The 57,671-nt window shown below is 53.9% G+C and carries 48 protein-coding genes and 1 tRNA gene; 16 read left to right on the top strand and 33 right to left on the bottom strand.

The annotated features are described in order from the left end of the window. Positions 1–25 precede the first annotated feature (25 nt). Both SFX18_16105 and chrA read right to left on the bottom strand, forming a co-directional pair. Entirely contained in the window at positions 26–313 is a 288-nt protein-coding gene (locus SFX18_16105; GenBank protein MDX1964674.1) for a hypothetical protein, read from the bottom strand. A 184-nt stretch (positions 314–497) separates the two neighbouring features. After that, positions 498–1,928: a chromate efflux transporter gene (gene chrA / locus SFX18_16110; GenBank protein MDX1964675.1), complete on the bottom strand. Its 1,431-nt coding sequence runs from the start codon at positions 1,926–1,928 to the stop codon at positions 498–500. A 314-nt stretch (positions 1,929–2,242) separates the two neighbouring features. On the opposite strand from chrA, the gene SFX18_16115 reads away from it, so the two are divergent. Further along, positions 2,243–3,757, top strand: a complete 1,515-nt coding sequence (locus SFX18_16115) for a hypothetical protein (protein ID MDX1964676.1) — start codon at positions 2,243–2,245, stop codon at positions 3,755–3,757. 654 nt (positions 3,758–4,411) lie between these two features. Here SFX18_16115 and SFX18_16120 read toward each other — a convergent pair. The 4 genes from SFX18_16120 to SFX18_16135 form a co-directional block, all read right to left on the bottom strand. Beyond that, complete coding sequence (locus SFX18_16120; protein ID MDX1964677.1) at positions 4,412–4,630, bottom strand: hypothetical protein; 219 nt, start codon at positions 4,628–4,630, stop codon at positions 4,412–4,414. 50 nt (positions 4,631–4,680) lie between these two features. After that, on the bottom strand, positions 4,681–5,019 hold the full coding sequence (locus SFX18_16125) for a hypothetical protein (GenBank protein ID MDX1964678.1): 339 nt from the start codon (positions 5,017–5,019) through the stop codon (positions 4,681–4,683). A gap of 90 nt (positions 5,020–5,109) precedes the next feature. Further along, complete coding sequence (locus tag SFX18_16130) at positions 5,110–5,559, bottom strand: hypothetical protein (GenBank protein ID MDX1964679.1); 450 nt, start codon at positions 5,557–5,559, stop codon at positions 5,110–5,112. Positions 5,560–5,961: 402 nt separating this feature from the next. Then, positions 5,962–6,048, bottom strand: a tRNA-Ser gene (locus SFX18_16135). A gap of 447 nt (positions 6,049–6,495) precedes the next feature. Here SFX18_16135 and SFX18_16140 point away from each other — a divergent pair. Beyond that, positions 6,496–7,464: a hypothetical protein gene (locus tag SFX18_16140; protein MDX1964680.1), complete on the top strand. Its 969-nt coding sequence runs from the start codon at positions 6,496–6,498 to the stop codon at positions 7,462–7,464. A 61-nt stretch (positions 7,465–7,525) separates the two neighbouring features. On the opposite strand, the gene SFX18_16145 is transcribed toward SFX18_16140, so the two are convergent. After that, a complete protein-coding gene (locus tag SFX18_16145; protein MDX1964681.1) occupies positions 7,526–8,128 on the bottom strand; it encodes a hypothetical protein in 603 nt (200 codons plus the stop codon). A 162-nt stretch (positions 8,129–8,290) separates the two neighbouring features. Then, a complete protein-coding gene (locus tag SFX18_16150; GenBank protein MDX1964682.1) occupies positions 8,291–9,760 on the bottom strand; it encodes a DUF839 domain-containing protein in 1,470 nt (489 codons plus the stop codon). Positions 9,761–10,715: 955 nt separating this feature from the next. Here SFX18_16150 and SFX18_16155 point away from each other — a divergent pair. Further along, positions 10,716–12,029 carry a Gfo/Idh/MocA family oxidoreductase gene (locus SFX18_16155; protein ID MDX1964683.1) on the top strand — a complete coding sequence of 438 codons (1,314 nt, stop codon included), beginning with the start codon at positions 10,716–10,718 and terminating at the stop codon, positions 12,027–12,029. 82 nt (positions 12,030–12,111) lie between these two features. Continuing rightward, the gene (locus SFX18_16160; GenBank protein ID MDX1964684.1) at positions 12,112–12,843 is read left to right on the top strand and encodes a protein-tyrosine-phosphatase; all 732 of its coding nucleotides are present in this window, start codon (positions 12,112–12,114) and stop codon (positions 12,841–12,843) included. A 455-nt stretch (positions 12,844–13,298) separates the two neighbouring features. On the opposite strand, the gene SFX18_16165 is transcribed toward SFX18_16160, so the two are convergent. Beyond that, positions 13,299–15,341 (bottom strand): sigma 54-interacting transcriptional regulator, encoded by a 2,043-nt coding sequence (locus SFX18_16165; GenBank protein ID MDX1964685.1) that lies wholly within the window; start codon positions 15,339–15,341, stop codon positions 13,299–13,301. Between the two features lie 325 nt (positions 15,342–15,666). Between SFX18_16165 and SFX18_16170 the strand changes: the two genes are divergently transcribed. Further along, positions 15,667–16,803, top strand: coding sequence for an aminotransferase class I/II-fold pyridoxal phosphate-dependent enzyme (locus SFX18_16170; protein MDX1964686.1), 1,137 nt, complete (start codon positions 15,667–15,669; stop codon positions 16,801–16,803). Between the two features lie 158 nt (positions 16,804–16,961). Here SFX18_16170 and SFX18_16175 read toward each other — a convergent pair whose 3' ends face one another. Further along, positions 16,962–19,043: a hypothetical protein gene (locus SFX18_16175; GenBank protein MDX1964687.1), complete on the bottom strand. Its 2,082-nt coding sequence runs from the start codon at positions 19,041–19,043 to the stop codon at positions 16,962–16,964. A 384-nt stretch (positions 19,044–19,427) separates the two neighbouring features. Between SFX18_16175 and eda the strand changes: the two genes are divergently transcribed. Together eda and SFX18_16185 are read left to right on the top strand one after the other, a co-directional pair. Further along, positions 19,428–20,066, top strand: a complete 639-nt coding sequence (eda, locus tag SFX18_16180) for a bifunctional 4-hydroxy-2-oxoglutarate aldolase/2-dehydro-3-deoxy-phosphogluconate aldolase (GenBank protein MDX1964688.1) — start codon at positions 19,428–19,430, stop codon at positions 20,064–20,066. A 39-nt stretch (positions 20,067–20,105) separates the two neighbouring features. Next, a complete protein-coding gene (locus SFX18_16185) occupies positions 20,106–21,089 on the top strand; it encodes a magnesium transporter (protein ID MDX1964689.1) in 984 nt (327 codons plus the stop codon). A 423-nt stretch (positions 21,090–21,512) separates the two neighbouring features. On the opposite strand, the gene SFX18_16190 is transcribed toward SFX18_16185, so the two are convergent. Beyond that, positions 21,513–23,504 carry an SHD1 domain-containing protein gene (locus SFX18_16190; protein MDX1964690.1) on the bottom strand — a complete coding sequence of 664 codons (1,992 nt, stop codon included), beginning with the start codon at positions 23,502–23,504 and terminating at the stop codon, positions 21,513–21,515. Between the two features lie 153 nt (positions 23,505–23,657). Then, on the bottom strand, positions 23,658–25,163 hold the full coding sequence (locus tag SFX18_16195; GenBank protein ID MDX1964691.1) for an arylsulfatase: 1,506 nt from the start codon (positions 25,161–25,163) through the stop codon (positions 23,658–23,660). A 156-nt stretch (positions 25,164–25,319) separates the two neighbouring features. Here SFX18_16195 and SFX18_16200 point away from each other — a divergent pair, with 156 nt between their 5' ends. Then, positions 25,320–25,442 (top strand): hypothetical protein, encoded by a 123-nt coding sequence (locus SFX18_16200; GenBank protein MDX1964692.1) that lies wholly within the window; start codon positions 25,320–25,322, stop codon positions 25,440–25,442. Between the two features lie 245 nt (positions 25,443–25,687). On the opposite strand, the gene SFX18_16205 is transcribed toward SFX18_16200, so the two are convergent. The 14 genes from SFX18_16205 to SFX18_16270 all read right to left on the bottom strand — a co-directional run bounded on the left by SFX18_16205 (position 25,688) and on the right by SFX18_16270 (position 36,314). Further along, positions 25,688–26,797 (bottom strand): hypothetical protein, encoded by a 1,110-nt coding sequence (locus SFX18_16205; GenBank protein ID MDX1964693.1) that lies wholly within the window; start codon positions 26,795–26,797, stop codon positions 25,688–25,690. A 192-nt stretch (positions 26,798–26,989) separates the two neighbouring features. Then, complete coding sequence (locus SFX18_16210; GenBank protein ID MDX1964694.1) at positions 26,990–27,358, bottom strand: DUF202 domain-containing protein; 369 nt, start codon at positions 27,356–27,358, stop codon at positions 26,990–26,992. Positions 27,359–27,394: 36 nt separating this feature from the next. After that, complete coding sequence (locus SFX18_16215; protein MDX1964695.1) at positions 27,395–27,628, bottom strand: hypothetical protein; 234 nt, start codon at positions 27,626–27,628, stop codon at positions 27,395–27,397. Positions 27,629–27,886: 258 nt separating this feature from the next. After that, positions 27,887–28,120 carry a hypothetical protein gene (locus tag SFX18_16220; protein MDX1964696.1) on the bottom strand — a complete coding sequence of 78 codons (234 nt, stop codon included), beginning with the start codon at positions 28,118–28,120 and terminating at the stop codon, positions 27,887–27,889. Positions 28,121–28,220: 100 nt separating this feature from the next. Further along, the gene (locus tag SFX18_16225) at positions 28,221–29,315 is read right to left on the bottom strand and encodes an alkene reductase (GenBank protein MDX1964697.1); all 1,095 of its coding nucleotides are present in this window, start codon (positions 29,313–29,315) and stop codon (positions 28,221–28,223) included. Positions 29,316–29,514: 199 nt separating this feature from the next. Beyond that, positions 29,515–30,354: a hypothetical protein gene (locus tag SFX18_16230; GenBank protein MDX1964698.1), complete on the bottom strand. Its 840-nt coding sequence runs from the start codon at positions 30,352–30,354 to the stop codon at positions 29,515–29,517. 122 nt (positions 30,355–30,476) lie between these two features. After that, positions 30,477–30,962 (bottom strand): hypothetical protein, encoded by a 486-nt coding sequence (locus SFX18_16235; protein MDX1964699.1) that lies wholly within the window; start codon positions 30,960–30,962, stop codon positions 30,477–30,479. Between the two features lie 260 nt (positions 30,963–31,222). Further along, positions 31,223–31,948: a PEP-CTERM sorting domain-containing protein gene (locus SFX18_16240; GenBank protein ID MDX1964700.1), complete on the bottom strand. Its 726-nt coding sequence runs from the start codon at positions 31,946–31,948 to the stop codon at positions 31,223–31,225. Positions 31,949–32,219: 271 nt separating this feature from the next. Further along, positions 32,220–32,561 carry a hypothetical protein gene (locus tag SFX18_16245; protein ID MDX1964701.1) on the bottom strand — a complete coding sequence of 114 codons (342 nt, stop codon included), beginning with the start codon at positions 32,559–32,561 and terminating at the stop codon, positions 32,220–32,222. A gap of 11 nt (positions 32,562–32,572) precedes the next feature. After that, positions 32,573–33,049, bottom strand: a complete 477-nt coding sequence (locus tag SFX18_16250) for a hypothetical protein (protein ID MDX1964702.1) — start codon at positions 33,047–33,049, stop codon at positions 32,573–32,575. Positions 33,050–33,053: 4 nt separating this feature from the next. Continuing rightward, complete coding sequence (locus tag SFX18_16255) at positions 33,054–33,629, bottom strand: YdeI/OmpD-associated family protein (protein MDX1964703.1); 576 nt, start codon at positions 33,627–33,629, stop codon at positions 33,054–33,056. Positions 33,630–33,663: 34 nt separating this feature from the next. Continuing rightward, positions 33,664–34,602 carry a homocysteine S-methyltransferase family protein gene (locus tag SFX18_16260; GenBank protein MDX1964704.1) on the bottom strand — a complete coding sequence of 313 codons (939 nt, stop codon included), beginning with the start codon at positions 34,600–34,602 and terminating at the stop codon, positions 33,664–33,666. Positions 34,603–34,773: 171 nt separating this feature from the next. After that, the gene (locus SFX18_16265) at positions 34,774–35,427 is read right to left on the bottom strand and encodes a Uma2 family endonuclease (GenBank protein MDX1964705.1); all 654 of its coding nucleotides are present in this window, start codon (positions 35,425–35,427) and stop codon (positions 34,774–34,776) included. Then, positions 35,424–36,314, bottom strand: a complete 891-nt coding sequence (locus tag SFX18_16270; protein MDX1964706.1) for an SGNH/GDSL hydrolase family protein — start codon at positions 36,312–36,314, stop codon at positions 35,424–35,426. The genes SFX18_16265 and SFX18_16270 overlap by 4 nt, the downstream gene beginning before the upstream one ends. 378 nt (positions 36,315–36,692) lie before the next feature. On the opposite strand from SFX18_16270, the gene SFX18_16275 reads away from it, so the two are divergent. Both SFX18_16275 and SFX18_16280 read left to right on the top strand, forming a co-directional pair. Beyond that, positions 36,693–37,220: a hypothetical protein gene (locus SFX18_16275; protein MDX1964707.1), complete on the top strand. Its 528-nt coding sequence runs from the start codon at positions 36,693–36,695 to the stop codon at positions 37,218–37,220. Positions 37,221–37,737: 517 nt separating this feature from the next. Beyond that, positions 37,738–38,451: a hypothetical protein gene (locus tag SFX18_16280; protein ID MDX1964708.1), complete on the top strand. Its 714-nt coding sequence runs from the start codon at positions 37,738–37,740 to the stop codon at positions 38,449–38,451. A 544-nt stretch (positions 38,452–38,995) separates the two neighbouring features. On the opposite strand, the gene SFX18_16285 is transcribed toward SFX18_16280, so the two are convergent. The 3 genes from SFX18_16285 to SFX18_16295 all read right to left on the bottom strand — a co-directional run bounded on the left by SFX18_16285 (position 38,996) and on the right by SFX18_16295 (position 43,354). Continuing rightward, complete coding sequence (locus SFX18_16285; GenBank protein MDX1964709.1) at positions 38,996–40,222, bottom strand: cation:proton antiporter; 1,227 nt, start codon at positions 40,220–40,222, stop codon at positions 38,996–38,998. A gap of 1,147 nt (positions 40,223–41,369) precedes the next feature. After that, positions 41,370–42,341 (bottom strand): ThuA domain-containing protein, encoded by a 972-nt coding sequence (locus SFX18_16290; protein ID MDX1964710.1) that lies wholly within the window; start codon positions 42,339–42,341, stop codon positions 41,370–41,372. A gap of 248 nt (positions 42,342–42,589) precedes the next feature. Beyond that, positions 42,590–43,354: a phosphatase PAP2 family protein gene (locus tag SFX18_16295; protein ID MDX1964711.1), complete on the bottom strand. Its 765-nt coding sequence runs from the start codon at positions 43,352–43,354 to the stop codon at positions 42,590–42,592. A 367-nt stretch (positions 43,355–43,721) separates the two neighbouring features. Here SFX18_16295 and SFX18_16300 point away from each other — a divergent pair, with 367 nt between their 5' ends. From SFX18_16300 to SFX18_16320, 5 genes are all read left to right on the top strand, one after another. Next, positions 43,722–44,255, top strand: a complete 534-nt coding sequence (locus SFX18_16300; GenBank protein MDX1964712.1) for a hypothetical protein — start codon at positions 43,722–43,724, stop codon at positions 44,253–44,255. A 110-nt stretch (positions 44,256–44,365) separates the two neighbouring features. Beyond that, positions 44,366–46,474 (top strand): hypothetical protein, encoded by a 2,109-nt coding sequence (locus SFX18_16305; GenBank protein MDX1964713.1) that lies wholly within the window; start codon positions 44,366–44,368, stop codon positions 46,472–46,474. Positions 46,475–46,584: 110 nt separating this feature from the next. Beyond that, a complete protein-coding gene (locus SFX18_16310; protein MDX1964714.1) occupies positions 46,585–49,806 on the top strand; it encodes a DUF1592 domain-containing protein in 3,222 nt (1,073 codons plus the stop codon). Between the two features lie 56 nt (positions 49,807–49,862). Further along, entirely contained in the window at positions 49,863–51,191 is a 1,329-nt protein-coding gene (locus SFX18_16315) for a DUF1552 domain-containing protein (GenBank protein ID MDX1964715.1), read from the top strand. 58 nt (positions 51,192–51,249) lie between these two features. Beyond that, complete coding sequence (locus tag SFX18_16320) at positions 51,250–51,741, top strand: transposase (protein MDX1964716.1); 492 nt, start codon at positions 51,250–51,252, stop codon at positions 51,739–51,741. Positions 51,742–51,809: 68 nt separating this feature from the next. On the opposite strand, the gene SFX18_16325 is transcribed toward SFX18_16320, so the two are convergent. The 3 genes from SFX18_16325 to mgtE all read right to left on the bottom strand — a co-directional run bounded on the left by SFX18_16325 (position 51,810) and on the right by mgtE (position 54,088). Beyond that, a complete protein-coding gene (locus tag SFX18_16325; GenBank protein ID MDX1964717.1) occupies positions 51,810–52,073 on the bottom strand; it encodes a type II toxin-antitoxin system ParD family antitoxin in 264 nt (87 codons plus the stop codon). Between the two features lie 71 nt (positions 52,074–52,144). Next, positions 52,145–52,693: a hypothetical protein gene (locus tag SFX18_16330; protein MDX1964718.1), complete on the bottom strand. Its 549-nt coding sequence runs from the start codon at positions 52,691–52,693 to the stop codon at positions 52,145–52,147. Between the two features lie 27 nt (positions 52,694–52,720). After that, positions 52,721–54,088 (bottom strand): magnesium transporter, encoded by a 1,368-nt coding sequence (mgtE, locus tag SFX18_16335; GenBank protein ID MDX1964719.1) that lies wholly within the window; start codon positions 54,086–54,088, stop codon positions 52,721–52,723. Positions 54,089–54,476: 388 nt separating this feature from the next. Between mgtE and SFX18_16340 the strand changes: the two genes are divergently transcribed. After that, positions 54,477–56,078: a cytochrome c gene (locus SFX18_16340; GenBank protein MDX1964720.1), complete on the top strand. Its 1,602-nt coding sequence runs from the start codon at positions 54,477–54,479 to the stop codon at positions 56,076–56,078. Positions 56,079–56,147: 69 nt separating this feature from the next. Here the strand turns inward: SFX18_16340 and SFX18_16345 are convergent, their stop codons facing one another. Continuing rightward, on the bottom strand, positions 56,148–57,386 hold the full coding sequence (locus SFX18_16345) for a hypothetical protein (GenBank protein ID MDX1964721.1): 1,239 nt from the start codon (positions 57,384–57,386) through the stop codon (positions 56,148–56,150). Positions 57,387–57,671 lie beyond the last annotated feature (285 nt).

Genomic DNA, 57,671 nt, shown 5'->3' on the forward strand with positions numbered 1-57,671 from the left:
AGCGGCGCGCTGGCGCCCTCCCCGCTCACTTTAACTCGATGCGAAAAATCCAAACCGTGGCCACGTTAACAGACGTTGACCTAGCCCCACTCCCCATAAACCACAACCCGACTTTGTTCTGTTTACGCTGAACCAGTACACCCCCATACTGCAGAGATTCAGCAAGAAACCATTTTTTAGCGGCTTCCAGCTTTTCCTGTCGCAATTTTAGTAACGCGGTTTTGGGATCATTGGCATGATTCTCTTTCAGAAAAACAAAGCAACCTGTTGATAGTGTCACCACTGCAAATGCCCAGAACATCCACTTGGCCATGATCAACTCCATCTCATGTAAATGCAGGGACGATAATAACGACAATCAGCAAATTAGAACATACGATCAGTATACTAGGCCAACACCTTATGTAAAACGACTGATTAACAGGTAAAGTCCCATCGATCGGGCATAACCTATTGTAACAAATTCTGTATCACAAACACTCTAATACCGCCCACCCTCACCCCCAGATGAGCCAGCCCGCCCAGCCCAGTGCTCCGCAACCCAGGATCACGGCGATCAGGCCGACCCGGCCCGATTGCAATGCCAAAAACGCTCCCACCGTTAACAATGCCTCTCCCCAGGCGAATTCTCCTTCTGGCAACAACGTCCCTTGGCCAAACTTAACCGCCAGATTCAGTATCACGCCCACGACGGCCGCGGTGATGGCGGTCAGGGCCGCATTGAGCCGGGGTTTTTGGTCGAGTTGCTCTAAATGCGGCGCGCCCAAAAATATCATGATAAAACTGGGTAAAAACGTCACCCAAGTGGTGATCAGCCCGCAGATTGTCCCCATCGCCAACGGACTTAATTCCCCCGGTTGCCGCCAGCCGCCGACAAACCCCACAAACTGCAAGACCATGATCAGGGGGCCGGGGGTGGTTTCCGCCAGGGCCAAGCCGGCCAGCATTTGGTCCGGTGTCAGCCACCCATAATTATCCACCGCCTGCTGGGCGACATAGGGCAGGACGGCATACGCCCCGCCAAACGTCACCAGCGCCGCCTGACTAAAGAACAATCCTTGCTGTGCGGGCAAACTACTCCAGCCAAAAATTCCCGCCAACGCAAAAACTGGACCCCACCATAACGTCAGCCCGACAGCCAAGATCAAAAATGTACGTTGCCAAGAAGCGGGAGGGGCGGGTGGTAATACAAGTGTCTGTGCTTGTTTTGCGCCGTGACCCGGGCCATGTCCTCCCCCCGCTGGAAATTGTCTAGGGAGCCATAAATTTCCCGCATAACCCAAAAGCGCCGCACCGAGGATAATCCATAAAAAAGAGACATTGCCAAAGTGGATCAGCACAAACGATAGAACCGCGATGAGCAAGAGCGCCGCGCTTTTCAGCGATTTGCGGCCAATGCGTAGAATCGCCTGCGCTACGACCGCTAGCGCGGCGGCGGCGAGTGCCTGAAAGATGGCGGCCAACCAGGGCAAGTTCCCTCCCGCCATGAATAGCCAACTCAAGCCCCATAGGACCAGCATTGACGGCAGCACAAACAGTGCACCAGCGGCAATCCCTCCCTTGGCTCCGTGCAATCTCCAGCCCAGGTAGGTCGCCAGTTGTTGCGCCTCGGGACCGGGTAATAACATGCAGTAGTTCAGCCCCTGCATAAATTGCCGCTCGCTAAACCAGCGATTATCGTCAACCAGCAGTTTGTGCATAGTCGCGATTTGCCCCGCTGGCCCGCCAAAGCTAATCAGACCCAGCTTGAACCATAGCCGCACGGCCTGCGAAAACGGAGGATGGGAGATGGGGGAGGCTGACGAGTCCTGCTTCGAATGAAGTGGCGCACCCCCGGCGGAAGGCTCCTCGGCAAGCTGGATAGCGGCAACCCTGTCGCGCTGTTGGGGTGTTTGGGCGGGGGTGGGAAGATCGGGGGAAGGTGTCATCAATGTGGGATCAAAGCGTGCTAATCAGGCCGTCAGAAAGGAAGCGTTGCGGCGGGTGGTCGTGCGAAAGTAACCGGGAAAAAGGCCAAAAATCTTTTCGCAAACTGTCAATTTGCCCCGATTGTAGGGACTTTTCCTCGCCAGGGATAGTTACCCGTTCACGTTATCCGTCACGGGAGCGTCCCCTGGATCGTGACTTTTTACGGGCGATCAATTAGACTGAGCCAAGAGCCAGACCAGGCGTTTGCCAGCCTTGTCTTGGGGGTAACGGTATCGGTTTTTCTTTCATTTTCTTTTGCATACGCACCAATATTATGATCCGCGCATTGTGGCAGCTTTTGTTGAGTGTCGCGTTCGTTCTTGGCACCTTGGCCCCAACGATAGGGTACGCGCAGGGAACGCCCGCAGTGGCCGACCTGTTAAAATTTGTGCCCGAAACAGCCAACGCGGTCATGGTGATTCGCGTACAGGACCTGGTGAATAGCCCTCGCGGGCAGGCGGAAAAATGGCGCACCGCTGATAATCACGACTTGCTAGACGGCGCGCTGCGGATCCCTCCCTGGGTGAATTTGCTGGTCCGGGCGTCGCATATTTCCAGCCAAAGCCTGCAAGGCAACTGGACCGTCAGCCTGACTCCCCGGCCTGAAAATCTCACCCTCGAGACGATGATCAAAATGGCCGACGCCAACGTGGAAAAAATTGGCGATCAAACGGTTGCCCGCAATCGCCGCGGTTATGCGGCGGAGGTCCGCCCCGGCGTGATCGGCATGATGTCCCCCCCGTTGCGGCAGGATTTTGCCCGTTGGGTACGGGGAGAATTTATTGGCGACCGGCATCCGCTGTCTCCTTATTTGCAAATTACCGCTGCCAATACGACGGCACCGATTGTGCTGGCGTATGACCTGCAGGACTTTTTTGATCCCCTGCACCTGCAGCAGTTTTTAGCCGCTAGCCCCACGCTGGCCAAAACCCCCGAGAAGCAGGCCCCCCTCTTGCGACTCTTGACTCAATTGCAAGGAGCGCGCATGGCGATCCAAGTTGACGACCAAATCACGGCTGATTTTCAGCTTAACTTTTTTACCGAGCTTCCCCCCGATGCCGCCATCCTGCGCGAGTTGTTGATCGAAGCCGCCGGCGACGCCGGATTGGGCCTGCCGGAACTGGAACAAGCGGAAGTCACAGTCAGCGACAAAACCGTGAGTTTGCGAATGGGGTTGTCGGATTCGTCCCTGCGGTTGTTGTTGACGCTGATTACCGCCCCCCTGCCCGAACAGCAGTCGGCGACCATGGCCAATAACACCACCGGCACCCAGCGGACGGTGGACGTGGCCGCCACGCAGGCCTACTACACCGAGATGCGGCGGTTGATCCGGGATTTGCGCAGTTTGAACCGCCGCAACGCCGGATACGACCGCACCGCGACCTGGCATGATAACTACGCCCGACGGATTCGCGAGATGTCGACCATTGGCGTCGATACGCGGCTGTTGCAGTTTGGGGCCAACACGGCGGATCGCTTTACCGCCTTGGCCAATTCACTGCGCGGCGTGCCGGTCGATTTGCAGGCCCTAGAGGATAAGATTCGCGTCAATCTGAATGTCACCACCTGGGAACCAGGGGGCGTCTGGACCGCCTGGGGCTACCACCCCGCCCCGTGGGAAGTGAACAGCAATGTCTTGGATGTCCGCGCCGCCCAGCGGCAAGCGGTGGAACAAGGGGCCCGCGACCGCGAGGCGATCTGGCAAGCGATTGAAAAGGAACGGGTGGAGGTCCGCGACTTTCTTAACAGCAAGTACAGCCGCGACTTTGACAATCCCCCGCGCCGGTAGGGGGCAGGCCCTAAACCGGTCACAAATTGTGACCGGTTCGCAAAAGCATCGCGATCCTCGCTACCCCTCACGTGAAGAATTCAATCGGGTTGCCCGTCTTTGCACTTGCATCGCATAAGACAAGCCCATTCTTCAACGTCTCGTGAATATCTCCGTCGAGGAATGGATACCCCCATGCCAATTCTCTCTCGAACGCTTTCTTCACGTGCCACCCCATATGCTCCTCGTCGGAGAGGTAATTTTGCAGCTGTTCGATCTCTAGCCGCCAAAAGGAGGCTTCGTCCGGGGAAAGCGCCAGATATCCATCTTTGTACTATCTCCTAATTGAGATTCTCATGAATAACTCGAAATACCCAGCCCGCTCCTGGTATGTGGCCTTAAGCGCCAAGCCGATCTCTAGCAGGTCCCCGGGCCAAAATTGGACAAGCAGGCCTTCACGGTGGCCGCACTTAAACATATCTCGAAAGTTCTCTTCCCACTCTTTCCTTTTTCTTACACTACGAAAGTGGTAACGGTATGAATCATCCCCGTGGTATTGACACCCAGGAAGAGGCTCCCTGTCAGGGGAGTCGCATTTCACTTTACACCACGAACCCATCGTCTCTCACTTATGCGGTAGCTGCCTTATGACTGCGTTACCCGTGTTGCCGCCTACTAACTTTCCGGGTGTAAAACCGCACACGGCAATTCCGGTTCATCGCCTTGTTCGGCGAATGCGGGTTGACTTTGCTTGGCAGAGAAGGAAACAATTCGAGCGCCGCTTAATTCTTGCTCGCGACGCAACTCATTGCACATGGCGTGCAAATCATAGTTGAAGCGACGGGCGGCTTCATCCCGGGTATTACGAATCTCTTGAATGATGGTGTCAGACATTCTGTTCTCCTTGTTCCAGCATTTCATGGCGTCCCGTTGACGAAAAAATGTTAGCACGCGCGCTCTAAAGTTCGAATTACAAGTAAAGCAGGCCAAAGGCTCATATGCCCACAACCACCGATATGTGGGTCAGGCAAAAGCAAGGTACCTTTTGCGACAACCAATTTGCCGTGCATTGCCTCGTACGCCGATGGATTGAACCGCAGATTACCTTGGCCAACTTCAAGCCAGATAGAAGAGTCGTAGTCCGTTCTTAGCTGGGATGCGGGGCTGTGATAAATGGCGACATCTTCAAACTCGAAGTGGAGAAGCCCCGTGATGCTGACGTAGAGTCCAGCCAGCTTTTGTTTTTGATCCAGTGCTTCGTTGACGCTAAGCGTTATTCTCATGAATGCTAACAACCCAAGCTCAGCGACCCGGCCCACGAGACGCCACGATTGCTACCGCGACGCGATTGCCGGGTTCCCTGCAGCGCATGGTTAGGCGGCGACGAATTTGGAACGTAACTCATAAGGACACCTCTCTGTGACGTGAACAACCTCCCAAGGTTGCCCCTTGCCTTCGCCGGAAACCCCGCGAATTGCAATGAACAAGTCGAACGCTGTTGCGGCGCTCTGCGCGACAACACCAAGCACGGCTGTGTCGGGACATGACGCCGACACCGTCGAATGTGTCCAACGCGGGTCATGGTGAATTTCGAAATCCAATCCGAGCCTCTGCGCTTCGTCACGGGAAAATGTGGAATCAGTGAGGTCTGTGCCACTGAACACCATGCTGACAGCATCCTCAACACTGCCGCTGAACTTACGAGGCGGGTCGCTCTTGCCGAGATGCGAAATGGAAACGCCACGCTCCTGCAACGAGCGAAAGAAACTGCAAACCCGCGCTGCTGTCGGCTTGGCGATGTAAGCATAGAGGACGTGTGACATAGCCGCCGGTCATTAGATTATACAGTCTTTTCGCTGGGATATTCGTAATATCCAGGACAGCTACACAGCGATTTTCCCGTATAGTACAGTCTTGATATAGGCCTGTCAAACAGTGCATCATCCTTTAGCAAAACCGGTTAAGTTCATTAGTCCCCTAGCAGCCAGCCTGTAATATCCAGCAATATACCATCCTCCACTCAACCCACCTGATAATGCAAACGACGATTGTCGGTATTGAACCGTCAACACCCCAGCTAAAGCCAAAACTCCTCAATCAGCTCCGCGATTCGCGGCGGATCAGGCATTATGCAGCCCCTGGCACTGAGAGGCACGGGAACTGCAAGTAGACATAGATATTGCCCAAAAACGCAAAAAACCCTGGGTAGCCAGGGTTTTTTTCAGCGGAGAGGACAGGATTCGAACCTGCGGTCCAGTTTCCCGGACACGGCTTTAGCAAAGCCGCGCTATCGACCACTCAGCCACCTCTCCGGATTGGGATTTGCCGCTCTTTTCGCAGTTTCGGCAAATCCACCTCCAGTATACCTCAATTTTTCCGCGCTGGGAATTGCTTTTTACCCCCGCGTCAGCCAGAGATTAGAGCAAGCAGGTTGCCCCGTTGGCACTGCCCCGTGCGGGGGACAAAAAAACCCCCTGCTTTTTAAGGCGATTTTTTTAGTCAACAAACCTCCAGGCAATCTGGGCTAGCTTAGAAAATCTCCCCTGGGTGGGACACGGCAAGCCCCGTCAGGTTCGGCAAAATATCCGCGTCAAGTCGCCAGAATATTGGTATATTGGCACTATCCGTTTTGTAAATTAATAGCCCCTGGAATTTTTATGAGCAAATACCCCCTTTGGACGTTGTCTTTACGGTATGTGTTATTGTGCACAATTTTCAGAAAAGTTTGGGGAAACTTGCTGTGCCTGGCCCCTCGATACATGGCCCCTCTCTGCATCGCCACCCTTTGCCTGGCAACTTTGTGCCGGACCGGTGTGGTTGTAGCCGAAGAGGCGGCCACCCCGGCGGCAAAAACGGCCCCTCCCGCGGACCAATCCGCTGCCGCTGAAGAACCCGCGGCCCCCGCGGCCAACCAGCCCCGTCCCCGGTGGAAGCTCACGACCGGTCTGGCCGCCCCCGAAAGCGCCTATTTTGACGCGGGGACCCAGGCGATCTATGTGAGTAATATCGACGGCTCGCCGGGAGAAAAAGATGGCAAGGGCTATATCGCTAAATTAGGCTTGGACGGCAAAATGATCGCCGAGCGCTGGGTGGAGGGAATGAACGCCCCCAAGGGAATCCGCACCCACGCGGGCAAATTGTATGTCACGGATTTGGACCGCGTGCAGGTGATTGACCTAAAAACCGCCAGGATCACCGGCACCATTATTATAAAAAATGCCAAATTTCTCAACGATGTGGCGATTGATGATGCCGGGACGGTGTATGTCTCGGACCTGTTGGATAACACCATCTACCGAATTGCCGGCGACACACCCGCGGTCTGGGTCAGTGGCAAGGAAGTCCCCCATCCCAATGGCCTGTTGGTGCATGATTCCGAATTGATCGTGGCCAGTTGGGGGGAGGGCCTGGATTCGGCGAACTTTACCACCAAGCAGCCGGGCCAGTTGCTCAGTTTTGACTTAAAAAGTAAAGCCCGGCAGATTTTAACGCCGGATGGCCTGGGAAATTTGGACGGATTAGAGAACGACGGCAGCGGCGGCTATTATGCCAGCGACTATCTGGGGGGCAATGTTTTCCACGTCGGGGCTGATGGAACGGCCCGGGTGATTTTGTCTGGTTTGCCCTCCCCCGCGGATTTGGGCATGGTCGAAGGGGCACAATTACTGCTGGTCCCCCTGATGTCGGAAAACGCCCTGGCGGCTTATGAATTACCTGACTTGCAATGATGGCGGGGCTAACTCCGTCTAACGGTGGATAGATGATGGCAAACCAATGCATGCACCGCCCCTACGCTTGGCCCCGTAGTAAGCTTAGGCTCAATCTGCCAATCATACCGATAACGCATAAAGCTACCCATACCCCGAATGCTGGCTCGGGGATTTGTTGTACCTCAAAAGTAAATTGGTAAAACGTGGGTTGGGATTCTAATTGTTGGGCCCAAAAAGTGTAATCCCCAGGTCCTAGTGGTACGCTAAACCCCTGAGAGCCAAAGGATGTACTCATATCCAACATCAAATTGGATGAAATCGTATCAAAACCAAAATGGGTATAACCCGCTAAATCGGCTGGGAGTGCCGCGTTTGGCAACACCGTGAATGTTGGACCGAATTGCATGCCCAGAAACGCCCGCGCATTGTTACTTTGATAAATGTCATGGTTGATGACGCTAAGTAGAGAATTTGCAGGTACGACCACTCGAAAATACTCTAAATCACCACTAGCTGAAGTGGCGGAAATTCGATTTTGACCAACATCCAACTCGAAAAGAGTCGGCACCATAAGATTTCCAGAGAGATCACCATCAGTGCTCTCTTGATAATTATCAGCCAGCAGCTGCAAATTAAAGGCAAAGAACAGTGACAGGACCAACGTATACCGAATTGTTGACATGATGGGTTATTCAAAAATAGGAAAAATATGGATAAAAGAACTCACAGCAATTTTAGCTGTGAAGAAAAGATCGAAAGAAACGGGACAGGTTGATGCGATGAACAACCTGTCCCTCTCAATCAAATTACAATTTCTCAAAAGTACGTGTCGTACTTTGCATAGTTACTTGACCAACCGGCGACGCAACCCGAGCAACCCGAGTCCGGCTGCTCCAATTGCCGCTAGGATAAAAGTGCTTGGTTCTGGGACGGCGATCTCGATCGTCCGGTCAACCCCGCTTGTGGGATGTTGAATGTTCACCCAAGCCCGATCCGGGTTGAACGGATCAAAGTACAGGCCGGTAAATTCCGAACCAGGTGTGCCGTTCGATGCCCAACGGCCAATCCCTTCGCCAGCGTCGAGCAGATCGCCGTCCTTGTTAAGATCATTAGCAAACCAAATATCATTATCGACGCCGCCATTGCGGTCTTCGATAATGTAGATGTTCCCCAAGCTGTCGATCGCCAGATTGTCTGGACTGGCCAAACCGCTATTACCACCCCCCACCGCCAAATTGGTCGCCAAATCGTTGGTAGATGTGTTGGCAAATACCGAAATCATAGCATCGGTAATATTGATGGCGTAGATTTCATTGGTTGTAGTGGTGGTCATGTAGATGATTTCATCACCATCGGCCCGCACCTGAATCTGTAGGTCTTCAGGACGTTGATAATCGGTCCCCTTAAATGGGGCCAAATTGGTAGTATTACGGGCATCAACTGACATGACACCGTTTAGATCTGTGATCGTCAGAGCGCCAGCCAAGGCCGCGCCCGTGGCATCCGTAAAGGGGACCCAACTAAATGAACCGGTGGCATTGGGGGTATTCCCATCACCCACGCGCAAGACGGAAGTTGTGCCGGCTAAAAAATAGTCGGCCGTGCCGGCGAGGACATCGGCATAGTTGGCGGCGGTGGTATAACGATAAACGTTCCCCCCGTTCAACTCGTCGATAAAGTACATATTGCCAGCGGCATCAAACTGAATCCCTTCGTGCGATGTGCGGGGAATTACGTTTTTATGCGTAAAATCGGCCCCGGCATTGCTGGCGGGGGTCACGGGATTAAGAATTCCCGGTGCCGAGATCGGATTTTTAAATTCAAACAATCGGCCATAGGGGCTGTTGGAACCGTTCGCGGCCGTGCTCCACGATTCTTCCGCGGTAATGTATGTGCCCCAGGGAGTCCAGTAAGAGGCGTCAAACGCCACGTGACTATCCAACGCTGGCGCGACACCGGGACTTTGCCAAATTGTTTCCGTAACGCCGGTCAATAGGTCCTGACGCTGTACGCCGGAACTGCTGGTTTCAAAGACAGTCAATAGATACCGGCCGGCATCGCGACCAGTTTCGTTGAGCGTGATCATGTCCCAAGCGCCGGAATTCGGCTTATTGGCGGCAATCTGAGTGGCGCGATCCGCAATGGAAACCTGGGTAAAGCCAGGATTGCCAAACGTGATCGGCGTGGCTTCGTTAGCCGTGGGGCCAGCGGAAGTCGGAAGTGGTGTGAAATTGCTGAATTGCGCAAAAACAGGCGTGGCAAAGAATGCCGCAGCGGCAAATACAACACAAGTACGAAGCGAAAGCGTCTTCATTAGCTACTCCCCGGAGAAAAGAGAAAGACAAAACACGGGGGGAGTATATCAACAGTTTGCTTTTCTTTGATGAGACAACAACCAGAAATATGTCAGATTATTGTTAGCGCGGCGGGATTCAAAGAGAGTCAATACATCAAATTGATTTCATGGTTCCTTTAGTGCGGCTACGATACTTATCAAGACGGTAGTTCAAATGGTTTTGCAAAACCGCTTGAACGCTCTAATTAAACCGCAAGGTGTTAATCAAGAACTTCAAGTCATTAAAATTTTTGCTCAGTGGAATAGTCTTGTGGAGCAGATCCTGTTGTGGAGGAGACGATTGCGTATTGCGTGTCACGGGCAGATCAGGTCGTGTGAATTTTCGAATTAACAGTTAGACGATAAATGGATCGAGAGTGAAAGCACCTAACAAAGTTAGGTTCAAAGACCACAGTTCAACACGGACAAGCGGCCAATAACTTTCTAATGACGATCATTCCAAACTAAGCGAAGCCAGCTTGCATTCGCTTGTGAATTGTGGGAGTGACCAATTTAGGCAAACGGGGATGAGTTTGCTGGGGGAGGTTGAATTTTTAAAATGAACGGAGTTCGGCTGCAAACGTCATCTGGATAAAATTATTTTAGGCTGTTTTTGCAGGCTCTATGAATCCCAATAATTACGATACCAACATATCCGCAGCTTTTTTGAAGTGGTGAATTGTGGGTGGTGATTATTGGCCGCAAATGCTTGGTGCGTATGCATTTGCGTCATTTTACACGGCTATTTCCACTGTATTTATAGACTTCGCTGGCCGAGACCTTTAGGAAGTCTTCTAGGTATTTAATGAAGCACTGCCAGAATTGATTGCGAGCCATCTCCAAAACGTCTATGATTTCAATTGTCCGTAGGGGGATCTGCTTGTGCGTGCCCACCTTTTTTATCACTCCGTTTCCGCTGTGAGGAGCGTCTGTTATGGTCCGAGGTACGAATCGTCGTCAATTTATCCAAACCACGAGCGCGGCTGTCGTGGGTGTGGGGTTTTTTAGCAGCCTTAGCCCCGCGGTCAGCCGGGCGGCGAATGAAGAAATTCGCTTTGGTTGCGTGGGAATCGGGGGCAAGGGAGAATCCGACTCTGGCGATGCCAAGCGTTTTGGCAAGGTCGTGGCCATTTGCGACATTGATGAAGGCCGCCTGGGAACCGCCGGCGACACCAAATTTGAAGGTGCCAAGCGGTACGTTGATTTTCGCAAAATGCTGGACGAAGTGGGTAAGGATTTGGACGCCGTGACGGTCAGCACGCCCGATCATACCCACGCCGTGGCCGCGGCGATGGCCATGCGCATGGGCAAGCACTGCTTTTGCCAAAAGCCGCTGACGCATGACATTCATGAAGCGCGCGTCTTGGCGGAAATTGCCCGCGACAAGAAAGTGGCCACCCAAATGGGGAACCAAGGGACCGCCAACGATAAACTGCGCGAGGCGGTGGCGATCGTGCAAAGCGGCGCCTTGGGCGATATCAAGGAAGTGCATGTTTGGACCAATCGGCCGATTTGGCCCCAAGGTGGAAAACGCCCCCCCGCCAAGGAACCACCCAAGGGGATCAATTGGGATCTGTTTCTTGGTCCCGCGCCGGAACGTCCCTTTGGCGACGGCTATCATCCGTTTGCCTGGCGCGGCTGGTGGGACTTTGGCACGGGCGCCCTGGGAGATATGGCGTGCCACACGTTTAACATGCCTTATTGGGCGGTAAATCTGGTTGATCCGACAACCATTGTAGCCACCACCAGCGGCCACAACCGCGACAGCTATCCAAAGTGGTCGGTCATCGACTTTGAATTTCCCAAGACCGACAAGCGGGGCGCGGTTAAGGTGGTCTGGTACGACGGCGGCAAGCTGCCACCAAAAGAAGTCTATGACGGACCGGATAAGAGCGGTTGTGTCATCGTGGGTTCCAAGGCCAAGTTGCACGGGACCGGCGACTACTGCGAAAATATTGTCCTGCACGGCATTGACATGCCCAAAGTCGAATTTGAAAAGTCCCCCGGCCATTACGATGAATGGATCAACGCGATCAAGGGGGGCCAACCGGCCAAATCAAACTTCCCCGACTACGCGGGCAAGCTGACCGAGACAATTTTGCTAGGAAATCTGGCCGTTTGGGCGGCCAACGAACCTGGCGGCCCCGGCAAGAAGATCGAATGGGACGCCAAGAACCTGAAGGCGGTCAACGCCCCGGAAGTGCAACACATTGTCAAGCGCGAATATCGCTCGGGCTTTACGCTCTAAATTGTTGGCGCGCATATTACCAAGCTCGACCGGCGAAGGGAAATTCCCTTCGCCGGTTTTGTTTCCAAAGGAGGGATTGTTCATGTCAGGTCAATTTATAGTTAAATTCTTGTTTGCCGCCGCCCTGGGATTGATTGTCGTTACGGTGTTTTCCGCCGAGCCGCCGCGCTTGCATCCCCCATTGGCCGAATATGTCACGGAACGCTTGACCGAGTTTGATGAAATTGACGCTGAGCGTAAAAAGCAGTTAACGGCATTAGCCGAGCATATTAGTCAGCGCCGCCGCGCGAAGGAAGCAATTAAACTGACATTTATTTGCACACACAATTCGCGTCGTAGTCACCTGGCCCAAATGTGGGCAAGTGTTGCCGCCGCGCGGTTTAACATCGAGGGTGTGGAAACATTTTCTGGCGGAACGGCGGCGACCGCGCTCAATCCCCGCACGGTGCGCGCTTTTGAGCGGGCGGGCTTTAAGGTGGAGCGGGAAAAATCTCCGGCGAATGCAAAGAACCCGCATTATCAAATTGAATTTGCAACCGGCATCAAGCCGAGCGTGTGCTTTTCCAAAGTTTACAATATGGCCCCTAATCCCACCGAGGGATTTTGCGCGGTGATGACCTGTTCCCAAGCGGACGAAAGCTGCCCCCAAGTCGCCGGGTCGGTCGCGCGCTTGGCGATTCCCTACGAGGATCCCAAGGTCTCCGATGACACAGCCGAAGAAATCGCCACCTACGACGAACGTTGCGCGCAGATCGCGCGGGAGATGCTATTCGTCTTTCAAGAGGCGGAGCGGATGATCAAAGCAGAGAAGTGATACGTTTTTAAGTTAAACATAGCGTGGCTAGCAATTTGTGAAGTCACCCCGCATTCATGGGTTATATCCGGCTGACGCAACCGCGTTGCGGTAGAATCCCTCACCCCGGCCCTCTCCCAGAGGGAGAGGGAGTATTCCCTAGGTAGCCGCTGCAGGGCAATCCAGGGCTGAGTTTCTTAACCGCGATGCGGTAGATTCCCTCACCCCGACCCTCTCCCAGAGAGAGAGGGAGTACCGCAACGCGCCCTTTTCAATGATAATACTGGGTAACATAGCCCACGGGTTGGAGCGCAGCGAACAACCCTGGGAAAAAGGACAAAACCAAGGAACTCTTACTCCAACGGAGTTGCGGAATCTCTTGGTAAACTGGGTTAAAACCGCGCTCTAATTACTTGCGATTAGCATGAGAAGATTCCAAATCTCAAATTTGAAAAGGGGTCACCCGTCTTCCCCCCTTACATCAAACCCTTTTTGGGAATTTGACCTTCCAGTTCATAACGGCGAATTTTGCGGTCCAATGTCGAGCGCTCGATCCCCAGGATCGTCGCGCTCTGGCTTTTGTTCCAGTTAGTCGCCCGCAATGTCGCCAAAATGTGCCGCCGTTCCATGTCATCCAGCGACATGAATTCAAAATCGGCTGGTTGGCCGGGAATGGTGGGCTCGTTGGTATCCCCCGCGGTGGAGAGTTTTGTCAGGGCCAAATCTTCTAGCTCAATTTGCTCGCCGCGGGCCAGGACCACCGCCCGTTCAATCACATTTTTTAGCTCGCGGATATTTCCCGGCCAGCGATACTGCATCAGCGCGTCTAGCGCCTCCGGAGAAAAGCCGCCAATCTTGCGCCCGGTTTCCAGATTGTAGCGCTGCAAAAAATAGTGGGTCAGTTCCGGCAAATCCTCGATCCGTTTGCGTAGCGGAGGGACGGTGATTTCCAGCACCCGTAGGCGAAAATACAAATCGCGGCGAAATTCCGCCTCGGCCACCGCCTTTTCCAGATCCCGGTTGGTTGCCGCGATCACCCGCACATCCACCTTGATCTGTTCACTGCCGCCAACTCGTTCAAAGGGGTGCCCCTCGAGTACGCGTAAAAACTTGGCTTGGATATTGAGGCTCATTTCGCCAATTTCGTCCAGCATGAGCGTGCCGCCGTGGGACGCCTCAAACTTGCCGATCTTTCGTTCAGTCGCGCCGGTAAAGGCCCCCCGCTCGTGCCCAAATAATTCGCTTTCCAAGAGACTCTCGGCCAGTGCCGCGCAATTCAAGCAAACAAAAGGGCCTTTCTTGCGCGGACTGCAAAAATGCACCGCCCGCGCGACCAGTTCCTTCCCCACGCCGCTTTCCCCCCGGATGAGGACCGTGGCCTTATTCGGGGCGGCCCGATTGATCTCGCGGCTCACTTGCTGCATGCTGACGCTGCTGCCGATAATTTCGCACTGGGCTCCCAGTTGTTCCCGCAGTTGGAGGTTTTCATCGCGAATTTGATTCAGGTTTTCGGCCAGTTCCTGCCGCTGGCTCAGGTTTTCTAGCGCAACGCCCACGGTCTCGGCCACGGCCAGGGTAAATTCCAGGTCGTCCGGGTCGGGGGCCCGCTGGGGGCTGGTGCTGGCCAGGTGAATCAGCCCCATGATCCTTTCGCCGCGGCGAATCGGGGCACAAATGACGCTCAGGGCTAAAATTTCTCCCTGGCTGTCGCGGGTTCCCAGGTGGCTATCCCCCATGACATTTCTAGCCAAGACCGCTTCCCCCTCGCGCATGACGGTCGCGGCCAAAAAGTTGGAAATCCGCTGGTAGGCGTGCACGCCATCGCTGCGCGAAGCGACAATTTCCAGTTCCTTGCCTGTCGGTTCGCCAACAAAATCGCGCGGTATCAGCAAGACCGCTCCTTGATCGACCTGCGTGGAATCAAACAACCCATCCAGCGTCATCTTGGCCAGTGTTTTGGCATTCGGCGATTTTGCCAGGCCAAAGGCCAACCGCGCCAGTTGCGCCGCCGCGCGGCCCAGCTTGGGCATGGTGCCCGAAGTATCCGGCAGGGCCTCTGGCTCGAGCAGTTTGGTCTGTCCGCGGCGATGGGTGATCGTCGTAGGTTCCCGGTCCAATAGCACCTGCCCCGACTCGCGCAAGCCGTCGGTTGTGTCGTCCAGGCGACCCGTCGCCATCATCCCCGTGCGAAACGCCGAACCCGAATCCGGAAACGCCTTGGAAATATCATGGACAAAAATCAAATGCGAATGGCCAATCCGCACATGCTCGCCCGGTTCCAAAATATGATCGCCGCGGACTGGTTCGCCATTCACCAGCGTCCCGTTGCGACTTTCCAGATCGCGGATCACCCACTTGCCGCCGCTATTAAATAGCTCGGCGTGATGTCGGCTACAGCGGTCATCCTTGAGGATCACCAAGTTTGTCGGTGCCCGGCCCACGGTTACGGTTTGCCCCGGCACCAGACGAAAAACGTCGGTCCAGTTGGAACCTTCTCGAATTACCAAATAGGCCAGCATGGGTGTAAAGGACTAGCGTGGCTCAATTATCCGCTGGGCAAGTAGAAGAACACCAGAAAACATATTAAAAATTAAACATCTGTATTATTATTGAACACAGTAATTTCGTGAACACCCGCTTAACTATTACAATTATGCTAAAAATAGTTTATTTTTCAACATGGCCGGACTGAATTTGCAGCATTTTTAGACACTTAGCGGTATGACGCAGAACTTTTCAGGATATGCAATGTCAGTTAAATTGTAATTCTTTCTATTCTTTAGGACGGACAGATGGTGCTTTTCTGCTGTAAAGCGTTGCCACTTTTGGAAATACAGGATTTTTATGGCTCATCCCTGGATTGCCGACCGCGCCCTGGCCTTTGACAGTTCGGGCATTCGCAAAGTCTTTGAACTGGCGGCAAAAATGCGCGACCCGATCAATTTGTCGATTGGGCAGCCCGATTTTGACGTGCCAGAGCAAGCCCGCGCGGCGGCAATGAGCGCGGTCCAGTCGCGCAAGAACGCGTATTCAATCACGCAGGGGATCGCGCCGTTGCGTGAAAGATTGCAAAAACAGGTGGAGGGCGAATTGGGCCATGCCGACCGGCAGTTGTTTATCACGAGCGGCACCAGCGGCGGCCTAGTGTTGACGATGATGACGCTGGTCAATCCGGGAGATGAAGTGCTGATCTTTGATCCGTATTTTGTCGCTTATGAACCGCTGATCAAAATGGTCGGGGGGGTGCCGGTGGTGGTGGACACCGCGCCGGACCTAAGGATTGACGTGGATAAGGTTCGGAAAATGTTAACCCCGCGGACCAAGGTGATCCTGCTAAATAGTCCGACCAATCCCACGGGTAAAGTCGCCACCGAGGCGGAAGTGGAGGGACTGGCGCGGTTGGCGGCGGAACGCAATATCGCGCTGGTCAGCGACGAGATTTATCGGCTGTTTTGTTATGACGCGCCGTTTGTCTCTCCGGCTCGGTTTAATCCGCACACGATCGTGATTGACGGCTTTTCAAAATCCCACGGCATGACCGGTTGGCGGGTCGGCTGGATTCATGGGCCAAGCGCGGTCATCGAACAAATGCTCAAGATGCAGCAGTTTACGTTTGTCTGTGCGCCGCAGCCATTGCAATGGGGGGCATTGACCGCCCTGGATACGGATATGTCGCCGCAAATTGCCGCCTATCGCGGAAAGCGGGATCTCATCTACGACGGGCTGCGCGAACATTATCAAGTGGCAAAACCGGGGGGCGCGTTTTATATCTTTCCACGGATTCCCTCTGGCCCAGCCGCGCCGTGGCGCAACGCGGCCGAATTTGTGGAACAGGCCATCGAGCGCGAGCTTTTAATAATCCCAGGCCACATCTTTAGCCGCCATGCGGACCACTTTCGCATTTCTTACGCGGCGGACGAACGCACACTGACGCGGGGAATCGCCGTGTTGCAAGAGTTGGCAAAAGTGGCGGGTGGGTAGGTAGTGGAACTTGCCAAAGTTCCGTTGCCGTAGTGGATATTGCAAATAGTCTCGTGCAGTAATTATGTAAATTTGCAACCGAACTTTCATCAGAATTCTTGCGAATTCTGCTACGGCATGTCAGTAGACACGGCGGAACGAGTTTCGCCCTACGCATCCTACCTCCGGACCGTTCCTGATGCGGCGGGTGGCACAAAGGGGTTGGCTACTGATTGCACAGCCGCGGGATTAAACAGGGGTGTTTCGCTAGACCACTTGGATAGCGGGGAGTTTGTCGCGGGAGGAATTGGCCGGGCCGACTCCCCTAACGATATTTCCAGGGGAACACGCGCGGTGGATGACTCTGTTCCTTCGCGGATCGGTCGCACCTCGCGTAAATGCCCCTTCGGATTCGCTTTTTCCAGCGAGATCGGCGCGGTGGAGGCGCTCACGCCCACGTTACCCGCCGCGTCGCGAACTTCCAGCTTGAGGTAAATCTGATCGGGGGTTTGCAGATCATATCGCCAAGTGTAACGTCCTGTGTTCTCGAGTCCCGCCGCGATGGTCGTCCACGGGCCGTTAGCGGTCGAGGCCCACCACAGGCTGACCGGTCGCGACGCCAGATAAGAGTCACCGGCTTGCCAGGTAATGGCCACCTCTCCTGTGGCCCCCCCCGTGCCAATCTCGGCATTGAGCAGTTTAACCGCCGGGGGGGTCAAATCCACGCCAATCACCATTTCCGGTGGATCGTTGGGCTGGGGTGGTCGCGGTTGGGGGCCGCCAGCGCTTTGCACCGTGATGCGATAGCCATAAGTTCCTTCCTCGGTCACGCTGGTGCGAATGGGCGTGCGATTATCGGGGTCGACGCCGACGCTCGTCCAGGTTTTGCCGTTGTCGCGGGTCATCCACAGTTCCACCCGTGCAATTCCCGCCACGCCGACCTGGTCCAGTTCGTAATCCCATTCAAAGACTTTGGCGTTGACCAGGGGAACGGGATTTGCGGCGGCTGGCTGCGGACTGACTAAAGGATTGCCAGTGCTGGGAAGAGTCGCCAGGCCTGTTGTTGGCTGTTGTGCGCTGCCAGTAGTGACAAGTGGTGGCTTGGCGGCGGCGGTGGGTAAGGCGTTTGCCGATGGTGCGGCGGGCGGTGTACTCCATTGGGGGCCGGGGACTTGTTTGATATTTGCCGCAGTGGAAGGGGGGATGTTGCCCAAGGTGTTGCTACTTAAAAACGCGGGAGGCTCACTTCCCGGGCCTAATAACAACGGGCCGCTCGTTTCCGCAGGGGCCAATCGCATGCCATTGGCGGTTTTGCCGGTGGAACCGGCGCTGGCTGACGCTGGGATTGAAGGTTCCGCGAATGGGGCCAGGACGTTGCTGCCGCTGGTGGGAGCTGTGGATGGTAACACCGCCGGGCTATTTGCAGCGATCGGCGATTGTGCAGCTAACGAGGTTGACGATGAAGCGAGCTGTGCTGCTGGCGACGCGTTGGATTTGCTGTTGGTGGCAGTGACCGCTGGCGTGTTGGTGTTGCTGGTTACCGTGGCCGCTGGGGTTGTTCCCCCCCCTGCCCCATTCAGTCGCAATTGCGTGGCCGCTAGATTTCCCGCGCGGTCTTTTACCTCGGCCCGGATCAGTAGTTCAACCCCTGGCTGCCCCTGGGTCCAAAACGTGGTCAGCCCCCGCGCGGGCGATGCCGTCCCTGTTGTGCGCGGCCGGTCAAAGGCCACATCGCGCCATTCCGTATCACCTAGGTACTGATATTGCAGTGACAATGATTCCGCCACCAAAAACGGGTCGGCGAGTTCCCAGCGAACTTGAATTTCTCCCGCCGCGCCGCGCTCGGCGCTGGCTTGCAGCTTGGGCGGCTCGGAATCGACAATCACCCTCAGTTCGGGGCCTTGCTTTCCTCCGCGCAGTTGGCCCTGGCGATCAACCGTGCGAATGGCAAACAGATATTCGCCATCGCGCGGCGCGCGAAACACAAACTCCCCTTTGCGGGATTCTGGCTGGCTCGCCAGCTTGACCGCGTCCGCCACTTGCCAGGATTTGGCCCCGTCGGCGCTCACAAACAGGCGAATCTCTTGGATTTGCTCGTTCAGATTTTGCGTAATGGGAACCGTGTAGGGGATGGAAAACGAATTTTGGCGGGTCATAATGGGAGCCGGCAGGGACGCGCCGTCCCCGGGCGCCGCGGCTCCCGTGGAGCACAGCAGACCGATCGCCAGCAGACAAAACATTCCCCCCGCAACAACGCGCATGTCCAATTATCTGGTTAAAGTGCCAAATTGCCGCAAATGCTGGACCTTAATCGTGGTATCGACGACGCGGAACATACCGCTTGAAGCGTTCGGCGGCGGCAATCCCCCTACAAATAGCTTTCGTGGCGGACTTTGACGATTACCAAGCCTGGGGAACGAGATTGTGGGATTACGGTTGTGTGCTAGCGTTTGCCGGGATGAGCGGGCTTGTCATTTTTGTAAGATTTTAGCCAATCGAAATGATAAGAATTAAACCGGACACTAGCGCGTAGCGGCTGATGGTTTATACAATAACGGTGACGAAATCAGCCGTCGGGCGCTAGCCCACGGTTGCTGTGTCGTGAACAGCTAAGCAGTTGTCATTTTTTACTTTGGAAATGTCGTATGAGCGCTGATTTAACCCGCTTGCTCAACAGCGGCATCGTGGCTGTTATCCGGACGGATTCGCCGGATAAGGTCCTGGCCACGACGGAGGCGCTGCTAGCAGGGGGAGTGGAAGCCGTGGAGGTGACCTTTACGGTCCCCGCGGCACACCGCGTCCTAGAGGAGGTTCGTGAACAACTGGGAGACCGCGTGCTATTGGGGGCGGGGACGGTCCTCGATGCCGAGACCGCCCGCGTCGCCATCCTTTCTGGCGCGCGGTTTATTGTTTCCCCCTGTGTCAATCTGGCGACGATTGAACTGTGCCGTCGCTACGGCGTCTTGGTGCTGCCAGGGGCTCTTACCCCGACAGAGGTCCTCACCGCCTGGCAGGCCGGAGCGGACATCGTCAAAATCTTTCCCAGTGAATTGACCGGTCCCGCTTATTTAAAAGCCCTGCGCGGCCCCTTGCCCCAAGTGCGACTGATGCCCACGGGGGGCGTGAACCTGCAAACCGCAGGGGAGTTCTTGCGCGCGGGGGCGTGTGCGCTGGGGATTGGCGGCTCGCTAGTCGATCCGCGGGCCATGGCCGAGGGAAATTATGCGCAGATCACCGCGCTGGCGCGGCGGTATGTGGAGATTTTTCGGGAATTTTGTGCATGACAACAACTAATTGAACCCCCCTTAGAGAGCCCACGCCGCATGGACGCCAACCACCCCGAACTGGACTCGCCCGTTACCGCCCATATGCGCGTCCGTTTTGCCAGCCTGACCGCCGGCGAAAACGTGGGCCAGGCGCTCAACCGGCTGCGGGCCGAACCGCCCAGCGAGCGGATCTTGTACCTGTATGTGCTGGATGACCAGCGGCGGATCGTCGGCGTGATACCCGTGCGGCGGCTGTTGACCAGTTCGCTGGAAACGCCCCTCACGGCGATCATGGTTCAGCCGGTGATTGCCATCCCCGACACGGCCACCCTGCTCGAGGCGTGCGAGTTTTTCCTGCTGCACCGATTGCTGGCGTTCCCCATCATCAATGACCAAAAGCAAATGGTCGGGCTGGTCGATGTCGAGCTGTTTGCCGCGGAACTAAACGACCTGGAAGAACGCTCCCGCACCGATGATCTGTTTCAGCTGATCGGCGTGCAGGTCTCGGCCGCGCGCGGCAACTCCGCCTGGGCCGGTTATCTGGCGCGGTTTCCGTGGCTTATCTGCAATATTGTGGGTGGTCTGTTGGCAGCGGTGGTGTCCTGGCTTTTTGCCGCCGATCTAGAGCGCACCGTCGCCCTGGCCCTCTTTGTGCCGGTGGTGCTGGCCCTGGCGGAATCCGTCAGTGTCCAATCCGTCAGTCTGGCCCTACAATTAGTTCCCGCCGCTGGATGGGATTGGCAAAAGTTTTGGGATGCCTTGCGAAAAGAATTTTTGACCGGCGGCCTCTTGGGCATCAGTAGCGGGGCCTGCGTGGGCCTGGCGGCGCTGGCCTGGCTGGGGCATGGGCCTTTGGCGATATTACTGCTAATGACCATCGCCGGATCGATGACCTTTGCGGCGTGGTGGGGCTACACCCTCCCCACGCTCATTCGCATGCTTGACCGCGACCCCAACATTGCCAGCGGGCCGATCGTGCTGGCCAGCGCGGACCTCTTTACGCTGGTGCTGTATTTTAGCCTGGCCCGGTGGTGGCTGTGATACGGGAGACGGGAGGTGGGAGACGGTTATAAAATTCGGCGAGCGGTGGACGTTAGTCCGCCGGTAAGTACCGGAGTAATGAGTGAGGCCCTTAGGAAGCGATTCCGTCGCCGAATGGAATCTGTAGGAGTCAACTCTGTTGACGAATCGTACGTAGCGGCGAGTTCCACTCGCCGTACTATCCGTAGCGGTGAGTTTCACTCGCCATCCTATCCGTAGCGGTGAGTTTTACTCGCCGTACTATCCGTAACTGCGAATTTTACTCGCCATTTTGCTCCTCGTTGCAAGTTCCGCTCGTCGAACAGGTTTTGGCAGTTGAGAAGCCGCGACGCGTAGCTCCGGAGGAGCGGCAGCTTTATAGCAATCGACACTCAAAGAACTTGTTCCTGGGCTACACGTTAATAACGGCTGTGACAGTCCCCCCTACCTTAACCCACCTGAGGTGATTTGCGACCGGCCTAGGTCGGGCCGGCCCAGTGGTTTGGTCACGACCTTCGGCAGCGTGGCCAGTGTAAAAAATTTGTAATTTGGTTGCTCACGTTCACGCAGCAGGTCGGCGATGGTCTGGTCTTGCTTTAGGTGGACGATGCCGCCGGGGGGATAGCCACTGGCGGCGGCGCTTTGCCAGATAGTGTTACCATCCAGCGTATAGGTGATTTTGCTGATTTGCGGGGTAAACGAGTAGGTCTCCGACCCGCCAAAGCCAAAACTGCGGTAGGTCACTTCCTCGGTCTTGCCCGCCTCGATGACACAGGTAATCTGACAGGCCGCGGAGGGATCAATCGTGTAGCCATAGCCGGTGAGTTGTTTGGTAAAACGCTCCTCCGCCTGGGCGATGGTTTCGGCATCGCCGATTCCCTGCACATTCAACCCGACACTGGCTCCCGGTTGCAGCCAGTATTCCACGGGGGGCGGTTTGTAGTTGGCGGCCGCTTCCTTGGCCGCTGGATGGGGGATTTGTACCGGCACCACTCCCTGGGTTTGATGTTCCTTGAGCCAAGTCCAGACGCTGCCGTTGCAAAACACGGTCTGTTCGGCGCCGTTATATTCCCATAGGGCCGCTTGCTTGACGGCGTCCACGCACAGCGTGTTGCCGATCAGCACATGGCTGTCGCTGGTCCACAGGAGTTTATTTTGATGATGAATGGGAAAGAGCTTAGTCTCGCGCAGGATATTGCCGCTGGCTAGATCGGCAATTTGCAGCACCAGGCGGCTGTTATCGTTGCCGTCGTTAGCTCCGCCGGAGGTCAAGAGCATGGCCAGTTGCTTGCCGTTTTGGCTAAAGGCGAGCGCCTCGACGGTTTGGCCCTCTAGCTTTTTCCTCGCGACCACTTTTTCATCCACCACGTCAATGATGCCCAGGAACGCGTCCTGCGCGACGGCAATGTAGCGCTGATCCGGACTGATAGCCGGCTTTCCGCCGCGCAAGTCCTTGATTTGCCAGAGAGGCTGCATCGTTTTGAGATCCCACAGCACCACCCGTCCCCATCCACCACCGGTTAAGACGCGATCCGCGCCGACATACGCGCCCCATTTTACCTCGGCGTTCCAATCGTCTTTGTTCTCTCCGCTGGGCCAGCTATTGGTCCGTTCCACCCCTTTAGCTCCTAAATTCCAGGTTTCCAGCAGGAATGGAAGCTCGCGATTGTGTTGATCGCCCGGCTTGCCCGACATTAATACTTGTTGACCATCGGGACTGAGAGCGAGCAATTGCCAATTGCCTGTATTGTATCCCTCGCCCAGCGGTTTACTGGCTGCCAAGTCCAAGAGCAGCAACCGCGTCACCGGGCCTTTGCCGCCGGGGGGATCATTGACATAGCCCAGCATTCCCCGCTGACTCTTCGTCGAGACGACAAAGTTATTTACCCGCTCAAAAAACTCATCCTTTTTGGGCGTGGTGTTAATCGCCTTGGGCTTTGAACTGGCGGGGGGGACATCAACCGGTTTGACGGTCAGTTGCCATTGGTCCGACTCGCTACGGAGGGAAATCTCTTTTAGACCGAACCACTTGGGCGCGCCGGTGCGAACACTCGCGGAGGGGGCCACGGAAGAAGCGTCCGTAGTGGCGGGCGTGGCTGATGAATCATTTGCCACGGAGGGCTCATCGACCGACTGAAAGGGGTTTTCCTCGGTCAGGGTGGACAGATACTCTTTGTCAGCGGGGCTTAATTTGGCAAGGGGAATTTTTAACTCTTTGCCGGCGGATGTCTTTAAATGGACAAACCCCGCTTCTTGCTTAACGTAAGTTCCCTGGACTTTGAATTTGCCCGTGGTGTCACTCCACGTGCGCTCCTCGGCGGCTATGAGTAAGCCGAGACGCGCGTAAAGCAGCCAGCAAATGCACGTACAAGCGATTGTAAGCAGTTTGCCTGATTTGCGTGCGAAGGAATGCGTGGGTAAAGAAAACAGTGGCATGGTAGAGAATTCCACAGGGAACCTTGTCTGCGAGAAATTTTTTGCATTATAAAGCAGCGGCTGGCCTAAAATCAAACATATTTGCTAGGGAATATTGCGAATTACCAAGCCGAAGTCCCCCCCGAATGTCGCGTATTTCCTGATAATTCATCGCTACTTTTCTTGTGCCAGTTGCATAAATTCCGCCAGTTTGGCCTCCCACAAATTGGCCATTTCCTTAACGCGTTCGGGCTGTTCTTTTGCTAAATTACGCTCTTCGCCACGGTCGGTGCCTAAATCATATAATTCCCATGGCCCATTTTTTCCCGCTGAAACAATCTTCCAATCGCGCACGCGCAGGGCGCGATTGTTTTGATGAAACCACCACAGGCATTCCCGCGGGATTGGGGCATCTTTTTCAAAAACAGGAAGCAAGCTAGAGCCGGGGGGGACGGGGACTTTTTGGTTATGAATCATGTTTGGCGGGCTAATGCCGGCCGTCGCCAAAAGCGTGGGGACGACATCAATGACATGTCCGACGGCATGGCGTAATTCGCCGCGCGCGGAAATTCCCCGCGGCCAGTGCACGATGAGCGGGGTGGCGATACCCCCTTCGTGGACCCAGCTTTTGTGGCGGCGAAACGGCGTGTTGGCCAGACTGGACCATCCCGGTCCCAGGCATAAAAATGTCGCCCCCGTCCCGCACGCGGCATGCGGATCATGGCCGTCCCCCCGGACTAAAATCTCGGCGCTGGCTCCGTTGTCGGACAAAAAGAGGATGAGCGTATGATCCAGGGCGCGCATTGCGCGGATTTGTTCGATGACGCGACCAATTTCTTGGTCCATCCGGTCCACCATCGCCGCATGCACCGCCATTTTATCGGCTTGAAAGGAGCGTTGCTGGTCGGAAAGCTCATCCCAGACAAGCGGTTTGTTCAGCTCGTGCGGACCTAATTGTTCATGTAGCTTGGGAAAGGGGCTAGGCGGGCCAAGTTCACGCTCGATCGGGACCAGCGAGGTGCCGGCGATTTTTAGCGGGCGTAATCGTGCCCAACGTGCTTCCCGTAATTTATCCCAGCCCCCGAGATAAGTCGCATTATATCGGGCAATATCCGCTGCCGGAGCATGCAGGGGAAAATGTGGTGAAGTAAAAGCCAGGAATTGAAAAAATGGACGCTGGGGATGATTTTCGGCATGTTCGCGCAGGCATTTGATCGCATGGTCGGCGATTGCCGTGCTGGAGTAGTAACCACTGTCGGGAGGGACGGCGGGCAACGGCTGGTCGTCCTCGGTATGCTCGCGCGGGGCAAAATGGCGATTATGATCCTCCAGGCTATATGAGCGGTCAAAACCATTGGCCAGCGGTTTGCCATCAATATGCCATTTGCCCGAGTGGTAACTTTGATAGCCGTGGGGGCGAAGGAGTTCGGGTAAGAGCACCCCCCAGGCGGGACGCACGCCGCTTGTTCCGCTCGTGACGCCGGGCAACGTGTCTCGACGGACTTGCTGGGCATAGTAACCCGTCAAGATGGCGGCGCGAGTCGGCCAGCAGCGCGCGGTATTATAAAACTGGGTAAAGCGGAGCCCGTTTTTAGCCAGTGCGTCCAGATGCGGAGTGGCGATCTCTCCTCCATAACAACCAAGGTCGGAAAACCCCAGATCATCGGCCAGGATAAGCAAAATATTCGGGCGAGGGGCATCAACGCCGCTCGCTATAGTGGTGGAATGAGTTTTTTCTGGGAGATGATGTGTTTGCGGGTTTTGTGTTTGTGGATTTTGATTTTGCAGCGAGCGAGTTTGTGGATGGATTAGGTCCCCTGCTGGTTGAGCAGGAGCATGCTGCTCTTTGAAGTTTTCGCTGGCAGCGCGTTGGGTGGATTCTTCGGCGGAAAACAGGGGATTCACGCCACAACCAAAAAGCCAGCAAAGCAATACGCAGACACGGAAGGGGATGATTAAAATATGGTGCATGCGGGAATAGACTTGGCAAATGAAAAGACTGGCATTGATTAGCATAAGAACCTGGATGAGTGAAAAGATTCCTAAGATTATAAAGGAGATTATTGGCCTAAATCAAACATCAGAGTGGAAAAATACAGTTAGCACAAGCATTATGCATGGCTGCATACTTGGAAAGGCTGGATGTTGTCGGACTAAGTGAGCGCACTATAAAAACTGTCAAAGAATATTTCCTCTAACCAATATTACTCCGTCGGCCGCTCCCCCGTGATCTCGCTCAGCAGCCGAAAAAAGCCCCGTTTGCGGTCGCTGCTGATTTTCCAGTTGACCGGCACGCTTTGAAATCCCTCGTCATAACCCTCGTCCCGCATCCGGTAGTCAAAATAGCCCCAGGAGGCATATTCCGCCACCGCCGCGCGAAAGTTATTTTGCGGACGATCAAAATCAAAGTGGTCGTCTTCGTTAAACAGAATAGGCTTGGGCGTGTAGCCGGGCACCAATCGCGTTTGGCGAACCATTTCGCCAATCCGTTCCGGACGATCAACGCCGTTGCCATGCAACAGAATAAAATCCGCCGCCCCTACCACGTTTTCATCCGGGATGGTATTACCACCATAACTCGTGCTAACCAGCAACTTGAATCCTTTTTGTTTGGCACGCTCCCGGGCGCGAATCATTAGCTCGTGAACGCGTTGTGGCTGCAAAACTTTGTGGTCGTAACGCACATTGCATTCGTTATTAACCTCCAGCAGCACATGGGTGTAACCCTTGGCCAATAGCCAATCAACGGTCGCGTCAAGACCCGCCAGAACCGCTTGTTCATCGCGTAAGCGTTGATCTTGGCCAAAATAATACACGCCCAGGATAACCGCCATGCCCAACTCATCTGTTTGATCGAGGACTGATTCCAATCGTTTGAGATAATCGGGCCGCAACTCGCCTGTTTCGGTGAATGCGGAATTATGCCAGGGTTGGTCGCGGGAGTAACCCTGGGGGCTGCCCCCTTGCAAATTCAGGGTGATGGCTAGCAGGCCATGCCGGCGCCAACTGGGCAACGCGGCGAGGAACTCGCGGGTGTTGCGATCGGCATTCCAAGTGCCAGTGTCGCTGTAGGCCCAGCGCGAAGCGGTCCGGGGATTGAGATCGTCAAAGGTCGCTTGCACCATGCGGCTGTTAAAGAGCAGCCCTTCGATCTTGTGGCCGTTCCACTCACGGCCTAGATATGTAGGTTGGCCGTTGATCGTGAATTTCTCGCCATCGATCCCCACGACGGTCTTACGCTGCGGAGGAGCGGCGGCAAGAGTGTTTACGGCACTACAAGCGAGCACGATCACGATAAACAAACTCCGCCACATGGGACACCTATGGGTTTAAATCCAGGATCAATCCAAGAACGTGTGTTATAAAATTGCCAGTTGCGACCTAGCTATCTGTTGCGCACATATTTCCCGCTGGATGCGCTTCCGCAAATCGAAGTTATCTGAGTATGGATATACAAAAATTACTGAGCAGATGAAAACTATTTCTGCTGAATAAAAAAATATATTTCACAGTGCTAATTGAACACCTATGCTTCCGGCTGCAAGCGCGACTAGGATCGCCACCCAAAAAGAGAAGTTGACAAAATAGCGTTCGGGTAGTTGATGAGGAGTGAGTCCCTTGCAGAATTGGCGAAATTGCTCCGCGGCGATGCCAATCACAGCCGCACCCAAAAAGACCAGGAAGATGCCAATAGCGGCGGAAACGCTGTGCGACGTACGCTCTTGGGCCAGCGGTTCATTCGCGACCGCGGATAGAAACAGCCGATAGCGGGCAAAGACAAATCCCAAGCCAATTAGTGCCAGCCCCGTTCGCAGCCAGGCGAGTAGCGTGCGCTCGGCGGCAAAAAAGACGCGGGGGTCGTGTGGTTCAGGCATGGGATATGGGAAAAAATTACAAAACATTTACGGCAATTATGTGGTCATGTCCCTTACCGACAATAGTTTATGCAGTAGCCACGCCATGGCGAGACCGCACAATGCCCCCGCGCCGCCAAAAACGTGTGCCCAAACTCCCTGGGCGAATGTCATTTTATCATTCGTCAATATCACACTCACATATATCGCCACCACGATGCCAAAAAAGAAATAACCCGCTACCGCTAGCAACGCGGCTAGCAATAACCATCCCAAGGATTTCAGTGACATGTCGGAATTCCTGTAGGAAAACATACCCCCTCATTCGCAATGTTGGACAGGATAAAGCATCGTTAATGAGTTTGCATTACTGTCGTTATCGATTTAGGTTAGCAATCGGGGGCTAATGAATTAAACCTCCCTTTATGGCCGAGAGTTTCAGCACAGGAGATTTTAATGCCGGGAATCCTTTGATATGACTCTCTTACACGTTTGTGTGGGAGAGCGAACGTCAAATTCCGCGATAAAGGGATCGCATGTACTATCGAATCACGCCGCGGCGGGGGTGATCGGCTCGATACTGGTCACGTGCAACAGCGAGCAAATCTTGAACGATGCCGGCACATCGTAGCGCGATTCGCCAACACCGACCAGGATATCTGTCCTGGTCAAAAGCGCCATCTCAGGATGTCGCACTTCGTATTTTTCTCCGCTCGACATGATTAGCCGAAAGGGTTGAAATGGTTGCTTTTTTAGCATGTCGCGAAATGTTTGTACGGTCATCTTTGGGCTCCCATAATCTGAAATGTATTATTAACTATTTTACCGCATGTTTTTCCACGGTTCAATTTGTTTACGCGCCAGATAGAAATCTCGCGGAATACTAAGTTTGCGCATACCGCGGAAAATCCGTATACCCCGCCGCCCCCGGCTTGTACCAATCACTCACTTCCGCGGGAGGGCTAAGTGGCCACCCCTGGGCGATTCGCTCGACCAGATCGGGATTGCTGATAAACGGCCGTCCAAAGGCGATAAGGTCGGCGTCGCCCGCCGCAACCCGCGCTTCGGCCTCCTCCACTGTATACCCGCAGTTCCCCATCAGCGGCCCCTGAAATAGAGTGCGAAATTCGGCCAGTGTGACCGGCGTTCCCAAATTGTGAAAGCCAAATCCCAGGCCATCCATCACGTGCAAATAAGCCAAGCCAAAGGTGTTTAACTGGCCGGAGACGTATAAAAACTGTTCGCGGTAATCAGGCGAACCCATATCGTTAAAGACCCCGTTCGGCGATAATCGCACGCCCACGCGATTGGCAGGCCAGACCGCCGTCACCGCCTGAACCACTTCCCGCAAGAAGCGGAAACGCTTTTCGATTGTGCCACCGTAGTCGTCTGTCCGTTGATTGGTTTTAGACTGGAGGAACGAATCGATCAAATAGCCATTTGCGCCGTGGATTTCGACGCCGTCAAACCCGGCGGTTTTGGCATTCGCGGCGGCCAACTGATAATCGTTTACCGTCCGGGCAATTTCAGCGATAGTTAAAGCGCGCGGCGTTTCATACGGTTGCTTGCCAATGGGCGTGTGAATATATTCGCCATTCAATTTTACCGCTGAAGGGGCCGCCGGCAGCGAACCATCCGCGTGAAAGCTGCTATGCGACGCCCGTCCACAGTGCCAGAGTTGGCAAAAGATTTTACCCCCCGCGGCATGCACGCGGTCGGTGACCATCTTCCAGCAAGCCGTCATTTCGGGTGTATATATCGCTGCATTTTCATTCCAACCGTTCGCCTCGTCCGAGATCGTCGTCCCCTCGCTGATAATGAGACCCGCGCTGGCGCGTTGGCTGTAATACTCGGCCATCAATTCATTGGGGATGCGGGACTTTCCCGCCCGCGCGCGGGTCATGGGGGCCATGACAATGCGGTTTTTAAGGGGCAGATCACGCAGGGTAAAGGGAGTCAGCAGGGAGGAAATTGACATGGAAATCCTAAGAAAAAGTGATTTAGAGTTAAGATATATGTCAGCTTAACGATGGGTTATTAATGCGTCTATCCCTGTTGGTTCATTGACTAACTGGCAAGAAAATTAGCCATTGAAAACGAGGCGCTTTTAGATTGTGCCCCCAGAGGAAACCATGAATCGCCTAACAGGCAAAAAGAGTGCGATTATCATGCCAAAACTATTTTTTGATACCCCACATTTTTTCCACCAGGGCGTACCCCACGGGATCATAAGTGGCAAGTGTGGCGCGATCAAAAGGATGGTATTCGCAACCAACAAAATAAATGCAGGATAACTCGGCAAAATACTCCAATTGATTAACGGCCGCATAGGCCTTCTTGATAGTATTGCCTTCTCTCGATTCCACGTTGAGATATAGACCCGCGCTGGTTGCCTGATCCCAAGCGCGCAAAATGTCGGGCTGATCCTCCGGCCACTGCAATAATTGATGTGCGTGGGCGTATTCATGTACCAGCACTTTTAATGCCCAGAGGTCCGAAATCCAGGCATAATTTTCCGCGGAATAAATGACGATGCAGTTGCGCCAGCGGGGGTCAAGTTGACGGTCATGGTCGGGGGCATGTTTTTGGAAATATTCCAAACCGTTATCCCTTCCGCCGCCGCGCGCTTTTGGCCCATACATTAGATAAAATTCCAGGTTTTTCAGTCGATCCCGCGAGTCCGCGGGCAGCAGTTTAAAAACCACGGCAAGGTTTTTTTCTAAACGCTCTTGTGCCTCTTTGGCAAATTCCGGCGCATCGGTAAGCAATTGTCGTTCGACATGGATGGTCCATTCGGCTGCTTTCACAGTATCATAATCGCGCGGCGGGTCGGCGTAATTGACGGGTTTTTGCGGGGGAGGGAGCGGGGTGACGCGGGGAGTGGCGAGCTTATCTTGCGCGGGTGCCGACTTTGGCTCTTCCGCTGAGACTGTTAATAGCGTGGCCAGGCTCCATAAACAGCCAACCACAAAGCGTGTTATTAAACGGGGAATCCCCGGGTGAGGAATGGCAAACATGAGCAAAATACTCCCGCGAATCGTGATATCACACGACTTGAGTGTATTCCGGCGGGAACATTGTGTAAAACGACGGCGGACTGGGATATAAAGCAAAATGCACAAAATCCCGGTTCCCGAAGCTAAAATAGCGGCCCCAACCCCGCCTCGCGCCGACAACTGGACAGTTGCGCCAGATGAAATCCAAAATGGTTGGTCAACAAAAGAGTGACACAATGCCCCACGGTTATAATGGGTGTGCCGGCAAAGAGCGCGATATCGGTCGGCAGGGAGGTTAACTGCGAGTTGGCGGTTGAAGCCATCTCTTGCAACTTTAAATAGCTATGGACCAGGACATCCCCCAGGTCCGTCTGGTCAAGGGGAAAATCCCGCGGCACGTCATTGCCTGAACCGGGTCCAAATAGGGGCAACCATTCAGGATGGAGAAAGTCCCCGCCCAGCATTTTATGGCCAAATTCCGCGACTAAGGCCAAATGGCCCATAATCCAAACCGGAGGATGGCCATGCCCCGCCCCGGGAACAAAGAATTTTTCCCGCGGCAGATCGGCTAGGATTTTATGAAATAAGCCTAGTTGAAACTGATTGACGGCGATTTCGTTGGCAAACATTTGATATACCGGTACATGCTGTTTCAATATTTGATGCGTGGCCGCAGAAAATTGAAAGAGGAATTCAATACATGATCAGCAAACGATACCCCCGCGGGTAAAGTGGCCAGCCACAATAATTCCCACCACTGTCATAGAACAGCCTAAGCGGAATTTCCTGGTAAAAATAATTCCGCCTGAATGAACGCATTCAGGCGGAATAAAGAACAGAATTAGCGTGAACGCTTTTTCGTAATGAATGGATTTAGGAATCGCTCAAACTATTTGCGGCGCATCCAGCAGGCCAGGGCCAGGCCACAACCCAGCAGGACATACGTGCTAGGCTCCGGGATGAAAGTTCCTTCCACGGTAAAATTATCCACACGGCTGGTACCGCCAGCGGCCACGACGCCGCCATTGGCCGAGACCGTGCTGGTGCTGATCAAGCGAAAGTACACCGTGGCGGCGTTTTCAATAGACGACACCGACGACAGATCGCGGAAATAGGTGTGGATGGGCAGGGCCGTGCCGCTGGTCCAGCTATTAGGGGTGGCATTAGGCAATACGGAATAGCCCGGAGCAACGTCTGTAAATGTTGTCCCGTCAATGCTATAAGCCAATTTGAAATCGCGTGGGCCGGTATTGCTGCTGGTATGATCCCAGGTTACCTTGATGTCGTTAAACAGCAATGTGTTGGTCTGAAATTCGTAATAATCACCCACCGCCCAATTATTTGAGCTAAATGATTCCGTCGAGCCATTACCGACGGGAGTGCTCCATACGGACGCCGCACTGACATGCGCGCCACCCGCATTACCGGTGCCCACGGCGGGGGCAATTAGATTGGGATAGACGGCCGCGGTGGCATCCGCGGGGGTATTGGGCGATTCAAACGTCCAGGAAGTAATGATGGTGGCGTTAGCGATTTGCGTGCTCAGCACACAAGCGATAAGACTTGCCAGCCAGAGAGCCCGGATAGGGCCGCAACCCAAGAATTTTACGTTCATTAGACAAACTCCTTTGCCCTCTCGTTGAAAAAACATGGATAGTAAACAACCACAACTACCAATTAATGTAATCAGCTAACGATGATTATGTTAGCCATACCCCCGCTATGGACCAAAATTTCACAAAAACAACATAAATATTGCTAAACTAGGGTCTATTTCCGCTGGATAATTGCTTGTTTTCTGGCGAGGTCCCGTTGAGATAAACTGCGATATTATTCATCCGTGGTAAATGGCATGGTGGGCGTTAGATGCTTTACTAACGCGGGATTTACCTGGGTTGGGCGTTTACGGTGATATTTCCCCGCAGATCGACCCGCACCGAATCGCCATTTTTTAGCGTTCCCTTCGGCTGGCCATTCACGGTTAAGACACCATTCTCCACCCGCAGATGATTTGGTCCGCTTTTGATTTCCACCAATTCCTGTTTGGCTCCTTGGCCATCGTCAAAAGTATTGCTAGAGATGCTGGTGTTAGAGACTCCACTTTCTTCGATTGCAAATTTATAAGAATTGACCGTTAGTTGCGCCCAGGTACCGCCACCAGGGGGAGTAGGCCCGCAGCCGGCACAGACGAGCAACCAAAAACAAACGATTAAATTGGCAAAACGCATGGAAAGTAATCCTATAAACTGCCTGGATACTCGGCCTGCCTGCGCAGCAACACCCGCAGATAGTTAACGTTCGTCATCCGCGCGACTTGCTTGGGAGTGGTCTTAAGTTTTTTTGCCAAATCCTCATTGGACAATTCAGGGTTCTGTGCGAGCATAAACAGGCCAGTCATCTCCCTGGTAAGTTGTTTCTGCGGAAAATCCAGCAGATCCCTGGCAGCATACATCAGTACTTTTGTTGCTAGGTCCAGCCCTGAAATAGAGGTGAGTACTTTTGCCACACTCGGTGATACGATATCTTCTAAATATTCGTTAAGTGCCTGAATAAAATCCGCCCAGTCGAGGCGAAAGAAATTACGATTGAGCAGCCTCCCTAGCCAGTAAGGAGCTTCAACATGCGAACCACCCAACCTGGCATCATCGCGTAACCCGCGATGCTTATCCGAGGTAATCGGCGCATCGAAATGATCCGCAAATATTTTCGACTTCATCTTTTCAACCCCGCCACTGGTTCGCGCGCTTGTTCTGGGCCGCCAACTGGGCGGTTTCCTCAATCCGACGCGCACGGGTATCGGCTTTCTTAGCCGTGACAATCCACTCGAGTATTCCCCGTTTGACACTGCGGGGGAACGCCATAAAATTATCCTCCGCGGGGGGGCGGCTCCGCAAGGCTGCCCGCAAATCCGGAGGTATCAGCAACTCTTCAATCGCGTCCAGCTTTTCCCAAGAACCATCCGCTTGGGCGGCCTGAATTTTTGCCAAACCTACCGGTGTCATTTTTTTTGCCACGATCATGCGGGCGATCCGCTCTTTATTTGGCCGCGACCAACCGGTACCGGCTTTACGCGGGGCAAACCAGAGCTTAGTCCGCTCCTCGTCCACTTTGCCCGGCTTGCTGTCGATCCAGCCAAAGCAGAGTGCCTCTTCTATTGCCTCGTCAAAAGTAAACGTCTGCTTACCGGAAGTCTTTTTGTAAATCACCAGCCAGACGCCGCTGCCGCGTTGATGATTATGCGCTAGCCATGCCCGCCACGCGGCGCGGTCCCCGGGTTGTACGCTCTCGGTCGGCATAAGTCCGTAATATGGCAGTCAACTGATTGATTACCTATGGAGAATTTTCCACCCAAGCGATAGCCATTTGCTCGACATGGCGCGCATCCGTGCCGCAGCACCCACCGAGTATTGTAATATTTGGCAAGAGTCTGGCCAATTTGCCACATTGCGCGCCCAGTGCTGGGGGATCGCCATCGTCCAAAGCGGTTGCCTCGTTGAGTTCCGCGTGGCTTTTTAGGGATGAATTAACACGTAATCCCCGTAGCCGAGTGACCCAAGGTTCGCCTGTCAACACTTGCTGCTCAAAATGCTCGGGATGGGCACAGTTGATCAGATAGTACGCGGGGTAGCCGTCCGTGACGTCATCTACCTGGGTGATCGCTTCGCCTAATTTCTGTCCAGTGGGCAAACGACCGTCCGTCTCGACCGTGAATGATATAGCGACGGGTTTGCCAGCCGCGCTAGCGGCCCGGGTGATGCCAATCGCCTCTGCAACATAGTTAATGGTATACGCCGCCAGAAGATCCGCCGCGGTGTCAGCCAGTACCGCGCATTGTCGCGTGTGATAGGCGGTCGCCTGTTCAATGGTCATAAGCTCCCCAGGCTGATAGCCATCCCCGCGCGGGCCGATACACCCGGTGACCACCACCGGCAGCGTCTCGGTGGCAAATTCCGCGCGCAGATCGGCAAACATGGCAATCGACTGGCGATTAGCCGCGTCTAGTTCATCCTGTGAATAGCCCAAGCGCATCCCCCAATCCGCGCTAGCCCGCCAAGTAGCGCTCTCCAACAGCAACCCAGTCTGGTATTTTTTTGCCAGTTCCGCGTAATCACGATAGTACTCTCGCAGCGCGGTTTCGCCCGCGGCCGTGCGTAAGAGCTGAAACGCCGCAAAGTGGGGAAGCTCCCACCCGCGATGATAAATCAGCGTCGTTTCCAACCCGCCATCGGTCAAATAGCGCGGAGCGGTAAAAATGGATTTGTTAGGCATGGAAAAAAATTCATAATAATACGATGATTACTCATTCACACATAATATTGGAGACTGCCGCTTTATTAAATTATTACTATCAAAGTCGATAAAATTCTCACCCTGGGCAAGTCCGGCAAATTTGAACCAGAGGAGAAAAAATTAAAAGGGGACTAACACGCTCCATCTTTCTTAAAGCCCCAAGATTTGATTAACGGATAAGCGTACATCCGCAAATGTCTGCGGTGCCACGGCCTCGCCAGGACCGGCGGATCGCTGCTGTTGGTACGCTCCGTTCACAGGCTGGGTGTACACCTCAATCCGTTGCTCAACCAGATTGACAATCCAAACTTCGGGAATGCCAGCGGCGGCATACAGCGGAAGTTTGACCTGAATGTCCTTTAAAAGACTCGAATCCGCGACCTCAATTAGCCAAGACACATCAGCGGCGGCGGGCATACGCTGACGATAGACATCCGCCGGAGGATGGAATATCGCCACATCCGGCTCTGGTTCGCTATAGGTGTTCAAACGCACTGAATTTTGCACGCTTACAATCGCTCTGTTACCCAGGCTGGTAACCAAGAGAAAGTTTAGCATATTCACACAAGCGATATGGGCATACCCCAGCGGACACATTTTGATGATCTCCCCGACAAGCAGTTCCACCCGTTCATCGGAATCCAATATTCCCACCTCGCCCATGCGATGGTATTCCTCCACCGTAAATTGCCGCGGTTGTAGCAACGCCCCGGATGTGTGCCCGGGGAAAGCGGCAGGCGTATCCGCTGTGCCAATCGCAGGGCTATCCGTCGTTGAGGTAAACGCTTGCAGTTCAGTGCTCATCGCTTTTTCTCCGGCTCAAAATATTTGATTAGGATTTGGCCCAAGACCGCCTCCCCCGCGCGATTGGCATGGACCTCGTCGCGTTTATAATCGGTTACGGGTTTTTCCCCCGCGCGAATAAACTCTCCCCAGGCGCGTTGCAGGTCGACAAATTCGCACTTTTCCTCCGCCGCCAGTTTGGCCAGCCGCGCACGATACGAATCCGCCGGGGCATCGCTGATTGACTTCCACTGTTCCGCGTCGCGCGGATCAACCGTGCCAAATGGCCCCGTCATCAGTACTATGTCGGTCGGTCGGACCGCGCGGATTTGTTGGATCACATCCAGGATCGCGTCAGTATCATCCCCGTGGCTAATCCCCCCGATCATGACCAAATGCGGCTGCAGATCCGTCACATAGTGGGCCACGCGACCCGCGGCGCGATACCATTTGCAGCCGGTTGAACCGCGGACGACCGTATATTTAATGATTTTGACGTTGGGGTAGAGATCATTCAAGTGAAATGTCCAGTTGGAACGCGCGGTGTCATTGACAATGCTATCCCCTAACATCACGATTCGCAGCTCTCCCCCGTTTTTCAGGATTTCCCGCGTGAGGGGGAGTTGTGCCCAGTGGTCGGCAGGTGGGGTATAGGCGAGCGGCGGCAGCGCGGCGGCAGCCTTGGCGGTTTCGACCAGGGGAACCTCGGGCTTGGTCGAAACGTACACCCCCTCGGCATCCGGCGGACCATTGACGTTCAGGGGGGCGTCAGCGGCCTGGGCAAGAGGCGGAACACAGAACAGAAACAGAAAAAATGCCACAACCAACAGGCCCGGCCTGCGGCAAGAAGCTGATATCGAGCGTTTCCAAGGGGAATGCAAGGGAGCGCCTCCGTTGACGTACGTCATGCAAATTATTAGTGAGTTGGCGTAATTTACCATAATACTGTACTTATGTCAAGTGGATGGCGGGAGGGAAAGTACCATTTTTAACTCCGACCGACCTGGCGAAACCAGCCTGCTTATCAGCTAAAAACAGCGGGTAGCCCCGCAAATCGCCAATTGGCTAGCACTGGAACTTGTTCCGGTGTGCGTAGCACAAGAAGCCCACATGGATATAATGGAAATATTAGAAGAAATGCTTCTTGCCGCTGCGCGGCCAAGGAACAAGTTCCTTGGGTACCCTTGCGAATCACCTGGGCTACCCGCTACGCAGCCACCACCATCTGGACGTCTCCCCCCGGGTACTCCTTCACATGTCCCCTCAAGGTAATAGCTTGCACACATATGGCATCCGTCGTCACCTTTTGGCAACTTCCGGATGAGGAACAAAGATTCTTCGATTACATGGAATCCACTGGAGAGGTTGTAGCAATAACAACCTTGCGAGTCTATGAACAAAGTGAGATTGCGCCGATACCTATTCGACAATTTGTTGCAAACAACAATTCCATGCAGTTGTATATTGGGTTGAAAACGTTGATTGTCGCTAATGGGATAGATACATTCATAATCAAAGGCCAGACACGTTATGGGTTAGAGAGCATGAAGTCTAATGTCATTGGCTATGATCGTCCTGTTTTTTTAGAGGGCAAGTTAGCTCAGTCTAACTTATTCTACTACAATTCTTATCCAGACATTGCCAAGAATTCGATGATAAGCAAAGACCGCCTATTCTTGAATTGGGCTAAGAAAATTTTAAATTGGATGCGTCGTAATACGCCTGAAAAAGTTATGTACAATGGTTTTCCTTATCGAGCTACAAAAGCTGTCAAGGATGCCGTTTCCCAAGGAAAGATTGACTTGTGTTCCTGAATTTCATGCTAACGGCTATGTCTACTAAAGATTACTCATCGGCGGGGCGGCACCGCCGATGTTTCCATTTGCAGCTAGCCTTGGCCCTGCTCTTGCCGGTTCCATTTCCTTGCACCAGACTTAGCAATTATGAAAAAGACGGAGTGTGCCACTGGCATTTTGCCAGTGCTTAGCCAAAGGGATTGCCATTCCATATAGCTTAGGAATTATTAATCAGACTTTTCCGAAGCCCTGGACGATACAAATCATCAAACACCCGTCTCGGCACTGGTGTTCCACCAGTGGCACCCGACTGTTTCACAAAATGGCCAAATTTATGGTTGTTCGTGGGGGTGCAAAGAAATGGCTGTCAGCATGGACTGGGCAAAGCTAGAATAAAATAGAGAAAATTCGTCAGTGCCACCCCGCCGTTTGAATCGTATTCATCGTCCATTAATACCTCCTTGCAGTAGGTGATTTTTTTATGTCCATTTCCACTTGCATCAGTTTACGAGACAAAGCATCTCAAGTCCTAATCATGATTACTCTTGTGATAGTCATGGTATGCTTCTCGGTTTTTGGAACGGAGATAGTTGCGAAATCACCTATTGACGCTCTCATTTCAGAAAATGAGCCAGTTTATTTGGCGACCAGGGACTATATCGTTTATAAACCTCTTTTTCCGTTAAATTACAATTGGCAGGAGAACGACAGGGTAGCAAACGCAGTGAAAGAAATTGACTTAACAATACCATCAACTTGGTCGTTGGCTGTGGAAAATATGTTATGTTCAAAATATTCTATCACAGTTTGGTCAGAAGGGGACTATACCCATGTATATAATTATACTCGCGGTGAATTATTAACGGCAATGATCAAAAGCGCGCTCAATCGCGCCATTGTAAATTTGATGCCCCTCGACATGCAATCTTCAATGTACAATGAAAATGCGAGTCCAGGTTTTAAGAACGATCCGGCCGAACTGCAAAAATGGTGTCTTCAGCGTAAAGACAAGAAACTTTACGAGCTACAAATCGAAACCGCGGAATGGGCGATCTCTGTAATTAGAGAAAAATCGAAACGCCCCACAGAAGAAAAAGAGGATGCAATCACAGCCATTCAAGGAAATATTGATAAATTGCGGAGAACGCAGCAGCCAATTTTGCCAAGTAGGTTTTTTGTAACGGATATTACTGGGTATTATAGTGAGGAAACCGCAAAAAAAATTAGATTGAAAATTTTAGGACAGTAATTGCTTTAGTGCGCGGGCCGCGTCCTGTGCCAAAATTAATCCCGACTAAAAATGACACGGTCAAAACTGAAAAAAAGTAGAAGGCATGAGGTAACGATTGCTTCATTCGCCCCGCCCTGTGCCAAAATTAGTGCAACCCCAAAATGACGCAATTGAATCTGACAAATCGTAAGCCTGACGAGGTAGGAACGCCGTTTCTCGCAGCCGACCCATGAAGAATTTGCAAACAAATCACCGCACACGCACACCGAAGCAAAGATTTTCCCGCTCGGCGCGTGCGGGGTACGCAGTTGTCCTTCGCCAAGAAGAGCGCCTCGCGCCGGTTGCCACCAGCGTCCATCACGCCGCCCGGCGACTGTAACTTTTTAGCGGCTTAGCCCCAGTTCACGCAGCCTACCGGTGTCGCGCAGCGCCTCGAGGGAGTTGTACGGGTAATGAACTTTTATTAAAGTTCAACCTGCGACAAAAATCCTTTTGCGGCAGCCGGTGTTCCTTTTGCGGATCCGCCGACCAGGCTTGCAAGCAGTCTGGGCCAACCTACCGGTCATGCTTCATACACCAGCTCTTCGATACTTTCCACTTCATTCTCGGACCGTGGACCCGGAACCGGCGGGAACAAGAGTTTAAGCAGCGGCGGCGCCATAAATGTCGTCACCATGACCATCAAGGCCACCGCGCTGAACATTGCCGCGTCAAACACGCCGGTTGATAATCCCATTTGGGCAAAGATAAGCCCGACTTCACCGCGCGGAATCATACCAACACCTATGACTTGTTTATTTCCACGAATCCAAAAGGGAGCATAGCCCGCCAGAAACTTGCCCAACACGGCCACCACAATGAGTCCAGACGCCACGAGAAGGGTTTGATGATTCGCTGGCTGCAAGGGATTAAAAACTGTTAAGTCTACCGCCGCGCCGACAATCACAAAGAACAGCGGCACAAAGAAATGTCCTAACTGCGTGATGCCCCGCTCGATGGCGTGGGCCTCGGGAGTTTCTCGAATAAGCAAGCCAGCCGCGAATGCTCCGATAATCGTAGCCGACCCAGCGTAGTTTGCGAGCCAGGCCAGTCCGAAAGCCAGCAGCAGGGCCAACATGGTGGGCGTGCCGGGTAAATCGACATTGAACAGCAGACGAGCCAGTGGAGGAACTACCAGGCGGCCAACAAGCAATGTGCCCGCAAGAAATCCGAACGCCATCAGCGTCGTGCCCATGACGCTCCAAAGCGAGAGTCCTTCGCCCCGCGTGACTCCGGCCACCACGGCGAGTATGACGAGTCCAACCACGTCGTCAATGACCGCGGCCCCGAGAACGATTTGGCTTTCCGGTTCTTGCAAACGATTGAGGTCCGAAAGGACGCGGGCGGTAATCCCCACGCTTGTGGCGGTCAGTGTCGCTCCCACGACAACAGCGGTAAGAGAACCCAGGCCGATGGCCAGACAGAACGCATAGCCAAAGGCAAATGGTAAAATGACGCCGGCGATTGCCACGGCCAATGATGCCGCCCCGACCTTTAGTAAATTCTTGATGTCGGTTTCGAGGCCTATGGCAAAGAGCAGAATGATGACCCCCAGCTCGCTCAGTAAATGCAGGACTTCGGCCTTTGGGTCCACTATGCCCAGCACGGAGCCGCCCAATACTACGCCCGCGCAAAGCTCGCCGAGTACGGCGGGTTGCCCAATCCATTGGGCAATAGCCCCAAAGAGTTTTGCCGCTCCCAGGATGGCAACTAGCAAGCCTAGGAAATGCGGCAGGTCAAGATGGTCCATATTTTATTCCTGCCAAAGTTTTCCCAGGGCGTTTGCTGTTGCCCACGCGATCAATCCAATTGCGATTGTAAGCCCTGTATGCCATCGTATTTGCGATAAAGTTGTGGGCTGTCCCTCTCCGTTTGTAGGGTCTAACCGACGAGCGAGGATGATTCCCCCCATGACCATGAGGAATCCCAAGCTCTGAGGCGCCAGCCAGCCATTAAAGTTGTAGAGTATGCTAAGTGTGAGCAAAATCAGTGCCAGTGGACCAGCCATTATCCAAAACACTCTGGCTAATGCGACGACAAGCGAGGTCGATGGATTCGATTCCATGGGTAAAGACTCCGAAAAATGAGCGAGGACGGGTCGCAAATCAGCCCGTCGAAACCAATTAACGCCAGGTGAGGATAGAGCCTCAAACCCCGCCAGCACTCGATGCGAAGAGCACCAAGTACAATGCGTTCTCGGAAAACAAATTGGTTCTAACTCGAAAATACATTTTTACGGAAGCAACGCTATTATCAAATAATACTTTATGGTCGGTTTTGTGCAGAGATTAGCATTGTGATGAGTTTCGTTATGTCATCAACTAAGTTAGTCTGCCCCCTTTATACTTCACATAAAATCAATTTAGACTGCTTTGGTTCGCAGTTCAAGTATAATTGCGAGGCCGTTTACCGAGAGACTTTCAAATCTGATTTGACTTCTATTACCTGGTAACACCGATGGGGCAGCCACGCAAGCAGCACTGGAACTTGTACCAGGGTGCGCAGCAAAAGCAGACCGCTGGGTGGAGTTTAGGTATTTTAAAAGGTGCAGCTTGTGGTTGCATGGCCAAGGAACAAGTTCCGTGGGGATGCTGTTTTTTTGCGTCACCCGGGTAGTCGCTCGCTTTGACCCGTTCCTAAGTTTTACAGTCACTTCGCGTTAGGATGAACGAGAATTAAAAAATAAAAATGAAAAATTAGGCGGCTTCGTAAATATTGTGGGCTACAAAGATGGATATCTTCGGGGACTACCCACGTTGTAAATTCCAGATATCACGCTCCGCTATGCGTCGCGGCTAAGCAAAGACCAACAACCAAGAAGCAGAGCGGCGAGTGAAACTCGCCACTACGGCCAGAGCGGCGAGTAGAACTCGCCGCTACGGCCGGCTTTAGTCACTTTATGGCTTTTCGTCCGGATTGCCCCCGGCGGCCACGACCGCGGCTTTGGCTTTTTCCCCTTGTTCCTTGGACAGTTCGGGATTCGGCTCGGCATTGCCAGATTCCTTGCCCAGGATCCATTTGATACCGCCTAACAGCGATTCTTGGTATTTAGGGTTGGCCCAGACGGATTCATTATGGCCCAGGCTCATGTGCAGGGCTTTTCCCTCGCCGTATTCCTTGCACCAGGCGATTGGCACATGGTAGGGCTTTTTGAGCTTGGTTTTGGCCATATCCAGGCTCATCAGCACACGGACTTTTTCCGGCTGCCAATTGCGAAATTGGTAAATCTCGTCCTGAATTTCAAACTCCGTTCCTCCCCAAGGTTTGCAAATGGGATGTTCCGGTTCGTGGACGCTGACCGTGACGGTATCCCCCGCGTTCCAGGGATGTCCGGCAAACGACCCGCCGATCATATCCCAGTACGGTTCGTAATCGGCCATGGTGTCCGCCGCGGAATGCGTCCCGATAAACCCATGTCCCTTTTGCTTGAGCCAGGTGCCTAAAAAATATTCCATGTCTTCTTCCTTGATCGGGAACTTGTCGCGGGGGCCAGTGGTGTAAAACATGACAATGTCATACTGGTCCAGCTTTTCCTTGGTGATTTCGGCGGGGTCTTGGGTGCAGTCCACGCGGAAGAGGCCGCTTTTGATGCCTAATTCTGTCATGGCCAGTTCGGAGGGAGACAGCTTGTCATCCTTGCGCGTGACGGATCCATGTTTAAAACCGCCGCTATAGGTCAAAAACAAAATGCGGGCCCCTTTGTCGCCGCTTTTGGCACTGGCGGAGGCTGCTGACTCGGCCGCAGGGGCCGATCCACTGGCAAAAATCGCAAAACCTACGGCACAGAGTGCCGCCCAGCCAACATTTCGAAAAAAATCATGCAACTGCCGCATAAACACCAACTCCGTGGGCAAAAGAGATAAAAACATGGTGGGTGGGAAAACCGTCGCGGGGTAAGCGCATTATCATGCTCCTGAAAATGGCCTTTGCTGGCAACGCGGATCATCGCGAACGGGCACATTTCTTTGCATGGATTTTAAAGGATGCCCCATCCTTTGTGAATAAAATTACACTTTTTCGGACGAATTTTTTAGAACTACAACTAATTGCAAATGCGTTGCATAAACACGCCCGGCGGGGAATGGTCACTCCTTTATACCGTTATTAAGAAAAGGAATTAATCTAGAAACTTTTGCCAACGTGTTTGTAAATGCGTATTCCAGGCGGTAAACCAACTTCCCCACAGCCGATCAGACAGCGTGATTGACGCCACCACCATCCCCACCGCCGCTCCCCAGCAGACATCGCTGGCAAAATGCGACATCGATTCGACCCGCTGCAAACAAGCCAACACAGCCAAAATAGAGAAATATACCCTTCCGCGTGGATAAATGGCCGTCAACCCCAAGGCCAAGCCAACCGCCGTCGCCGCATGGGCGGATGGGAATGCCTGCCACGCGCTCAACTTGCCATGGGGAACAATGGCATAGCCACCGGTAAAAAAGGGAAACCAACTGACAAAGGATTCGGTAATGGGGCGGGTCAAATCAAAGCTATGCGGTCGTACGCGGGCTAGGAGAACCTTGCCCAGGTTTGCCAAAATGCCCGAACCATAGGCGCAGCAAAGTAGAGTGGGTAGGTTGGGCAGTTTTCGCGGTGTAAGCCAGACGACGCCCATCAGGATCAGGGCGACTCCCCATCCGTGGGCAAAGGCTTCCGCCAGTTGGATGGGCTTCCAGTCAAAATTGCCGTGATTTTTCACAAAGCCAGAGATCGCGGTATCCCATGGCAGACAAAAAAAACCGCCAATGACTAAACCAAAGGCATACACCAAACGAATCAGTAACAACCGATCAACGGGAGATAATTTGCCGGTTTGAGTGGGATATTCGTTTACTTTAGCAACATGAATCGCCTGATCCACCGTACCAGTGAGGGGCATGGGGGGGTAGTCGGGTTCTGATCGTAGAACCGCAGTTGCCGCCGCGCGTGAACTAGCGTCCGTTGTGTGGGTTAGGAGGCTTGACACGCCCAGAGATCCTTTATTCCATCAAAGGTTAGGGTACACAGCCTGATAATTTTGTTTAAGGTAGCTGCAAGTGAAAAATTCGCCAAGAGCGAAATTGCTAGCAGCTAAAGGGTGGGAAAAATTTGGTAAAAGGGAGAACGCTATTACGGGAGATCGTGCGGGATAATTTTTTATGGGATTTGGTTGCTGGCATGGGGCTTAGTCGCCTAAAATCGAGTTTGGCCAGCAGCGGGGGATAATGGCAAACAAGGGCAACGGCAATTTTTATAAGGAACGAAAGATGGCCAAGAGAATTAACCATGGTGGAATCCAATTTCGATGGGCCAGCTATGGACTGGCAATTGCTTTTTTGATGTTGGCAAAGCATGTCCACGCGGTGGAGGTTGCTGCGTCGGGGGGGGTAACCGGGGATTCATCGCGCCAGCTATCCGATGCGTCAAAAGCCAAGCAGCCCGTGACAGTACAGCCCACTACTAAAAAACCTATAGCCAAAAAGCCAGCAGCAAATGTCAACGCGTTTTTTCAGCGGCAGGTTTTGGCTCAACAGGGGGTGGTTTTTGGCCAGGGAAATCCGGCGCAGCAAAATCGCAACGCCAATCGCCGGCAAAACACACGGAATGCTAATGATGATCTAGGCCCGCAATTGGTAGATGTGATTCATAACACCGTCAGTCCGCCCACCTGGGATGTCAATGGCGGGACCGGACATATCCATTACTATTGGCAAGGGCGGGCATTAGTGGTGGCGGCACCCCAGGAAACGCATGAGCAATTGATCAACGTGGTTAATCAATTGCGACGGGCGGGACAATAAGGGATTTTTGAGCGCATGGCGAATTGACAGCGCGCTTGATTTTGGGCCAGGGCGGGTGCTATGGTAAGGGCAGATATCCCTCCCTTGCTTTCCCTAGCGAAAGTCCCGCCATGCCCCGCTCTTTCTTTTTATGGATTCGTTACGCGCTGGTTTGTCTGAGCGTGTATTTGACTCTGGGCGCTTCTGCCCTAGGTCAAGTGGTTATAACCGGCAAATACACGCATCCCCGATTTGCCTCCGTACAGCATGAGTCCCACGTCGCGGATCAAGGAGCAACCGCAGTGTCCGGTAACCCGTTGGCAGTGGCGGTAAGTAAAGCCACCGAGGACAATAAAGCAACAGGCGAACTCGATGTTCCCCACATCCATATGTCTGGTATCAACGTCTTTGCCGCGCGGGAAAATCCGCGTGCCGAGCCGAGCCAGTTTCGCACCTGGGAGACCGCCCCCGCGGGTTGGTACCGCCTGACGGGAGGCACGGGGCGATACACGCTACTCTTTGGCACGCCGGGACATTATGCACGCCCACGCATCGTTACCAATATTTTTTTGCGGGACAACGAAGAACTGAAGTGGGACACGCAACCGCTGTTCATGTACGCGCAGTTTGATGACCGAGATTACGACACAAAACGGGCCAGCCATTATTGGCAAAAGTTTATCGCCAACGGAACGGGGATGACTAGTGTTGGCTTTAAGTTAGCGCATGACGGCGTCGATGGGGTGGGGTCCGGGTCGCAAACGGTGCTAGTCAGCATCCACCGCCGGGGAAACGGCCCCCCCGATAGCTGGCCGCAGATCGGCCCAGCGATACCCGCCGTCGAGGTAGATTGCGGTGGGCCAAAAAGTTACAGCTACTCTGTGGGTTGGAACACCGGCGAAGTGGTCACCGAACCGGGCGAAACTTATGCCGTGCAACTGCGCGCTGAGCAGCCAGGGGGCACGTTCCAGACGCATTGGGCCAATGATGGCAATCCCGCCACGGACTGCTACCGCGAAGGGGAACAGGGCAAAACCGGCTGGCAGGGAAAGGACCTGTGGCTGGCGGTGGGAGGCGATGGTGATGGCCTGGTCATTCCCTACAATAAGCGAGTGCATAAACAATTTGGCGAATTGACAAACTGCCTCCCCAAATGGTCGCAATCATACGTGGCCCAGGGAAAAAGCCTGGCGGCGGTGCAGCTTTATGCGGCGGTTTCGGGCGCGCAGCCGCCCCTCAGCCGCCAGCGGGTTATCGTGCGCATCCGTGAAAGCGCGCCCGATGGAAAGATAGTCGGAGTGGAGCGCGTCGCGATCGGCAATGGCAATTACACAGGCGATGCGTCGTGGGGTGTCTTTGGCACGGTCTATTCCCCGGGCGAAGTACCGTTAGTACCCGGAAAGAAGTATGTGATCGAATGGGAATCGCTGGAAAGCGGACACACGCTGGATGGATTTGTGAATATTAAGGGGGAAGTCAGTAACGGCAAGCCAGGGTTTAACCCATATCGCAAACATCCGCTGGACCAATATGACCAGGGGACCGCGTATCTGGATGGAAAGGATATGCAATATGATTTGGATGCGCAGATAGTGGAATACACAGAACCCATAATTGGTGCTACTCATATTGATAACAATAACTTACTCATCAATGGCGACTTTGAAGCGATCAACCGCGCGGATGGAATTCTGATCGGCGGCCCGACTGTGGATTTCACTCCTCCCAAAAAGCAGGTGCCAATCACCTGGCAGGAATTCAAGCTCGCCCCCGATACTGAATTGAGTATTACAGCTATCCCAAGTCATCATGACTTTGTGGCCCGTGTCCAGGCTCCCGCAAAGTCGCTGGCCGATCCCACGCATGCGCCGCCTCTCGACGGCGGTTGGGTGCAGCAGGTGACGGGACTTAACCCCCATGATACTTATCGTGTGGAAGGTGATGTGCGCTGCACTTGGCCACTGGATGACGCGCGGCAGTGTCTGATCGGCATTGATCCCACGGGGCAGATGGACAATCCGCGGGCGGACACGATCCAATGGACTAAACTGCCGGAATTTCACGGAGTTTTTTCGCGCCACGCGGGGGAACCTATCCGCCCCCAAGCGGATAAACTCAGCGTGTGGCTGCGGGCCAAAACAACCAAGCATGACAAAGTAGCCCCCTTTGTGGCCGAATTTGACAATCTGCATTTGTGGCGGGTGAGAACAGAACTATTAGAGTCCGCAGGAACCAAATAGGATTAGTTTTTGACGCGCGTTTGCAATATTCGCTCAACAACCCCGTTCAATAAGGCTCAGCAATAATAATGCCCGCACTACGTATCACACTCGCGAGTTGTTGCGCATTAGTGCTTTGCGCATTGGGAGCTTTTGCCGCTAATCAGGCCCGGGAGTTACCGCTTAACTTTACAGACTTTAAACCCTTTGAAGTCTTACAAACCAAATGGAATGAGCGTGATCAAGCACTGATCAAAAAATACTGCTTGGATTGCCATTCCACGGCGGCAAAAGAAGGAGACTTCGATCTGGAGCGGTTCCGGCAAGTTGACGACATGCGCGCGGATATTGAGCCTTGGCAGCGCGTGCAAGAACAACTGGAGAACGGCGAAATGCCCCCTCGCGATGCTCCGCAACCCTCTGCCACTGAACGAGCGGAGTTGCTCGATTCGGTGGATCTATTACTGCTAGCCGTCGCCACGGAAAATTCGGGCGATCCGGGACCAGTGGTCCTGCGACGCTTGAACAATGCCGAATACACCTACACCATCCAGGACCTGACTGGCGTGTCGCTTCAGCCAGCAAGGGAATTTCCCGCGGACAGCGCGGCGGGCGAGGGGTTTACCAATGTGGGGAGCGCGCTGGTTATGTCGCCGGCTTTGTTGGAAAAGTACCTGGCGGCGGCAAAGGAGGTAGCCAGCCACGCCGTTTTGCTGCCGGACCGGATAGAATTTTCACCAGCCACCACACCCCGCGACTGGACCAATGAAAAGCTCGTCGCCATTCGCGATTTCTATGCCCGCTACACCGACAACTCCGGCGCGACAGCGGTCAATCTCCAAGGAATCCAGTTTGAGACCAACGGCGGAGGTCGCCTGCCGCTGCAATCTTATATTCGCGCCACACTGTTGGAACGGATGGCGATTAGCACTGGTAAAAAAGAGATCGCCCAGGTCGCGCAAGAAAATCACTTGAACGAAAAGTATCTGCGACGTATTTGGTCCGCGCTGACTGACTCGACGCCATCCAAATTGCTCGATCCCATTCGTCAGCGTTGGCATGGTGGCCTTCCCGAGGACGCCACGCAAATCACCGCGGATATCCTCCGCTGGCAATGCCAACTCTGGCGCTTCACCACGGTGGGTCATATTGGTAAAAAAGATGGCCCCCAGGCCTGGCAAGTGCCCGTTAATCCCCTGGTAACGGAGCAGGAAGTGCGGCTCAAGTTGCCTCCTTCCACAGCGGAGGGGACGGTTACGATTTATCTGGTTTGTCACGCACTTGGTGATGGAAATAACCAGGACTATTGCTTGTGGGATAATCCCCGCCTGCTTAGCGAATTAATGCCTGAAATAAAATTGCGGGACCTGCGCGCACATTGCACGGCGGAGGCTGACGCGGGTAACTTGGAAAAATCCGCGGTACCCTACGGCCTGGATCCCGCGCTGTTTGGCAAGCATCCTAACGGCGCTCCGCTGGGTGATAACCAATTGTGTATGGCGGAGGATGGCGTCTTGGCCATCAGTATCCCCGCAAAGATTGCCGAAAAACGCGAATTTGTAGCGACCGTGCGACTGCACGAACCTACGGAAAAATCCGGAGGGATGCAAGTGAGCGTCCTGGCTGAACCACCGGCCAAACCGCTTCAACTGATCGTCCCGGGACTAAGCGCGACCACGGATAAAACCGTCTGGACCGACGCCCAACAACCATCGAATTATGCCGCGCCGCTGCTGGTGGCTGACAAAAGCGCGGCCCAGCGCGCCTGGCAAGCGGAGTTTGACGCGTTCCGGCAGCTCTTTCCCGCGGCGCTCTGCTATACCAAGATTGTCCCCGTGGACGAGGTTGTCACACTGACTTTGTTTTATCGCGAAGATGATCAATTACAACAATTACTACTGGACAATGCCGAAATCGATAAGCTCAATTCCCTATGGTCTGATTTGTATTATGTCAGCCGTGCCCCGCTGATGACGGTCGATGCCTATGAGCAGCTTTGGCAGTTTGCCACGCAAGACGCCGATCCCAGCGTGTTTACACCCATGAAGGAGGAGATCATGCGGCGGGCGGAGGAATTTCGCGGCCAGTTAGCGGCGAGCGAGCCGGCGCATCTTCGCACCGCGCTGGAATTTGCCGCGCGGGCGTGGCGGCGACCATTATCAAATACAGAGCAAGAACAGCTTCAAGCATTTTACCGCCACCTGCGCGAGTTAGACAATAACCACGAGGATGCTATTCGCGCGCTCTTGACTCGCATCTTGGTCTCACCCGCATTTATGTACAAAAGCGAACAACCCCCCGCGGGTGCATCTCCCGCGCAAGTGAACGACTGGGAACTAGCCAGCCGGTTAAGCTATTTTCTTTGGTCCTCGCTGCCGGATAATGATTTACGCGCCCTGGCGATGAACGGCAAGCTGCGGGACCTGGACGTGTTGGCGGGACAAGTGCGCCGCATGAGCCAGGACCCGCGCATTCGCCGACTGGCGGTGGAGTATGGCTGCCAATGGCTGCACATCCGCGAGCTTGACGCTGAGAATGAAAAGAGCGAACAGTTTTATCCCGAATATGCCGAGTTACGCTCGGATTTTAAGGAAGAAGCGGCGCGGTTTTTTACCGATTTCTTTCAGGCGAATCGGGGGATAGGGGAGTTGTTGAACGCGGACTATGTCTTTGTGAATGGCCGCTTGGCAAAGCATTATGGCATACCCGGGGTTGAGGGGGACGCCTGGAGGAAAATTGAACAAGCGCGACAATACGGCCGCGGCGGGATTCTCGGCTTTGCCGCCACGCTTTCCAAACACTCCGGCGCATCGCGCTCTAGTCCGATCCTTCGGGGTAATTGGGTGGTGGAGTTTTTGCTGGGGCAAAGGCTCCCCCCTCCGCCGCGGAATGTCCCGGTCTTGCCGGAAGTCGCTCCCGGGGAACTTACCGAACGGGAACTGACCGCGCGGCATAGTTCGGATGCCGCGTGTGCCAAATGCCATGCGCGGATCGATCCCTTTGGATTTGCCCTGGAGGGTTACGACACCATTGGCCGATTGCGGACGCATGACCGCGCGGGGCATGCGGTGGACGTCAACGCTATTTTGCCCGACGGAACTAAAATAGCGGGACTACCGGATTTGCGGGATTATTTGCTGCATCGGCGGCGGGCGGATTTTACCCGGGCGTTTAACCGCAAACTGTTAGGCTATGCCCTGGGACGGGGTGTGCAATTATCGGATGAATCATTGCTAAAAGAATTGGATGCTAAATTGACAGCTAGCGACGGGCGGATTACCGACGCTTTGATCATCATCGTGCGCAGCCCACAGTTTACACGGATTCGCGGCGCGGCGGCCAAGAAAGAGTAATCCAATATTGTGTCTGTTTCTTCGCAAGTCGCAATCATAACCAACAGGTCACCTCCATGAATCAAAAACTTATTTCGCGGCGGACAGTCTTGCGCGGCTTGGGCGTGACCTTGGCGCTCCCCTGGATGGAGTCGCTACGCGTTTGGGGCGCGGAGACTGGCCCAGCCAGCGCTACAGCCAGTAGCCCAATAACGGCATCCGCCGCCGCGCCACAACGCTTGGCGGTATTGTTCTCTGGAAATGGCTTTCATAAGGATCATTGGTGGGCCAAGGGGACCGGCAAGGAAATGGAACTGGGCCAAGTGCTGCGGCCGCTGACTCCTTTTCGTGAAAAAATGCTCTTTATCAGCGGTCTTTACAATGAAGAAGCGCAAAAGGGAAACATTCATAGCTCCCAAACCGGCAATCTGCTAAGCGGCGCGCCGCTCGAGGCGGGAGGCGGCATTCGCAGCGGGACCAGCGTCGATCAACTGCTGGCCCAGCGATTGGGCGGCACAACCAAGCTGCCTAGCTTGGTGTTAGGCTGTGAAAAAGCCAATCCGTCCGTCCACAAGAATTATTCGATGCTGTATAGCAGCCATATTTCGTGGAGCTCGCCGACAGCGCCAACGCCGCTCGAGGTTTATCCCGCGCTGGCATTTGACCGGTTGTTTCGCCAAAGCAACGCCAAAAGCGACGCCAGCGTGTTGGACGCCGTGGGGGAGGACGCCAGCGGCCTGCGGGGCAAAATCAGTCAAGCCGATCAACGCAAGCTGGATGAATACCTGCAATCGGTGCGCGAGGTGGAACAGCGAATTCAAAAAGCGGGAACTCGCGGTGAAATGCAAGGTTGGCGGCCGACGCGGGACCAACCAAATATTCCCCGTCCCGCCGACGGCATTCCCCAGGACATCGCCGAGCATATGCGTCTGATGTGCGATATTTTAGCACTGGCTTTGCAAACGGACACCACGCGGTTTTGCACGCTCAAATTAAATAACGATCATTCGTCCTTGCGTTTTCCAAACCTGGGGGTCGATTATATGATTCACCATTTACTCTCCCACCAGGAATCGGCGGACTGGCTCAAGGTAAATCAATTCTTTTTAGAACAGGTGGCGTATCTGGCGGGCAAGCTGGACGCGATCCAGGAGGGGGAACGGACCGCGCTGGATAATACGGCCCTGCTCTTTTGTAGCAGCATGCTGACCGGCAGTCATGACGCCAGCCGTCTGCCGGTGGTGTTGCTGGGGAGTGGCGGGGGAAAAATCGCAACCGGCCGAGTCCTCGATTACAGCGACAAGCCCAACCGCCAAATGTGTCGGCTTTACCTGTCGCTGCTGCGGCATTATGGACTAGAAGAGCGGACGTTTGGGGATGCGACGGAGCCGCTGGGCGAGGTGTGAGAAAGGTTTCAGCCCGCCGCGTTAGCAAGGGACACGAACATTACTTAACAGCTATCACATGAAAGACCCCATAGGCTATTTTATGATGTGGGGGACCTATGGGACGTGGCTTCCTGGTGATGAGAGAGGATGGGTGGATTATCGGCATGGATGGCAACTCCTTAACTCCGTCTTAGAAATAGAAGCCCAATCCAGAATGACCGAAACAGCATGTTTCTTGAGTGTGACTCAACGAACCTTAGTTGAAGAGCAAATTCGTGAAACATGTGATTTTAGAGAATGGAAAATGTTCGCGGTAAATTGTCGGTCAAATCATATCCATGTAGTTGTATCCGCTCTCCATGTTGATCCCAAGAAAATCCGAAATGATTTGAAAGCCTGGTCTACTCGCAAGTTGAAGGAAGCGTCATTAGATAAGCGTGATAAATGGTGGAATGAGCGAGGGTGCACACGATATATCTACGATGAAGACAATTTGGCGATAGCTATCGAATACACCATGAAAGCCCAGGACCGAAAAGGGAGAGAGCAAAAAGAGTTCCGTTGCTAACGCAGCGGGCTGGTAATACGCCAGAACCCTTGCTAACGCTGCGGGCTGAGAATGCAACAGAACCCTTGCTAACGCTGCGGGCTAAGTTCCTTGCTGAGGACTTGGGCCAAATTCTCAAAGCATAATCCCTCCCCTTGATCCAATTCCGCGAATCCGGCTTCGGTCATTTTTTTAAGGATGGCCAACTTTTCGGCTTCTTCATTTGTACGTATCTCCAATAATCGCAAACCCGCCCGCAACACCTCGCCAGCGTTCATGTAACGGCCGCTGCGAACTTGTTCGTCGACAAAATCTTCCCACCGTTTGGTAAGTTCAATTTTTCTCGCGGGCATGCGATACCTCCATAGATGGTAAATAGGATAATATGATTATATCAATTGTTGAATCGTTAAGAACAATCTCATCAAGAAATAATTCGAGGTATGACGGCCATTAAGAGTATGATAAAAGGGAGGAAGCCTATTGCCAACGCAATCAAGCAAGCTATTTTATACCACCCTTCAGTTTTGCTATTTGCGTTGTAAGCTAAAATAGCAAGAAACAAACCGGCGACAGGTATCCAAGAAAGTAATAAACTAAAGATCGCCAGTATTTTAACGACAAGTGAAGGCTCATCTGTTATGATTATTTCCGGATCATCCGCTCTGACATTCAGGATTTTTGGAGAGGCGTAGGGGTTAAATTCCCCGCTTGTATCGGGATGATTGGGGTAATCATAAGTGGTAAATTCTCCCCGCAATGAATCATTGCCGGCAACTTTTGGTTTTGACTTGCGATCCACAATCCAAATGAATATCCCCGCGAGTAAGCCCATCGTAGTCGTTAACGCGAGATACGATAACGGTTCTAGCTCTTGATTAATATTTGTGCCATTTATCATTAAGCCAATCAGCAGGCCCGCCACGGTACCCACCGGAGGACCCAACCAACCCGGGAATGAAAGATTTTGCATAAATCACCACAATCAAATCGAGTAGAGCTACAACCCGATCACCGCGCTGGCCACCAAAAAGTAGATTGTGATCCCCGTCACGTCGACCAGTGTCGCCACAAAGGGGCTGCTGGCCAGGGCCGGGTCGGCCCCAAAGCGCCGCATGACCAGGGGGAGCATCGACCCGACGATCGTTCCCCACACGCAAATGAGCGACACCGTCACCGCGATCACGATGCTTAACGTGTAACGGTTGGTGGTGTCCAGAATCGTGTCCCCCACCAAATACCCCCGGATCAGTCCCAGCACGCCCAGCGCTCCCCCCAGGGCCAGTCCCATGAGCAACTCATGCTTCAGAACCCGCCACCAGGTCCGTGGTTCAATCTCGCCCAGGGCCAGCGCGCGGGTGATCAGGGTTGCCGCTTGGGAACCGCTGTTTCCCCCCGTGGCTAGGATCAAGGGCAGGAACAGACTTAGCACGATGGACTTTTTCAATATGTCGTCAAAATAGGCCATGACGCTAAATGTGAGCATGCCGGTCAGGAAGAGGCATGAGAGCCAGGTAAAGCGTTTAAGCCATAACTCTCGAAACGGCGTGTCGAGGTACCCCGCGGCCAGGGGCACCATCGCCCCCATGCGGTGCGCGTCCTCGGTCGCTTCTTCCACCACAACGTCAATCACATCGTCATGCGTGACAATCCCCACCAAGCGTCCGGAATCATCCACCACGGGAATCGCCAAAAAGTCATACCGGGCCATCTTTTGCGCGACGGTCTCTTGATCATCCGTGACCCGGACCGAGACCACGTCGGTTTCCATGATCTCGCTGACCAATGTGGAGGGTTTGGCCAGGATCAACGTTTTGAGCGAGACAAATCCCAGCAAGTGCCGGTCCGGCCCCAACACGTAAATGTAATAGATCATCTCATTGTTGGGGGCCTGCAAGCGCAACCGGGCGATGGCCTCGCCGGCGGTGATTTCGGCAGGGACGCTGGCATACTCGGTCGTCATAAGCGCGCCGGCGCTCGATTCGGGAAAGGACAACAGCGTGCGAATATCCTGCCGCTCGGCCTTGGCCACCAACGGCAGCAATTCCTCCACCACGCTTGGTTCCAACCGTTTGAGCAAATCCACCCGGTTGTCCGGGGCCATTTCCTCTAACAACGCCGACATATGCCGCCGCCCCCCCTCATGCACCAATTCTTCCTGCTTGCTATTGGAATAATATGAAAAAATGTCGGCCTGAACGGCCAGCGGAGCATGGGCAAGAACCCGCCAGACATCCTCCACGGAAAGTCCCTCGGTAAAGTCGGCCACCGTGGCGGGGTGCAGCTCGTTCGTGACCTCGGTCAAGCCTTGATCATCGTTTTCGGCCAGCATCAGTCGTAATTCGGGAAGCAAAATCGGATTGGCCATGCAATAACCAGGCGGCAAAAAATACGGTCGATTAGGGAATTTATGCAATCTGGTCAAAGTTCGGCGTTACGCCAAGGGGCCAGATAGTATTTTTTGGGGAAATTGGCTTTTTACGGGACCAAAGAAGGTGGCTCGTTCGAATCGGTAATTCTTTTCCAACAGCCAACCACTCCACTCAGGCGCGCTACCTTATATAATAGATTTATAAAGGATGCCAGAGAAACTTCGTTCATATCGCGGGAATTTTATGCTGCAACCGCACAATCAACCTAGAAAAAATTTCATTCCGGTCCTAACCGGAAGCCTACCCGTGGCATTAGGGTTGTTTTGGTCGATTAAGTTACTATTGAGTGGTGAACCAAATACATCATCCGGGCGTGAACCCAATTTGCCAACAGAAACATTGGTCACGCGGGAATCATCCGCTGCTTCTCCATCGAGCCAAACTTTTCCTAAAGCGGCCAGTCAGGTGATTTCCTATGATGTTTCCGCTAAAACCGCGGACACCCGTAAATTGGAACCACGGTTCACTTCCCCCGCCCAGCGGGGCCTGTGGCTATTGCTAAATAAGGCATTTTTGCCGCCCGATTTTGACCAAGAGACGTTTGACCGGCTGTGGGAAACCTGGGAGGAACCGCTGCGCGGCCAGGCGGAACGGGCCACTCCTGCCGAGCGGAGGCGATTGGCCTTTGCCCGCTATGGCCTGACGGAACGTCCTCCCGAGATGCTCTTTGGCCAAACACCGCATAAGGACGATCAGCCGCTGCCCCTGCAGTATGTAGTGAGCCAGGATGGCCAATGGTCGATGAATTGTCTGGCGTGCCACCAAGGGACCGTGGCGGGCCAGGTCATTCCCGGCGCGCCGAATAACGCTTACAACATGCAAACTTTATACGAGGATGTGCGCAATACAAAATTAAAGTTAGGAAAAAAACTATCGCATATGGACCTGGGTTCGGCGTTTGTCCCTCTTAGCACCAGCCGCGGCACGACCAACGCCGTCATGTTTGGCGTGGTGCTTTTGAACTATCGCCAACCGGATTTGACCGTGGACAAACTGCGCCCAAGGCCCGCCCTTACCAATCATGACCATGACCCGCCGGCCTGGTGGCAGCTGCACCGCAAGTCGCACCTCTACATAGACGGCTTTGCCCCCAAGGGGCACCGCGCGCTCATGCAGTTTCTTTTAGTCGAACAAAATGGTCCGGCACAATTCACCCAGTGGGAGCGGGATTTTATGGACGTGCTGGCTTGGCTAGAGTCTTTACGCCCGCCAAAATACCCCCAAGCCATCGACCCCGTTTTAGCCACGAGTGGTGAAAAACTATTTACCCAGCACTGCGCTAAATGCCACGGAACCTATGGGCAAAATCCCCAATGGCCCGCGCGGGAAGTCCCTCAAAAAGTGGTGGGCACTGATCCCACTCGGCTGTTGGGTCTGACCGCGGGTCAGCGTGCCCATTATGCCTCGAGCTGGTTCGCCGAATTCAAGCATTCTTCCCCTGTGTCTTCCCCCCCGGTGACAACCTTTGGCGGGGCGGCGCGGGCGCTTTCGGGGCGTCCGCCCGCGGCCAACGTCACCGTTAATCTCACAAAAACCGAACCTCACGGATATATTGCCCCGCCGTTGGATGGGGTCTGGGCCTCAGCGCCATATTTTCATAACGGATCCGTTCCGACATTATGGCAAGTTTTGACCCCAGACCAGCGACCCGCAATCTGGCAGCGTAAACTGACCACTGAATTAACGACGCCAGCGACGGATTTAAGCAAGCAGGCAACACCACCGGGCACCCCCGTCTATGATTGGCGGCAGTTGGGCCTTGCGCATGAAGTTCTTGACAGCGTGCCCCCGGATGTGGGTCCCGCGTCTCGACGGGAATTTTACGATACAACGCAAAAAGGCAAATCCAACGCGGGTCATGATTTTGCCGCGCGACTGAGCGAGCCTGCCCGGCGAGCCTTGCTGGAATACTTAAAGACGTTATAGACGTCCTGAATTATCGCAAATCAAAGTAGCTTATTGGGTGCCTTGCGTAAGATGCCTGTTTAGCACGATTTATGGCAAGTTGCCTGGCGGTATTTCCACGGCGATCATTCCCGCGAACATGAGATCGGGATCTCCTCGCTCAGCCAGGGAAGCCGCCAGGGCCGTGATCGTTCGCGGAACAACGCCGCGAAAAAGCTCTTGTTTACCGTGTATGACGCGGATTTCCTGATCCAGGTCTTGCATTTGGTCATCGACGTGTACCAAAAGCGATTTGACATTTTTTGTCTCTTCCAGGTTGATTGTCTGGCCGTCGCGCGTGGCGATAACCAGGGAATCGCCTTTAACTTGATCCGGAGGCACCGCTAGCCAGTATGAGCGGCGTTGGTTGTGGCCTGTTTGCTGCCAGACCACGCGCTGGGGGCGGGGATTGCGCGTAAACTTGGCCATCCAAGGGAGGGCCTCCGCATCCTCGCCGTCCATCCAATGTCCTTTTCCTTGGCGAATATTTACAAAGTGCTCATACCCACCGGGGTCGGCGGTCCGCATTTCGGCTAGTTTATCGCCATATTCGCGCCCGACGCGGTTGCGGCTGTAGGCGCTGTCCCGCTCTCCCACCTGCAGGGCAAAGGGAACATTACGGACTGATAACAGCGACACACCGTTGGGATGACCGGCCATCATGGACGCGGCCGCCCAGCGGTCCGCCATGCGAGGGGCTAGCTGATAGACGCCGTCGCCCCCGGCGGAATAACCGAGGATGAATACCCGATTGGGATCGACATCCGCCAGCACGATAAAATTTTCTATCAAGCGGGCGAACATGCGGTCGATGTGCGGCTCGTGCCAGAGATTCCAATTATCGGTGGGGGCGCGGGGAGCCAGGTAAATTCCTTCGTCCAATTTGTAAAGTCGCTTTTGGTTTTCCCATTGAGCGTCGTTGACTTTTGGTGGAGCTCCTCCGCCGCCGTGCAATGATATCCACAAGCTGCGGCCGGTTGCCGGGGCTTTGCCAAACACGTGATAATCATAGGGCATCCGTAAGTCGCCGTCGGTGATCAACTTTTGGGCATGCTCCTGGCGGCGCTCTTGGCGGATACGTTCACGATGGGCTTGCCAGAGCAACCCGCGAGCCGTGGCGGCATCGGCCTTGGCCAGGGGAACCGCCGCAAACGGTTGCTCGGCAATTTTTCCTAAAGGAGCGTCGGATTCCTTGAGCCACTGTTGCAAATTGGCAACCGCCTGGGCGGATTTGGCGTTATCAGGCGGCGCGGCGACACAAGTTTGGCGCGAGTGTAGATAAAGCACCACGAGCGAAAATCCAAGTATCCGGTACGCAGCTTTGCCAATGATGGAATTACAAGCACGACTACGAAGAGTGTGGTAGAAAGCAAAAATCATAAGTTACCGCCTGGGACAAAAGTTGGTAAAGCAATTACGATGAAGCAATCTCTTTGCCTATAAGCGGACGCTGGGCCAAGTGCCGCACGGCATGGATTTCAAGGATCTCATGATTGATGCGGTACAGTGCCAGTTGGGTGAGCTTTTAGCCCAAGCCATAATAAATTTCACGAAGCTCAAAGGGATTTTTATGTT

It is taken from the genome of Pirellulales bacterium, from assembly GCA_033762255.1.
Classification (GTDB): Bacteria; Planctomycetota; Planctomycetia; order Pirellulales; family JALHPA01; genus JANRLT01.

What these genes read in the sequence shown, in the direction of transcription:
- SFX18_16105 (MDX1964674.1), bottom strand. Translation starts at nt 313, where the DNA reads ATGGCCAAGTGGATGTTCTGGGCATTTGCAGTGGTGACACTATCAACA.
- chrA (MDX1964675.1), bottom strand. Translation starts at nt 1,928, where the DNA reads ATGACACCTTCCCCCGATCTTCCCACCCCCGCCCAAACACCCCAACAG.
- SFX18_16115 (MDX1964676.1), top strand. Translation starts at nt 2,243, where the DNA reads ATGATCCGCGCATTGTGGCAGCTTTTGTTGAGTGTCGCGTTCGTTCTT.
- SFX18_16120 (MDX1964677.1), bottom strand. Translation starts at nt 4,630, where the DNA reads ATGTCTGACACCATCATTCAAGAGATTCGTAATACCCGGGATGAAGCC.
- SFX18_16125 (MDX1964678.1), bottom strand. Translation starts at nt 5,019, where the DNA reads ATGAGAATAACGCTTAGCGTCAACGAAGCACTGGATCAAAAACAAAAG.
- SFX18_16130 (MDX1964679.1), bottom strand. Translation starts at nt 5,559, where the DNA reads ATGTCACACGTCCTCTATGCTTACATCGCCAAGCCGACAGCAGCGCGG.
- SFX18_16140 (MDX1964680.1), top strand. Translation starts at nt 6,496, where the DNA reads ATGGCCCCTCTCTGCATCGCCACCCTTTGCCTGGCAACTTTGTGCCGG.
- SFX18_16145 (MDX1964681.1), bottom strand. Translation starts at nt 8,128, where the DNA reads ATGTCAACAATTCGGTATACGTTGGTCCTGTCACTGTTCTTTGCCTTT.
- SFX18_16150 (MDX1964682.1), bottom strand. Translation starts at nt 9,760, where the DNA reads ATGAAGACGCTTTCGCTTCGTACTTGTGTTGTATTTGCCGCTGCGGCA.
- SFX18_16155 (MDX1964683.1), top strand. Translation starts at nt 10,716, where the DNA reads ATGGTCCGAGGTACGAATCGTCGTCAATTTATCCAAACCACGAGCGCG.
- SFX18_16160 (MDX1964684.1), top strand. Translation starts at nt 12,112, where the DNA reads ATGTCAGGTCAATTTATAGTTAAATTCTTGTTTGCCGCCGCCCTGGGA.
- SFX18_16165 (MDX1964685.1), bottom strand. Translation starts at nt 15,341, where the DNA reads ATGCTGGCCTATTTGGTAATTCGAGAAGGTTCCAACTGGACCGACGTT.
- SFX18_16170 (MDX1964686.1), top strand. Translation starts at nt 15,667, where the DNA reads ATGGCTCATCCCTGGATTGCCGACCGCGCCCTGGCCTTTGACAGTTCG.
- SFX18_16175 (MDX1964687.1), bottom strand. Translation starts at nt 19,043, where the DNA reads ATGCGCGTTGTTGCGGGGGGAATGTTTTGTCTGCTGGCGATCGGTCTG.
- eda (MDX1964688.1), top strand. Translation starts at nt 19,428, where the DNA reads ATGAGCGCTGATTTAACCCGCTTGCTCAACAGCGGCATCGTGGCTGTT.
- SFX18_16185 (MDX1964689.1), top strand. Translation starts at nt 20,106, where the DNA reads ATGGACGCCAACCACCCCGAACTGGACTCGCCCGTTACCGCCCATATG.
- SFX18_16190 (MDX1964690.1), bottom strand. Translation starts at nt 23,504, where the DNA reads ATGCCACTGTTTTCTTTACCCACGCATTCCTTCGCACGCAAATCAGGC.
- SFX18_16200 (MDX1964692.1), top strand. Translation starts at nt 25,320, where the DNA reads ATGCTGCTCTTTGAAGTTTTCGCTGGCAGCGCGTTGGGTGGATTCTTC.
- SFX18_16205 (MDX1964693.1), bottom strand. Translation starts at nt 26,797, where the DNA reads ATGTGGCGGAGTTTGTTTATCGTGATCGTGCTCGCTTGTAGTGCCGTA.
- SFX18_16210 (MDX1964694.1), bottom strand. Translation starts at nt 27,358, where the DNA reads ATGCCTGAACCACACGACCCCCGCGTCTTTTTTGCCGCCGAGCGCACG.
- SFX18_16215 (MDX1964695.1), bottom strand. Translation starts at nt 27,628, where the DNA reads ATGTCACTGAAATCCTTGGGATGGTTATTGCTAGCCGCGTTGCTAGCG.
- SFX18_16220 (MDX1964696.1), bottom strand. Translation starts at nt 28,120, where the DNA reads ATGACCGTACAAACATTTCGCGACATGCTAAAAAAGCAACCATTTCAA.
- SFX18_16225 (MDX1964697.1), bottom strand. Translation starts at nt 29,315, where the DNA reads ATGTCAATTTCCTCCCTGCTGACTCCCTTTACCCTGCGTGATCTGCCC.
- SFX18_16230 (MDX1964698.1), bottom strand. Translation starts at nt 30,354, where the DNA reads ATGTTTGCCATTCCTCACCCGGGGATTCCCCGTTTAATAACACGCTTT.
- SFX18_16235 (MDX1964699.1), bottom strand. Translation starts at nt 30,962, where the DNA reads ATGTTTGCCAACGAAATCGCCGTCAATCAGTTTCAACTAGGCTTATTT.
- SFX18_16240 (MDX1964700.1), bottom strand. Translation starts at nt 31,948, where the DNA reads ATGAACGTAAAATTCTTGGGTTGCGGCCCTATCCGGGCTCTCTGGCTG.
- SFX18_16245 (MDX1964701.1), bottom strand. Translation starts at nt 32,561, where the DNA reads ATGCGTTTTGCCAATTTAATCGTTTGTTTTTGGTTGCTCGTCTGTGCC.
- SFX18_16250 (MDX1964702.1), bottom strand. Translation starts at nt 33,049, where the DNA reads ATGAAGTCGAAAATATTTGCGGATCATTTCGATGCGCCGATTACCTCG.
- SFX18_16255 (MDX1964703.1), bottom strand. Translation starts at nt 33,629, where the DNA reads ATGCCGACCGAGAGCGTACAACCCGGGGACCGCGCCGCGTGGCGGGCA.
- SFX18_16260 (MDX1964704.1), bottom strand. Translation starts at nt 34,602, where the DNA reads ATGCCTAACAAATCCATTTTTACCGCTCCGCGCTATTTGACCGATGGC.
- SFX18_16265 (MDX1964705.1), bottom strand. Translation starts at nt 35,427, where the DNA reads ATGAGCACTGAACTGCAAGCGTTTACCTCAACGACGGATAGCCCTGCG.
- SFX18_16270 (MDX1964706.1), bottom strand. Translation starts at nt 36,314, where the DNA reads ATGACGTACGTCAACGGAGGCGCTCCCTTGCATTCCCCTTGGAAACGC.
- SFX18_16275 (MDX1964707.1), top strand. Translation starts at nt 36,693, where the DNA reads ATGGCATCCGTCGTCACCTTTTGGCAACTTCCGGATGAGGAACAAAGA.
- SFX18_16280 (MDX1964708.1), top strand. Translation starts at nt 37,738, where the DNA reads ATGATTACTCTTGTGATAGTCATGGTATGCTTCTCGGTTTTTGGAACG.
- SFX18_16285 (MDX1964709.1), bottom strand. Translation starts at nt 40,222, where the DNA reads ATGGACCATCTTGACCTGCCGCATTTCCTAGGCTTGCTAGTTGCCATC.
- SFX18_16290 (MDX1964710.1), bottom strand. Translation starts at nt 42,341, where the DNA reads ATGTTTTTATCTCTTTTGCCCACGGAGTTGGTGTTTATGCGGCAGTTG.
- SFX18_16295 (MDX1964711.1), bottom strand. Translation starts at nt 43,354, where the DNA reads ATGCCCCTCACTGGTACGGTGGATCAGGCGATTCATGTTGCTAAAGTA.
- SFX18_16300 (MDX1964712.1), top strand. Translation starts at nt 43,722, where the DNA reads ATGGCCAAGAGAATTAACCATGGTGGAATCCAATTTCGATGGGCCAGC.
- SFX18_16305 (MDX1964713.1), top strand. Translation starts at nt 44,366, where the DNA reads ATGCCCCGCTCTTTCTTTTTATGGATTCGTTACGCGCTGGTTTGTCTG.
- SFX18_16315 (MDX1964715.1), top strand. Translation starts at nt 49,863, where the DNA reads ATGAATCAAAAACTTATTTCGCGGCGGACAGTCTTGCGCGGCTTGGGC.
- SFX18_16320 (MDX1964716.1), top strand. Translation starts at nt 51,250, where the DNA reads ATGAAAGACCCCATAGGCTATTTTATGATGTGGGGGACCTATGGGACG.
- SFX18_16325 (MDX1964717.1), bottom strand. Translation starts at nt 52,073, where the DNA reads ATGCCCGCGAGAAAAATTGAACTTACCAAACGGTGGGAAGATTTTGTC.
- SFX18_16330 (MDX1964718.1), bottom strand. Translation starts at nt 52,693, where the DNA reads ATGCAAAATCTTTCATTCCCGGGTTGGTTGGGTCCTCCGGTGGGTACC.
- mgtE (MDX1964719.1), bottom strand. Translation starts at nt 54,088, where the DNA reads ATGGCCAATCCGATTTTGCTTCCCGAATTACGACTGATGCTGGCCGAA.